This is a genomic window from Thermanaeromonas sp. DSM 22490 (assembly GCF_056378755.1).
In genome coordinates this window covers 173,014-227,500 of record NZ_JBJHHE010000001.1, presented here as the reverse complement: position 1 = coordinate 227,500, position 54,487 = coordinate 173,014, and the positions used below count along the sequence as shown (strand labels likewise).

68 protein-coding genes and 3 pseudogenes (2 of these 71 running past the window's edge) are annotated in these 54,487 nt (G+C 51.6%); 18 read left to right on the top strand and 53 right to left on the bottom strand.

Annotated features, from left to right (window positions below):
- Window positions 1-17, bottom strand: partial view of a stage V sporulation protein AC gene (spoVAC, locus tag AC1BI1_RS01200; protein ID WP_476715426.1) — the 5' portion only. 496 nt of this gene lie to the left of the window's left edge; only the first 17 of its 513 coding nucleotides appear in the window; its start codon is at window positions 15-17; the stop codon falls past the left edge of the window.
- A 141-nt stretch (window positions 18-158) separates the two neighbouring features.
- Here spoVAC and AC1BI1_RS01195 point away from each other — a divergent pair, with 141 nt between their 5' ends.
- On the top strand, window positions 159-728 hold the full coding sequence (locus tag AC1BI1_RS01195) for a spore coat protein (protein WP_476715425.1): 570 nt from the start codon (window positions 159-161) through the stop codon (window positions 726-728).
- A gap of 32 nt (window positions 729-760) precedes the next feature.
- On the opposite strand, the gene AC1BI1_RS01190 is transcribed toward AC1BI1_RS01195, so the two are convergent.
- Window positions 761-1,438, bottom strand: coding sequence for a TorD/DmsD family molecular chaperone (locus tag AC1BI1_RS01190; protein WP_476715424.1), 678 nt, complete (start codon window positions 1,436-1,438; stop codon window positions 761-763).
- A 48-nt stretch (window positions 1,439-1,486) separates the two neighbouring features.
- Window positions 1,487-2,593: an ATP-binding protein gene (locus AC1BI1_RS01185; RefSeq protein WP_476715423.1), complete on the bottom strand. Its 1,107-nt coding sequence runs from the start codon at window positions 2,591-2,593 to the stop codon at window positions 1,487-1,489.
- Window positions 2,594-2,754: 161 nt separating this feature from the next.
- On the opposite strand from AC1BI1_RS01185, the gene AC1BI1_RS01180 reads away from it, so the two are divergent.
- A complete protein-coding gene (locus tag AC1BI1_RS01180; protein WP_476715422.1) occupies window positions 2,755-3,948 on the top strand; it encodes a pyridoxal phosphate-dependent aminotransferase in 1,194 nt (397 codons plus the stop codon).
- A gap of 37 nt (window positions 3,949-3,985) precedes the next feature.
- On the opposite strand, the gene AC1BI1_RS01175 is transcribed toward AC1BI1_RS01180, so the two are convergent.
- Window positions 3,986-4,195, bottom strand: a complete 210-nt coding sequence (locus AC1BI1_RS01175) for a dodecin family protein (RefSeq protein WP_476715421.1) — start codon at window positions 4,193-4,195, stop codon at window positions 3,986-3,988.
- Between the two features lie 166 nt (window positions 4,196-4,361).
- Here AC1BI1_RS01175 and AC1BI1_RS01170 point away from each other — a divergent pair, with 166 nt between their 5' ends.
- From AC1BI1_RS01170 to AC1BI1_RS01160, 3 genes are read left to right on the top strand one after another with little or no spacing between them, the layout of a single operon-like run.
- A complete protein-coding gene (locus AC1BI1_RS01170; RefSeq protein ID WP_476715420.1) occupies window positions 4,362-4,517 on the top strand; it encodes a spore coat associated protein CotJA in 156 nt (51 codons plus the stop codon).
- Window positions 4,518-4,556: 39 nt separating this feature from the next.
- A complete protein-coding gene (locus AC1BI1_RS01165; RefSeq protein WP_476715419.1) occupies window positions 4,557-4,814 on the top strand; it encodes a spore coat protein CotJB in 258 nt (85 codons plus the stop codon).
- A 16-nt stretch (window positions 4,815-4,830) separates the two neighbouring features.
- Window positions 4,831-5,403, top strand: coding sequence for a manganese catalase family protein (locus AC1BI1_RS01160; RefSeq protein WP_476715418.1), 573 nt, complete (start codon window positions 4,831-4,833; stop codon window positions 5,401-5,403).
- Window positions 5,404-5,768: 365 nt separating this feature from the next.
- Here the strand turns inward: AC1BI1_RS01160 and larC2 are convergent, their stop codons facing one another.
- The 16 genes from larC2 to AC1BI1_RS01080 form a co-directional block, all read right to left on the bottom strand.
- On the bottom strand, window positions 5,769-6,212 hold the full coding sequence (gene larC2 / locus AC1BI1_RS01155; RefSeq protein WP_476715417.1) for a nickel pincer cofactor biosynthesis protein LarC2: 444 nt from the start codon (window positions 6,210-6,212) through the stop codon (window positions 5,769-5,771).
- The gene (larC, locus tag AC1BI1_RS01150) at window positions 6,205-6,282 is read right to left on the bottom strand and encodes a nickel insertion protein (protein WP_476715503.1); all 78 of its coding nucleotides are present in this window, start codon (window positions 6,280-6,282) and stop codon (window positions 6,205-6,207) included. Before larC ends, larC2 begins: the two co-directional genes overlap by 8 nt.
- A gap of 163 nt (window positions 6,283-6,445) precedes the next feature.
- Entirely contained in the window at window positions 6,446-7,981 is a 1,536-nt protein-coding gene (locus tag AC1BI1_RS01145) for an ABC transporter substrate-binding protein (RefSeq protein ID WP_476715416.1), read from the bottom strand.
- 20 nt (window positions 7,982-8,001) lie between these two features.
- A complete protein-coding gene (locus AC1BI1_RS01140; RefSeq protein ID WP_476715415.1) occupies window positions 8,002-8,406 on the bottom strand; it encodes an SAM-dependent methyltransferase in 405 nt (134 codons plus the stop codon).
- A 43-nt stretch (window positions 8,407-8,449) separates the two neighbouring features.
- Window positions 8,450-9,391: a methyltransferase domain-containing protein gene (locus tag AC1BI1_RS01135; RefSeq protein WP_476715414.1), complete on the bottom strand. Its 942-nt coding sequence runs from the start codon at window positions 9,389-9,391 to the stop codon at window positions 8,450-8,452.
- A gap of 21 nt (window positions 9,392-9,412) precedes the next feature.
- The gene (locus AC1BI1_RS01130; protein WP_476715413.1) at window positions 9,413-10,981 is read right to left on the bottom strand and encodes an ABC transporter substrate-binding protein; all 1,569 of its coding nucleotides are present in this window, start codon (window positions 10,979-10,981) and stop codon (window positions 9,413-9,415) included.
- Between the two features lie 392 nt (window positions 10,982-11,373).
- Complete coding sequence (locus AC1BI1_RS01125; protein ID WP_476715412.1) at window positions 11,374-12,126, bottom strand: DUF4198 domain-containing protein; 753 nt, start codon at window positions 12,124-12,126, stop codon at window positions 11,374-11,376.
- A 258-nt stretch (window positions 12,127-12,384) separates the two neighbouring features.
- Complete coding sequence (locus tag AC1BI1_RS01120; protein ID WP_476715411.1) at window positions 12,385-13,344, bottom strand: hypothetical protein; 960 nt, start codon at window positions 13,342-13,344, stop codon at window positions 12,385-12,387.
- 29 nt (window positions 13,345-13,373) lie between these two features.
- Window positions 13,374-13,892: a GNAT family N-acetyltransferase gene (locus AC1BI1_RS01115; RefSeq protein WP_476715410.1), complete on the bottom strand. Its 519-nt coding sequence runs from the start codon at window positions 13,890-13,892 to the stop codon at window positions 13,374-13,376.
- A 42-nt stretch (window positions 13,893-13,934) separates the two neighbouring features.
- Window positions 13,935-15,488, bottom strand: a complete 1,554-nt coding sequence (locus AC1BI1_RS01110) for an ABC transporter substrate-binding protein (RefSeq protein ID WP_476715409.1) — start codon at window positions 15,486-15,488, stop codon at window positions 13,935-13,937.
- Between the two features lie 44 nt (window positions 15,489-15,532).
- Entirely contained in the window at window positions 15,533-16,528 is a 996-nt protein-coding gene (locus AC1BI1_RS01105) for an ABC transporter ATP-binding protein (protein WP_476715408.1), read from the bottom strand.
- Between the two features lie 9 nt (window positions 16,529-16,537).
- Entirely contained in the window at window positions 16,538-17,512 is a 975-nt protein-coding gene (locus tag AC1BI1_RS01100; RefSeq protein ID WP_476715407.1) for an ABC transporter ATP-binding protein, read from the bottom strand.
- A 44-nt stretch (window positions 17,513-17,556) separates the two neighbouring features.
- Entirely contained in the window at window positions 17,557-18,486 is a 930-nt protein-coding gene (nikC, locus tag AC1BI1_RS01095; RefSeq protein ID WP_476715406.1) for a nickel ABC transporter permease subunit NikC, read from the bottom strand.
- Window positions 18,487-18,489: 3 nt separating this feature from the next.
- Window positions 18,490-19,428, bottom strand: a complete 939-nt coding sequence (gene nikB, locus AC1BI1_RS01090) for a nickel ABC transporter permease (protein WP_476715405.1) — start codon at window positions 19,426-19,428, stop codon at window positions 18,490-18,492.
- 590 nt (window positions 19,429-20,018) lie between these two features.
- Window positions 20,019-20,204, bottom strand: coding sequence for a hypothetical protein (locus AC1BI1_RS01085; protein ID WP_476715404.1), 186 nt, complete (start codon window positions 20,202-20,204; stop codon window positions 20,019-20,021).
- A gap of 3 nt (window positions 20,205-20,207) precedes the next feature.
- Entirely contained in the window at window positions 20,208-20,393 is a 186-nt protein-coding gene (locus AC1BI1_RS01080; protein ID WP_476715403.1) for a hypothetical protein, read from the bottom strand.
- 119 nt (window positions 20,394-20,512) lie between these two features.
- Between AC1BI1_RS01080 and AC1BI1_RS01075 the strand changes: the two genes are divergently transcribed.
- Both AC1BI1_RS01075 and AC1BI1_RS01070 read left to right on the top strand, forming a co-directional pair.
- Window positions 20,513-20,803 carry a type II toxin-antitoxin system Phd/YefM family antitoxin gene (locus AC1BI1_RS01075; protein WP_476715391.1) on the top strand — a complete coding sequence of 97 codons (291 nt, stop codon included), beginning with the start codon at window positions 20,513-20,515 and terminating at the stop codon, window positions 20,801-20,803.
- Window positions 20,784-21,203, top strand: a complete 420-nt coding sequence (locus AC1BI1_RS01070) for a putative toxin-antitoxin system toxin component, PIN family (RefSeq protein ID WP_476715402.1) — start codon at window positions 20,784-20,786, stop codon at window positions 21,201-21,203. The genes AC1BI1_RS01075 and AC1BI1_RS01070 overlap by 20 nt, the downstream gene beginning before the upstream one ends.
- Before the next feature lie 23 nt (window positions 21,204-21,226).
- Here the strand turns inward: AC1BI1_RS01070 and AC1BI1_RS01065 are convergent, their stop codons facing one another.
- The 3 genes from AC1BI1_RS01065 to AC1BI1_RS01055 all read right to left on the bottom strand — a co-directional run bounded on the left by AC1BI1_RS01065 (window position 21,227) and on the right by AC1BI1_RS01055 (window position 22,308).
- Window positions 21,227-21,493: a hypothetical protein gene (locus AC1BI1_RS01065; protein ID WP_476715508.1), complete on the bottom strand. Its 267-nt coding sequence runs from the start codon at window positions 21,491-21,493 to the stop codon at window positions 21,227-21,229.
- Window positions 21,381-21,974, bottom strand: coding sequence for a HEPN domain-containing protein (locus tag AC1BI1_RS01060; RefSeq protein WP_476715401.1), 594 nt, complete (start codon window positions 21,972-21,974; stop codon window positions 21,381-21,383). Before AC1BI1_RS01060 ends, AC1BI1_RS01065 begins: the two co-directional genes overlap by 113 nt.
- A gap of 136 nt (window positions 21,975-22,110) precedes the next feature.
- Window positions 22,111-22,308, bottom strand: coding sequence for a nucleotidyltransferase domain-containing protein (locus AC1BI1_RS01055; RefSeq protein ID WP_476715400.1), 198 nt, complete (start codon window positions 22,306-22,308; stop codon window positions 22,111-22,113).
- Between the two features lie 206 nt (window positions 22,309-22,514).
- Between AC1BI1_RS01055 and AC1BI1_RS01050 the strand changes: the two genes are divergently transcribed.
- Complete coding sequence (locus tag AC1BI1_RS01050) at window positions 22,515-23,066, top strand: manganese catalase family protein (protein WP_476715399.1); 552 nt, start codon at window positions 22,515-22,517, stop codon at window positions 23,064-23,066.
- Between the two features lie 117 nt (window positions 23,067-23,183).
- On the opposite strand, the gene AC1BI1_RS01045 is transcribed toward AC1BI1_RS01050, so the two are convergent.
- The 4 genes from AC1BI1_RS01045 to AC1BI1_RS01030 all read right to left on the bottom strand — a co-directional run bounded on the left by AC1BI1_RS01045 (window position 23,184) and on the right by AC1BI1_RS01030 (window position 25,772).
- Window positions 23,184-24,407: a cation:proton antiporter gene (locus tag AC1BI1_RS01045; protein ID WP_476715398.1), complete on the bottom strand. Its 1,224-nt coding sequence runs from the start codon at window positions 24,405-24,407 to the stop codon at window positions 23,184-23,186.
- 3 nt (window positions 24,408-24,410) lie between these two features.
- On the bottom strand, window positions 24,411-24,908 hold the full coding sequence (locus tag AC1BI1_RS01040; protein WP_476715502.1) for a cation:proton antiporter regulatory subunit: 498 nt from the start codon (window positions 24,906-24,908) through the stop codon (window positions 24,411-24,413).
- Between the two features lie 323 nt (window positions 24,909-25,231).
- The gene (locus AC1BI1_RS01035) at window positions 25,232-25,492 is read right to left on the bottom strand and encodes a CopG family antitoxin (RefSeq protein WP_476715397.1); all 261 of its coding nucleotides are present in this window, start codon (window positions 25,490-25,492) and stop codon (window positions 25,232-25,234) included.
- Window positions 25,476-25,772 carry a BrnT family toxin gene (locus AC1BI1_RS01030; protein WP_476715396.1) on the bottom strand — a complete coding sequence of 99 codons (297 nt, stop codon included), beginning with the start codon at window positions 25,770-25,772 and terminating at the stop codon, window positions 25,476-25,478. Before AC1BI1_RS01030 ends, AC1BI1_RS01035 begins: the two co-directional genes overlap by 17 nt.
- Window positions 25,773-26,059: 287 nt before the next feature.
- Between AC1BI1_RS01030 and AC1BI1_RS01025 the strand changes: the two genes are divergently transcribed.
- Window positions 26,060-26,554, top strand: coding sequence for a manganese catalase family protein (locus tag AC1BI1_RS01025; RefSeq protein WP_476715395.1), 495 nt, complete (start codon window positions 26,060-26,062; stop codon window positions 26,552-26,554).
- A gap of 59 nt (window positions 26,555-26,613) precedes the next feature.
- Window positions 26,614-27,003: a TrkA C-terminal domain-containing protein gene (locus tag AC1BI1_RS01020; protein ID WP_476715501.1), complete on the top strand. Its 390-nt coding sequence runs from the start codon at window positions 26,614-26,616 to the stop codon at window positions 27,001-27,003.
- Between the two features lie 11 nt (window positions 27,004-27,014).
- On the opposite strand, the gene AC1BI1_RS01015 is transcribed toward AC1BI1_RS01020, so the two are convergent.
- From AC1BI1_RS01015 to AC1BI1_RS01005, 3 genes are all read right to left on the bottom strand, one after another.
- Window positions 27,015-27,353, bottom strand: coding sequence for a nucleotidyltransferase domain-containing protein (locus AC1BI1_RS01015; RefSeq protein WP_476715394.1), 339 nt, complete (start codon window positions 27,351-27,353; stop codon window positions 27,015-27,017).
- A complete protein-coding gene (locus AC1BI1_RS01010) occupies window positions 27,350-27,688 on the bottom strand; it encodes a nucleotidyltransferase domain-containing protein (RefSeq protein WP_476715393.1) in 339 nt (112 codons plus the stop codon). The genes AC1BI1_RS01015 and AC1BI1_RS01010 overlap by 4 nt, the downstream gene beginning before the upstream one ends.
- A 275-nt stretch (window positions 27,689-27,963) precedes the next feature.
- A complete protein-coding gene (locus tag AC1BI1_RS01005; RefSeq protein ID WP_476715392.1) occupies window positions 27,964-28,179 on the bottom strand; it encodes a hypothetical protein in 216 nt (71 codons plus the stop codon).
- 235 nt (window positions 28,180-28,414) lie between these two features.
- Here AC1BI1_RS01005 and AC1BI1_RS01000 point away from each other — a divergent pair, with 235 nt between their 5' ends.
- Window positions 28,415-28,705: a type II toxin-antitoxin system Phd/YefM family antitoxin gene (locus AC1BI1_RS01000; RefSeq protein WP_476715391.1), complete on the top strand. Its 291-nt coding sequence runs from the start codon at window positions 28,415-28,417 to the stop codon at window positions 28,703-28,705.
- A complete protein-coding gene (locus AC1BI1_RS00995; RefSeq protein ID WP_476715390.1) occupies window positions 28,686-29,105 on the top strand; it encodes a putative toxin-antitoxin system toxin component, PIN family in 420 nt (139 codons plus the stop codon). Before AC1BI1_RS01000 ends, AC1BI1_RS00995 begins: the two co-directional genes overlap by 20 nt.
- A 15-nt stretch (window positions 29,106-29,120) precedes the next feature.
- Here AC1BI1_RS00995 and AC1BI1_RS00990 read toward each other — a convergent pair whose 3' ends face one another.
- On the bottom strand, window positions 29,121-29,342 hold the full coding sequence (locus AC1BI1_RS00990; RefSeq protein ID WP_476715389.1) for a hypothetical protein: 222 nt from the start codon (window positions 29,340-29,342) through the stop codon (window positions 29,121-29,123).
- 93 nt (window positions 29,343-29,435) lie between these two features.
- Between AC1BI1_RS00990 and AC1BI1_RS00985 the strand changes: the two are divergent.
- Window positions 29,436-29,627 (top strand): annotated as a pseudogene (locus AC1BI1_RS00985) (manganese catalase family protein); the annotation flags it as partial.
- Here AC1BI1_RS00985 and AC1BI1_RS00980 read toward each other — a convergent pair.
- The gene (locus tag AC1BI1_RS00980) at window positions 29,540-30,055 is read right to left on the bottom strand and encodes an SLC13 family permease (RefSeq protein WP_476715500.1); all 516 of its coding nucleotides are present in this window, start codon (window positions 30,053-30,055) and stop codon (window positions 29,540-29,542) included. The pseudogene AC1BI1_RS00985 and the gene AC1BI1_RS00980 overlap by 88 nt on opposite strands.
- Here AC1BI1_RS00980 and AC1BI1_RS00975 point away from each other — a divergent pair.
- Window positions 29,984-30,530, top strand: a pseudogene (locus AC1BI1_RS00975) (LysR substrate-binding domain-containing protein). The gene AC1BI1_RS00980 and the pseudogene AC1BI1_RS00975 overlap by 72 nt on opposite strands.
- Window positions 30,531-30,689: 159 nt before the next feature.
- Here AC1BI1_RS00975 and AC1BI1_RS00970 read toward each other — a convergent pair.
- Together AC1BI1_RS00970 and AC1BI1_RS00965 are read right to left on the bottom strand one after the other, a co-directional pair.
- The gene (locus AC1BI1_RS00970; protein ID WP_476715388.1) at window positions 30,690-31,037 is read right to left on the bottom strand and encodes a DUF5615 family PIN-like protein; all 348 of its coding nucleotides are present in this window, start codon (window positions 31,035-31,037) and stop codon (window positions 30,690-30,692) included.
- Complete coding sequence (locus tag AC1BI1_RS00965) at window positions 31,034-31,288, bottom strand: DUF433 domain-containing protein (protein ID WP_476715387.1); 255 nt, start codon at window positions 31,286-31,288, stop codon at window positions 31,034-31,036. The genes AC1BI1_RS00970 and AC1BI1_RS00965 overlap by 4 nt, the downstream gene beginning before the upstream one ends.
- A gap of 411 nt (window positions 31,289-31,699) precedes the next feature.
- Between AC1BI1_RS00965 and AC1BI1_RS00960 the strand changes: the two are divergent.
- From AC1BI1_RS00960 to AC1BI1_RS00950, 3 genes and pseudogenes are all read left to right on the top strand, one after another.
- Window positions 31,700-32,155, top strand: a pseudogene (locus tag AC1BI1_RS00960) (manganese catalase family protein).
- 287 nt (window positions 32,156-32,442) lie between these two features.
- Entirely contained in the window at window positions 32,443-32,640 is a 198-nt protein-coding gene (locus tag AC1BI1_RS00955) for a type II toxin-antitoxin system HicA family toxin (protein WP_476715386.1), read from the top strand.
- Between the two features lie 24 nt (window positions 32,641-32,664).
- Window positions 32,665-33,069 (top strand): type II toxin-antitoxin system HicB family antitoxin, encoded by a 405-nt coding sequence (locus AC1BI1_RS00950; protein WP_476715385.1) that lies wholly within the window; start codon window positions 32,665-32,667, stop codon window positions 33,067-33,069.
- Window positions 33,070-33,093: 24 nt separating this feature from the next.
- On the opposite strand, the gene AC1BI1_RS00945 is transcribed toward AC1BI1_RS00950, so the two are convergent.
- Both AC1BI1_RS00945 and AC1BI1_RS00940 read right to left on the bottom strand, forming a co-directional pair.
- Window positions 33,094-34,317, bottom strand: coding sequence for an MFS transporter (locus tag AC1BI1_RS00945; protein WP_476715384.1), 1,224 nt, complete (start codon window positions 34,315-34,317; stop codon window positions 33,094-33,096).
- Between the two features lie 154 nt (window positions 34,318-34,471).
- Entirely contained in the window at window positions 34,472-34,936 is a 465-nt protein-coding gene (locus AC1BI1_RS00940) for a MarR family winged helix-turn-helix transcriptional regulator (RefSeq protein WP_476715383.1), read from the bottom strand.
- Window positions 34,937-35,113: 177 nt separating this feature from the next.
- Here AC1BI1_RS00940 and AC1BI1_RS00935 point away from each other — a divergent pair, with 177 nt between their 5' ends.
- A complete protein-coding gene (locus AC1BI1_RS00935; RefSeq protein WP_476715499.1) occupies window positions 35,114-36,139 on the top strand; it encodes a DUF6385 domain-containing protein in 1,026 nt (341 codons plus the stop codon).
- Window position 36,140: 1 nt separating this feature from the next.
- Here the strand turns inward: AC1BI1_RS00935 and AC1BI1_RS00930 are convergent, their stop codons facing one another.
- From AC1BI1_RS00930 to recN, 17 genes are all read right to left on the bottom strand, one after another.
- Window positions 36,141-37,022 carry a glycosyltransferase family 2 protein gene (locus tag AC1BI1_RS00930; protein WP_476715382.1) on the bottom strand — a complete coding sequence of 294 codons (882 nt, stop codon included), beginning with the start codon at window positions 37,020-37,022 and terminating at the stop codon, window positions 36,141-36,143.
- Between the two features lie 7 nt (window positions 37,023-37,029).
- Complete coding sequence (locus AC1BI1_RS00925) at window positions 37,030-39,267, bottom strand: methyltransferase domain-containing protein (RefSeq protein WP_476715381.1); 2,238 nt, start codon at window positions 39,265-39,267, stop codon at window positions 37,030-37,032.
- Window positions 39,268-39,278: 11 nt separating this feature from the next.
- Entirely contained in the window at window positions 39,279-40,577 is a 1,299-nt protein-coding gene (locus AC1BI1_RS00920) for a methyltransferase domain-containing protein (RefSeq protein ID WP_476715380.1), read from the bottom strand.
- A gap of 17 nt (window positions 40,578-40,594) precedes the next feature.
- Window positions 40,595-43,012, bottom strand: a complete 2,418-nt coding sequence (locus tag AC1BI1_RS00915) for a glycosyltransferase (protein ID WP_476715379.1) — start codon at window positions 43,010-43,012, stop codon at window positions 40,595-40,597.
- Window positions 43,009-45,015, bottom strand: a complete 2,007-nt coding sequence (locus tag AC1BI1_RS00910) for a glycosyltransferase (RefSeq protein ID WP_476715378.1) — start codon at window positions 45,013-45,015, stop codon at window positions 43,009-43,011. The genes AC1BI1_RS00915 and AC1BI1_RS00910 overlap by 4 nt, the downstream gene beginning before the upstream one ends.
- A 233-nt stretch (window positions 45,016-45,248) precedes the next feature.
- Complete coding sequence (locus AC1BI1_RS00905) at window positions 45,249-46,019, bottom strand: DUF6385 domain-containing protein (protein ID WP_476715377.1); 771 nt, start codon at window positions 46,017-46,019, stop codon at window positions 45,249-45,251.
- Window positions 46,020-46,112: 93 nt separating this feature from the next.
- On the bottom strand, window positions 46,113-46,865 hold the full coding sequence (gene sigF / locus AC1BI1_RS00900; protein ID WP_476715498.1) for an RNA polymerase sporulation sigma factor SigF: 753 nt from the start codon (window positions 46,863-46,865) through the stop codon (window positions 46,113-46,115).
- Between the two features lie 33 nt (window positions 46,866-46,898).
- Window positions 46,899-47,324 (bottom strand): anti-sigma F factor, encoded by a 426-nt coding sequence (gene spoIIAB / locus AC1BI1_RS00895; protein ID WP_476715497.1) that lies wholly within the window; start codon window positions 47,322-47,324, stop codon window positions 46,899-46,901.
- Between the two features lie 36 nt (window positions 47,325-47,360).
- Window positions 47,361-47,705, bottom strand: coding sequence for an STAS domain-containing protein (locus tag AC1BI1_RS00890; RefSeq protein WP_476715376.1), 345 nt, complete (start codon window positions 47,703-47,705; stop codon window positions 47,361-47,363).
- An 85-nt stretch (window positions 47,706-47,790) separates the two neighbouring features.
- The gene (locus tag AC1BI1_RS00885; RefSeq protein WP_476715375.1) at window positions 47,791-48,987 is read right to left on the bottom strand and encodes a D-alanyl-D-alanine carboxypeptidase family protein; all 1,197 of its coding nucleotides are present in this window, start codon (window positions 48,985-48,987) and stop codon (window positions 47,791-47,793) included.
- A gap of 43 nt (window positions 48,988-49,030) precedes the next feature.
- A complete protein-coding gene (xerD, locus tag AC1BI1_RS00880; protein WP_476715496.1) occupies window positions 49,031-49,918 on the bottom strand; it encodes a site-specific tyrosine recombinase XerD in 888 nt (295 codons plus the stop codon).
- 97 nt (window positions 49,919-50,015) lie between these two features.
- Window positions 50,016-50,264 (bottom strand): hypothetical protein, encoded by a 249-nt coding sequence (locus AC1BI1_RS00875; RefSeq protein ID WP_476715374.1) that lies wholly within the window; start codon window positions 50,262-50,264, stop codon window positions 50,016-50,018.
- Between the two features lie 18 nt (window positions 50,265-50,282).
- On the bottom strand, window positions 50,283-50,897 hold the full coding sequence (spoIIM, locus tag AC1BI1_RS00870) for a stage II sporulation protein M (RefSeq protein WP_476715373.1): 615 nt from the start codon (window positions 50,895-50,897) through the stop codon (window positions 50,283-50,285).
- 35 nt (window positions 50,898-50,932) lie between these two features.
- Window positions 50,933-51,505 (bottom strand): NUDIX domain-containing protein, encoded by a 573-nt coding sequence (locus AC1BI1_RS00865; RefSeq protein WP_476715372.1) that lies wholly within the window; start codon window positions 51,503-51,505, stop codon window positions 50,933-50,935.
- A 52-nt stretch (window positions 51,506-51,557) separates the two neighbouring features.
- Window positions 51,558-52,319: a sporulation transcription factor Spo0A gene (gene spo0A, locus AC1BI1_RS00860; RefSeq protein WP_476715371.1), complete on the bottom strand. Its 762-nt coding sequence runs from the start codon at window positions 52,317-52,319 to the stop codon at window positions 51,558-51,560.
- Between the two features lie 108 nt (window positions 52,320-52,427).
- Window positions 52,428-53,765, bottom strand: a complete 1,338-nt coding sequence (gene spoIVB / locus AC1BI1_RS00855; RefSeq protein ID WP_476715370.1) for a SpoIVB peptidase — start codon at window positions 53,763-53,765, stop codon at window positions 52,428-52,430.
- A 131-nt stretch (window positions 53,766-53,896) separates the two neighbouring features.
- Window positions 53,897-54,487, bottom strand: the 3' end of a protein-coding gene (gene recN, locus AC1BI1_RS00850; RefSeq protein ID WP_476715369.1) for a DNA repair protein RecN. 1,101 nt of this gene lie beyond the right edge of the window; only the last 591 of its 1,692 coding nucleotides appear in the window; its start codon lies off the right edge, out of view — the gene reads right to left on this strand; it ends in the stop codon at window positions 53,897-53,899.

Below are 54,487 nucleotides of genomic sequence, written 5' to 3'. Positions count from 1 at the left end.
TGCGTCTGGTCGGCCATTTCTTCTCACCCCTGGCTATATTATCGGCCACTGTTTACCTTGTTTATGCAATGCAAAAGGCTCAGGTAAATAATTTACTTGTGAGTGAGACATAATACTATCTGGAGTACAAAATACAATTCTGCAAGGAGGCGACTTCGATGGCTGCCCATTACGGTGCCCATGAGGTAATGGAACTCCATGAAGTGTTGACCGATACCATCGATGGTATCAATCAATTCCAGTTATACCGTCCCTATGTAAAGGACCCTCAACTCCGTTCTATCCTGGATAAACAGATTCAATTCATGGCCCAAGAATACAACAATATGGTTCAGGCCATAAACCGGCGTGGAATAAGCCAGGCTGTACCTTACCGGGGGCCGCGCCTGGCCAGACCTGTTTATGGATTGAACAATCCGGAAACCCAAGCTCCCAATGCCTCTCTAAATGATATGGATGACAGGGATGTGGCCAGTGGAATGTTGGGTTGCCACAAGGCCTCTGCAGCATTTAGGATGATGGCTTCCTTGGAATGTGCCGATCTGGAACTCAGGCGGATGATCCAGCAGGGGGCCATTAACTGTGCTGAGCAGGCCTATGAAGTATGGCAATATATGAATCAAAAAGGGTATTACCAAGTCCCCACCCTTAAAGATGTAACAACAAATACCATGATAAATACTTATGCCCCGGTTAACACCGGGGAAATGAGGTATCAATATCAATAACAGGTCTCAGAACTGGAGTACCTGGCCGTATTTTAGCCAGGTACTCCTTTTAACACCGTTTCTAGTTCTTCAGCGTCTTGTTTTATAAAACCCCGGGTAAATTGGCCCAGGCCGCGGAAGAAATCGGTTTTAGCATGGCCAGTCACATCCCGGCAGAAATCAGGTACCCACTGGAGCAAATGTTCCTGCAAAAACCGTTGTTGACCCTGCAAATATCTTGTCCCTTCGCCGCCTTCAGCTAAATTTTTAATTGTTTCAGCGCAAAGCCAGGCCATAAACTCCAGCTCTAGCCCTAAGTGGTCGTCGGGTTCCCGGTGTAAGCTTTTAATTACTAGTCCAAAGGACCGGTAGAACTCGCGCACAGCCAAGGTTTCCTCACCGAAAAGCAACCGATCTGGCGAACGGTACACGGACTCCCACGGCGGCGCTTCCAAGTGGCCGGGGCCTACAAAAAGCCGGTAATAATCTTCTTCCAACTTCTGCCGGTAACCCTCTAAGTCGGCCATATGGGCAACTAACTCTTGATGCATAAGCCTGCAGCCTATTCGTACTTCCTCCTGGGCTTCCTCTGCGGCCAGCTTTGCTAGGGTACCCTCTTGCCCTAGTACTTGAAGCATTTCCAGGACAGGCCCTTCCCGGTATAAGCTGGCCAGCAGGCGGTAGATTATTTCTCTACCCTTCAACCAATCTTCCAAAAGGGTGGGGTCCATACTTATAGTAAAATCCTCCCCTCTGCAGCAAAAGTGAAGTACCAGCACCTATGCCAGAGTGGTGGGCTTCCCCAGAGTTTTACTGAACCAGCAGCGTACACATAATTCGGCCTGGGGGCTGGCCCGGTACTCCTCGCTACAACTTGGACAGCGGTGGCTAACAGCTGCTGTCAACTGTTGTTTTTCTTGGGCAGCCACCATTTTTAAGCTAACCTTTTCTCCCCAACTTAAACTCTGATGAATACACACTTCCAGGCAAAGGCCACAGCCGGTACAGAGGGAGGGCTGAAAAAGGAGTTCTTCTCCTGTCAAAATTAGCGCTCTTTCCGGACAAAGACGGCTGCATACGTTACACAGATAACAAGGCCCTACCACCCTTAACCCTGCCTGGGGCCAGAGCACTCCTTCCTCCCGAGAGGGCCTGGAAGAGCAAAACTTGGTCCAAATCTCCCGTAAGATAGCCCGCCGAGAAAAGGACTGCGCCGGCCGGCTTTCTCCCTTTTTGGAGCTGTCCAACCTCAATCCCCTCATTATGGAAGCAAAGAATTCCCGCCTGCCCATGGCAGCCTGGACTGCAGCTTGCCGGGTACGCTTGGGTTGGATAACTGGAATTTCCGGCTTTATTATTACACGTTCTTCGGGGAAACCTAATGCTACCGCCATTTCACAGGCCAGAAAAAAATGATCCTGAAAAATTTTCTTCCCCTTGACCAATTGACATCCAGTACATTTTGTTTCTTCCCAATAAAAGACAACTTTCCCTTCAGCAGCCAGGGCGAGTATAACCTCAGGTGTCACCACAGCCAGGCAAGGCACCAAAATCCAGTTGTCCTGGGCTTTCTGTTCTTTTCCAGTTTGAAGACAGGCAAAAACTGCTTGTCCGTAAAGCTGCACATTTTCCCGCCCTCGAGCCAAGAAAAAAGCCGGTGTTCTCTCCGGGTCCTGCAAGGCCTCCGTAGGACAAACAGCGGTACAAAGGCCGCAGCGGTTGCACTCTATAATTTTAATACCTTTTTCAGTGAGTCTGATACCCCCTAGAGGGCAAATTTCTGCGCAACGCCGGCACGTGGAACGGGGCGAAATATGGCGGGTACAGCGCTCCGGACGCAGTCCAACCTGTCCTAATAGGAAACCGGTTAAATTGGTAACATCCATGCGACTACCCCCCAGAGCCCTTGCATCTTTATTATCCTGCTTTCCTGGGGTGTAGGCAAGATAGCCATATTGGGGAATTGAAAAGTTCCCCTTTACAAAATACCCAGCGCAGGAAATAATTAAGTTAAATGAAAAGGTCTAAAAAAACGGAGGGATAACCATTGGAATTAACTAGAAGGGCTACTGCTATTAGCCCCTCCCCTACCCTCTCTATCGATGCCCAAGCTAAGAAGATGAAGGCCCAGGGAATTAAAGTGATCAATTTCAGCGCTGGGGAACCTGATTTCGATACCCCTGAACATATCAAACAGGCCGCTGTGGAAGCCCTACAAGCGGGATTTACTAAATACACTCCCGTACCGGGGACGGACGAGCTGCGCCAGGCCGTGGCTGCCAGGTTGTACAAAGACAGAGGAATCCAATACGAACCGGCTGATATAGTGGTCTCTTGCGGGGCCAAGCATTCCCTGTACAATGCCCTTCAGGTCTGCTGTGAAGAAGGTGATGAGGTTGTTCTCATAGCACCCTACTGGGTAAGCTATTATGAGCAGGTAAAATTGGCCGGAGCGAAGCCGGTAGTAGTTAATACCACTGAAGCGACGGGTTTCAAGCTGACAGGAGCAGCTTTACGAGAGGTTTTAACCCCCCGCACCAAACTCCTTATTCTCAACTCGCCGTGCAATCCCACCGGAGCTGTTTACCAACGGGAAGAGTTGGAGGATCTGGCCCAAGTTATCCTGGAGCACAACCTTTTCGTGATCTCCGACGAGATATACGCTGCCCTCATTTATGATAATCTTGAGCATATAAGTATTGCTTCTTTAGGTCCGGAAATAAAGGAACGCACTATCCTCATTGACGGAGTATCCAAGGCTTATGCTATGACCGGCTGGCGCATAGGCTATGCAGCTGCGCCCCGTTTTATTGCCCAAGCCATGGCAGATCTGCAAAGCCACTCTACTTCCAACCCCACTTCCATTGCCCAAAAAGCTGCCGTGGCCGCTCTGAACGGCAGCCAGGAGCCCGTGGAACAAATGCGTCAGCAATTCTACGCGCGCCGCAACCGTATGCTGGCGGGCCTGCAAAATCTGCCCGGCATAACCTGTAACCGTCCCGGCGGAGCCTTTTATCTCTTCCCCAATGTCTCCGGGCTGTTCGGCAAAAAATTCCGCGGCCAGACCTTAAACACTTCTACCGATATTGCTGCGGTTCTTCTGGAACACTTCCAGGTGGCCGTAGTGCCCGGTATAGCCTTCGGCAATGACCATTATTTACGCCTCTCTTATGCTACTTCTATGGAACAAATTGAGACCGGACTAAACCGCCTGGCCGATTTTATAAGTCAACTGGATTAAGACGGAAGCCCCGGTCGGACCCGGGGCTTTAATCATTCTAAAGGTCGGCGCTATGATCGCTATAAACCAGTTTCACATTGGCCTTAAAATCAGTTAGTTTGCCGTTTTTAACATTGGCTGTAAGGTTACATATTTCCACCGCAGAGATATTGGGTATCTCACGCGAAGCCTCCGCCACCGCTGCCTGGACAGCATCCTTCCAGTTGGAAGGCGATTGCCCCACCAGCTCTACCACCTTTACATGCATTAGTTTCCCCCCTTTCCGGCTTAAAGTCTGGTGTCTTTATTATTTCCCTACCTCTGCTGCAGTATGTTCTGTTCTTACTCCTAACATTTATGCCATCTAAGGCTAACTTTTCCTTTCTTTTCTACATAACATAGATTAAGGATAGGCCATAAAAGGAGGGTTTCCTGTGAGCGATCCTCAAGCCCAAGGCTTTCAGTGGCAATTAGCTCGCGCTTATATACCCTGGCAGAAATTTACTTCGAAGTGGAGCCCCTTGGAGGGCCTGAGCAAAGGTACCATTTTCCCTGAATTATATTTCCCTTACCAACCGGGTGGGCGTTAAGTCGCCTTTGCAGGTAAGGCAAAAGGGGGTCAAAGTTTTATGGATCACGAACGCCGTCACCTTTTAAAGCAGATCATGGCCCTGGAATTTACCGCCCTGGAACTCAATTTATACTTGGATACCCATCCCCAGGACAGCCGCGCCTTAGAAGAATATAATGCTGCCGCCAGGGAACTGGCGAGACTCAAGCAAGAATACGAAAGTCGTTACGGCCCTTTGACCAACTACGGCACAACCCCTAGCCCTGGTGCCTGGCGCTGGATAGATGATCCCTGGCCCTGGGAAATCACCTTCTAGAGGAGGTTCCTAAATCGTGTGGATATATGAAAAGAAATTACAATATCCGGTCCGCGTAGGCGGACCCAACCCCCGCCTGGCCAAAGAAATCATCACCCAATATGGCGGACCCGATGGCGAGTTGGGTGCCTCGTTGCGGTATCTTACCCAGCGCTATACCATGCCCATCCCCCAGGCCAAAGCCGTTCTAACGGACATCGGCACCGAAGAACTGGCTCACATGGAAATTATCGCCGCACTGGTATATAACTTAATCAAAGATGCTCCTTTAGAAGAAATTAAACGCGCTGGATTGGACGGCTATTACGCCGACCACGACCGCGCCCTCTACTTCGTCAATGCCGCGGGAGCTCCGTGGACAGCTGCCTACATCCAATCTAAAGGCGACCCCATCGCTGATCTTCACGAAAATCTGGCCGCCGAGCAAAAGGCCCGCTCCACTTACGAGTTGCTTATTAACCTTTCCGATGATCCCGACGTTACCGATGTGCTCCGGTTCCTCCGCGAAAGAGAAGTAGTCCATTTCCAGCGCTTCGGTGAAACGTTAAATCTGGTACATGAGTACCTGGAGAGAAAGAAATACTATTAAGCCTTAAGCCCCGCTATGGGGCTTTTTTAAAGGCGGGTCTTTCAATTTCCAGGAGGACCAATGCAGTAATTCCTTCTGATAAGCTCCAGAAAACGGGGATAAAACCCGCCGGCAAGATCGTTTTTGAGCTAGCCGACGGTCGCCTGCAGGAGTACCAGTATGGCCTGGCCCGCATGGAATATGTCGTTTTTGTGACGAATAGCTTCCAAGCTCATATGCCAAATTCATCAATCTGCTGCAAATCCTTCTTCATCAAACTAAATATATTCCTGGACCTCTTCCCGAAAAAACTCTTCCTCCCGGTAATCTGCCTCTGTACGGGCCGCCCTGGAAATAGCAAAAGTCACTGTAAGCGATGTGTCCATCTAATTTTGTCCGGAATTAACTATTACGGACATAGCGGCGGCCAAAGCAGCTGTGTAGACTTCCTTTATAGGTACACCAGCGGCCAGAGCAACCTGACGACAAGATTCGTACTCCGGAGCGAAATTAGCGATTGCCTGACCCTTGCAATCACGATAGCGTCCCACTTTTACAGCAACCGGTCCATAGGGCGTAAGTACTTCAGTAATCTGTTGCTGGCATATCAGTTTCTGGTCGCGACGAAAGCGCAAGCCCAAAGTGCTGGAATGGCGGAATATCGCCGCCGCTACTGCAGGAAGACGGCCCTCCGGACAAAGAACTGTAAAGAGGATGCCGGGACGACCTTTTTTCATATGCACTGGTATAAAGTACGCATCTACAGCTCCGGCAGCCATAACCTGCTCCATGACAACAGGAAAAAACTCGGGGTTCATGTCATCAACCATTGGCCAGCAAGGCTCCCAAACACATATCCCCGCTGATACCAGAAAAGCAGTCGAAATAGGCGACTTTCATCTTTCTCCTCCTCTATGGTTTGGTAATAAATAAAGCCCACCAGGAAGGCGTGTCAACCTCAATCAGTATCTCGTTTTACACTTTAGTCCGTACCGGAATAAGGGTTGAGCATCTCCGCCAGCTTTACCACTTTTTTGTTGCGCCTTCCGATCCTCTCTCTGACTTACTTTATCCAGGCTTTTTCCAGGCTCGGTTTAAAGAAGGGATCCAGTGTTAAATCCTGTACTTCCTTTCTTGTTGCGTAAAGGCATATATCATGGTAGATAGGACAAAGCGGCACATCACTTGCCACCAGCCGTTGCAGCCGGTCATAAAGCTCCTTTCTCTTGCCCGGATCTTTCTCGGCAGCAGCCGTCTCCACCAGCCGGTCCGCCTCCGGGTTGCTGTAACCGAGCCCCCTTTCATGGTTCATCTGCCCTTGGGAATGGATCCAGCGGCTAAAGAAGAAGTCCGGGTCGCCGGTCATCAACGTGTAGGGCGTTAAGGTGAGGTCGTATTCGCCTTTCTTTACCGCTTCTTTCCAGGCGCCCATTTCAAGCATCTTCAGTTCTACTTCAAAACCGAGACCTTTGAGGTCCGATTGCAATATTTCCGCAATCGGTTTGTACGGCCAGCGGTTGGCCAGGGCGGAGTTGACCACCAGCACCACTTTGTGCGGCCTTTCGCCTTTTGTCTGCGTGGCCAGCTCGCGGGCTTTTTGCTTATCCGTTGCCCACAGCCCCTTCACTACCCAGGTGCGGGCCAGCGGTGTAAACAAGGTGTCCGCCGGCTCGCCGTAGCCACCAAGCACTTCCTTAACCATCTGCGCGCGGTCCAGGGACAGGCTCACCGCCTTGCGCAGGCGCACATCGTTAAAAGGTGGCTTTTTGTTGTTGAAGAGCAGGTAGTGGGTGGTGGTGACCGGCTGGGACAACAAAACCAGGTTGGGGTCACCTTTAATTATCTGGGCCTGTTCCGGCAGGATGCCGCCCACGTCGGCTACGGCCTGAATTTCGCCGGTCTGCAGGGCAGCCAGACGGGTGGAGGGATCGGGAATAACTTTAAAAATTACCTTCTCCAGCTTGGGTTTGCCACCCCAGTAGTCGTCGTTCCGGACCACCACCAGTGCCTCGCCTTTTTTGTAATCCGCAAACTTGAAAGGACCCGTCCCGTAAGGATGGACAATCCTTCCTTCAGCGTCAAAGCTTTGCGGACTGAAAATGGGGCAGCCGTGGTAGGCCACTTTGGCCGGAAAAGCTGGCTCGGGTTGTCTGAAGGTGAACTTTACCAAGTAATCCCCCGCAGCCTCTATCTTTTCTAGGTTCTCGAATGTGCCGTACTCATCCAGCTTGGGGTGCCTCGCTATTCTTTCTACGCTCGCAACCACCGTCTGAGCGTTAAGCGAAGTGCCGTCGTGAAACTTTACCCCCTGTCGTAGGTAAACCGTCCATACCTTGTTAGAATCGTCTGAAACAAGTTTCTCCGCCAGGTGAGGAACGGGCTGTACATGTTCATTGAGAACCGTTAAGCTTTCCCAGATGCCCGTGCTGTTATGGGCAAACCCGGGACTCTGCGGCCCTTCGTAAAAATCTCTCCCGGCACCAATGACGAGGTTTTGTTCCCCAACCCCACCTACTTTTTGCCTGACGCACCCGCTTGCACAGATGACTAGAAGCAAAAATACAATAACGGTAAATAACGGTCTTTTCGTCAGCTTCATCTCTACCTGCCCTCCTTCTTTTAAAGTAGAAAATGTGGCTTGATATCTATGACCGGGGAACCGGAGAAAGCATCCAAACCCCGGACGATGAGGGTATTTCCTTCTACATCAACTAGCTGGACTACGGTAACCGCAACCGGGTTGGGCCGCAAAGGCGCCCGGCTACTGAAAACACCGTGTAATTCCAGAACCCGCGTATCTCCCTTTGGTACCACTTTAGATAACGAGGGCTTAAACTGCAGGGTGTCGCGGTCGCTTTCGCTGTGGTGAAGCCACCAGAGAACTATCAGCTGAATATGTTCCTCGATCCCAGCCAAGCCGGGGGCAAACTCTTCGTAAACAATCACCTCCTTGAGTCCTTTACCCCGGCTCCGCCCAACTTCTCCCACAGGCCGGACAATTAAATCCCTCCCTCGATCAACCAAAACGGCAGCCTCCTCTCTCCAGAAATTACAAAGTATCCCGCAGTTACCCGACAGCACCTATCTCGCCTTCCCATTTTTCACTCACCGACCAAAGGATCATGCCCAGGCGCACCCGGTATTCCTCCCGGTAAACCCCATTGACCGCGCGTTGCTCCACGTACCCGGCAATTGTCTTTTTGATCTCCGGGGTAACCTCCGTGTAGAGCCGGAAAAACTCCTCCAACCCGGCCACCGCCTCCGCAACCGGCAACTCCTCCCCCCAGTCATCCTCCCAGGTCTGAAAAGAGAGACGATAACCGCTAGCGTATAGATAGTTAATGGGATAGATAATATCGTACCCAGGCATGGGCATTTCCTCGCCGAAGAGCAGGCGCCATAGCTCCTCCCGTCCAGGAGCACTGCGCCTGCCGGCATAGTCGCACAGAAAACACCACCGGCGGGAGCAGGTCATCATTTTTTCGAGCGTCGCCACATCCCGCACCCCCGGCGTGAGGGAGGCAAAGACCAGGTCGAACCGCCTGGCCAGGCCTTCCGCTTCCGGAACCACCTTCTCCCACTCCCGGCAGAGAAACTCGATGTTTGAAACCCCCTCCGCTTCCACACGCCTTTTCATTGCCCCTAGCATGGCCGGGGCGGGCTCCAGGGCGGTCACCTTCGCCCCTCGGCGGGCCAGAGGAACGGTAAAAGCACCAGCACCTGCGCCGATGTCCAGCACTTCCATTTCCGGTTGCAGAGCCCCTTCTTGCTCGAGCCAGGTCAGCACCCGGGCCACACGTCTCTTGGTACGTTCTTGGTCGGCCCAGCGTTCAAACCGTTCCGCCAGCCGGTTCCAGTAGTCCACGGTATCCAGATCGCGTCGCCGCCTGGCGGACAGGGAATTTCTATGCGCTTCGTTCCACGCCTCTGTCCAGAAACGGGGGTCCTTCAACGAATACCCTGAACAATTCTGGGCTCGCCCTGCCGGATTCAGCCTTTCTGTTGTCATAAAGCTTCCTCCCTGAATCTTCTATTCTTCTATATAGACAGTGTCCCATCTCGTGTTAATATTTGAAGGATGGGGAGTAAGTCCGTTAACTTTTTCCTTTGCGGCATAGAGTGTGTATAACGAAGCAATGGGTACAGCAGTTGTTTCTTCGTCAATGAGCACATGCATAGCTTCTGCCGTCAGTCGTGCAGCTTCCCGGATATCAGGAGTATTGCGTGCTTCCTCAATGAGGCGGTCGAACTTCTCGCCAGGCCAAAATGCTTTGTTATAGTTCTCCTCATAATACCCTTTGCTATGGAAGAGAAGCTGCGGCAAGAAAGTTGGGTCGCCATCATTCTGGCTGCCTCGCTCCAGCCAGAGGTCCCCTTCCCCCTTTTTCAATTTATCGAAGTAAAGCCCGCGATCTGCAACTTTCACCACCTTAACTGCAATACCCACTTCCTTAAGCTGCTGCTGCAAGATTTCCGGTAGGGGTTCAAGCACACTAGCCGAAGGAAAACCAGAAACAAGGGTGAGTTCCAATCGCCGCCCGTCCTTGATCCTGATGCCGTCAGGCCCAGGTTTCCATCCAGCCTGTTCCAGGAGATTTTTGGCTTTTTCTGGGTTGTAGGCAAATCCGTTGACTAAATCCTTATACTCCCTCAAAATGTCAGGAGGAATTATGGTCTGGCTGCTTATAGCATTACCTTCCCATACCTTCTGGATAATAGCCTCACGGTCGATGGCCCAGCCAATGGCCTGCCGTATCCTTTTGTCCTGCAAAATGTCGTAAGGCTGTTTCCCGTTAACCATCAGGTAAAGAGCCACATAAGCACCAGTTTTTCCGCGCAACACCTGAATCCCTTTGGTTGTCTTAAGTTGTCCAATCATTTCACGAGGAATTTCTGTAATAACATCAACTTCACCTGCCTGCAGGGCAAGGAGCCGGCTGTTGTGGTCGGGAATGAATTTAAAAACAATCTTATTCACTTTTGCCGGTTCCCCCCAATAATTAGGGTTACGCTCAGCAACCAGCTCTTTGTCTCGCTCGTACCTGACAAAACAGAAGGGACCGGTACCAATGGGTTTCTGGCTATCTTCATTTTCTTTGATCCGTATAGCAAAACTTGGGTGAGCGAGGATTTCTGGAACGCGCATATTAGGTTCCGTGGTTACAATATCCACCGTATAATCGTCAATTATTTTGACAGCATCCCCTTTGATTTTCAGCATGGATTTTCCACTTGGGCTAATACCTTTCTCCAAAGTGTACTTTACAGTTGCAGCATTAAAGTCCTCACCGTTATGGAACTTTACGCCTCTACGCAGGTAAAAGCGCCAAGTGTTGTTCCCCTTATATTCCCATTTGATGGCCAAAAGTGGTTCCAATTGATACTCAGGTGTTAGTCTAATTAACGGCTCGCAAATATTGGCATTTAGCGGATAAATTCCTAACTGGCTATCCCTTTGGCTATAACCATCGGCTCCAACGCCCACAACTAATTCCTTTTTGCTTACCTGTCCTTCTTTTTGTTGACTACCACAACCCGCCAATCCAGCAGATAATATTATGATGACCAAGAAAGACAGTATTTGCCTTAAATATTTCACGTTTCTACACCCCTTTCTCCAGTTATTGCCCTTTGTACCTCCGGATAGTTGCGAAAGGTACTCTAGCTCAAATGGCACCTCACCAGATGCCCCTTTCTCACCTCCTTTTCTCTTTCACTCACCCCGGTTTTCGTTGCACAGCCCGTCAAGATTGCAACCAGCAGCATTACGATAAACAAGTTGACAAAAAACTTGTGTCTTTGAAACATAATTCACCCCTCTTTTCCTAGATTTTTAACGGATTTTTTACGGGCATTCACCTTGATGAACCGTCATGGCCGGCAGTACGAAGGGCGGCCATGACGGTCTTCCAGAGACTGTAGACGAAAGACGTTGCCGCGTAATGTCTAACTTCCTTGTAGCTTAAGTGCCACTTTGCTCGTAACAAGGTTTTATTTAGTCACAAGAAAGCACAGCGTTGCCGTCAGTGACAGGGCATCATACACCCCTTCTTCCCCTTCCGGCACCCGGTAGCGGACCACCACCAGGTAGCGGCCGGGCTCCCGGGCCTGCAAACTAAGGCAGCCGTCCCCGCCCGTCATTTGCTGCCATTGCCGGTATCCACCGGGCCCGTTGCAGGCCACATCCAAGGCCACACCATCCAGCGGCTCACCGCGGAATTGTACTTGCAGGCCGATTTCATCACCCACCCGCCATTGTTTCCACACCGCCGGTATTATTTCCAGAGGCATTCCGGCCCGTTGGGGAACACCCTCCAGGTCGTGTCCCACCGGTACGAAAGCTTGCGCGTACTGGTTATACAAAACGGCCTGGGCCGCATCCGGGTGTTCCCTGCGGGTACCCTGATAATACTTGCCCTCCTTATCCAGCACGTAGTTGCCGGTGTTTTGAACAACAACGTGATAAAACCCTTCGGCAGGCGTAGAAAGACGCAGGATATAATAATCGGGGCCCCCGTCGCCGATGGTCAACTCTTCTTTTTCCCCACCCGGGGCCACAACCAGCGCGGTCGTGCCCTCTTTCCGGGCCAGCCCGTCCGTCTGCATATTGTGCCCCCATTTTACATACACCTCCACGCCACCACCTGCGTGGCCGTGGCTGTCGGCCATCTCCAGCCATACTTCGTGGCCGTAAACCATTAAGTCCGTGGTATCGCACAAGGTGACGTTCTTTTTTTCTTTCATCCAATTCCCCTCCTTTAAGTGTAAAATTAAGCTCATCACTGCAACCGGCAAGATGTCACATTATTAACTTAAAATGCATCACCCCCACTTCACTCCCACTTTGACGATAATGACCACCGGCAACCTTAATCTTTCTAACTACTTGCCCGACGGGCGAATTTTGCCCTTGTCAAGCTCATACCCCGAGCCATTAAAGGCAAAACTGTTATTTTTGACCATATACACAGAGCATTTTGTTACACGTTCCTAGCGAAACAATTATGCCAGCAAAACCACTATTCCCACGGCCAGGAGCGTTGCAAATTCCCGCACCAGCAACGCTACCACACTTACTTGCATTCCCAGCTTAGATCCGAAAATAGAGACATTGGTGGGTAACCCGCTGCTCCAGAATTCATACAGGTAATGCAGTACCGAAGTAACCAGCAACGCAGTAATTGCCTCCGCCGGAGTGACCAAACCGGCTTGGAGGATGGGGCCGAGGGTACCTATGGCGGCGACCATGCTCATCACACCGGTGGTAATAACGAAGAGCACAGGAGCCGGCAGGCCCAGGTAACCTAGGAGAGGGCCAACCTGTTGAAGCACTTGATTGACAAGCTCAGTATGCAGCAGGACCGAAACTAGAAAGGTAACGGGCATGAAAACCAGGGCCAGCCGGCATAAAACGGGGATGGCCCGCCGTACCGCGGCAATCATCCTGTCCTGCCAGGATGCATGAATTGTTCCCCGGCTTTGTCTATCCCATTTCTGAGCCTGATCCCGCTGCGGCAAAACTAGCCTGCCCAGCAGCAACCCCACAGCGCCAACCGTCATATTAATGCCAAGGTAAATTGCCAGGTACGCGGCTCCGGTGTGGCACCCCAAGGATGCAATAACCGCCGGGCTGAAGAAAAACACTGTGAAATAAAGCCCGGTGGGAAGGGCAAAAACCAGATACGACACTACCACTTCACGGGCTCCCACCGTTCCGGCATTTTTCAGCCCGGCCAGCATAGTGCAGGCGGCAATCCGGTCGACAAGGCACAAGGTGAGGGAGGTGGCACAACCCGCAGGCAAACGGCCCAACCTTGCCAGGGGATACATTAGCCGGCCCACGAGTTCCAGAAAAACACTCTCTTGAAACAGGTTGCCGAGAAAACAGCCCAGCAGCATGGAAGGCAAGACGCTTTTCCATAGCTTCAATACATCGGGAAGGACATCTAAGACGGGCTGCACCTGTCTCCCCTGCCTTTAGAAGTAGAAGTTTATCGTGATAAAAATTTTTCCATGTGGGCGGTTTGCCGGGAACCCCCTTCATATAACCTTAACTTAAACCCTTGCGATTGCCAGAATTCATAAGCACCTGGGAGATACATGTGGGTATGGAGATAAATTACTTTATACCCCGCTGCCCTGCAGAATTGTTCAGCCTCTTTAACTAACAGAGAACCTACTCCCCTCCTCCGGTATTTCCTATCAACGTAACATTTGGCCAACTCCGCCGTCGCCTTTAAGTCATAAAAACCCTCTAAAACCTTAATTCGCCCATCATAACGGCGTACAGCCAAGGTTCCAACGATTTCGCCATTTTCATTAAAAGCGGCCAGAAAGGTATTTCCTTGGGTATGAAGGTAAAATTCTTCAAAATTAAGCAGGTCGCTGTCCCAAACAGGATCAATTCCTCTGCCATAAATCTCTTTGATCATTTTAGAGGCAAATTCTATAGCAGACTGAATATCACTACTATCTAGCCTTTTAGTAAGGATCCTTGTATTTTTTGACACACAACTCCCCCCTTTATTTTGGGGTAATGAATCTGAAGTTAACTAGGGCCTGACAGTTACATCCGGAGTCAGCATGTAAAACTCAGTAGGAGATGGCTCAATACCCTCGACCTTGTTGCTCACAGCCAAGAGAGATTTGGGGTAGACGAGGAAAACAAAGGCAGCATCGTCCAGGACAATCTGCTGCGCCTCCTTCGCAATGGCGTTCCTCTCCTGCATGTCAAAGGTCGTTCTTAATTTATCAATCAACAGGTCAAGCCTGGGATTGCTATACTTCCCAAAGTTAGAGCTCGCTCCCGTCCTGAACATTGTTTCGAGAAGATATTGCGGGTCGCCGTAAGGAGCGGTATTTATACTGTAAATTGTAGCCTCAAAGTCCTTTTTTAGGGCTTCGCTAATGTTCTCCACATTCGTGATGTTTACCTTAATCCCAATCTCCTTTAGTTCTGCCTGGATAGCCTCCAAAAGGACCGGTAGCTCCGGCCGGGCCTTATAGGAGAGCACAGAAAATTCCAGTCTATTCCCGTCTTTCTGGCGAACACCGTCTGCTCCAGGCTTCCAGCCAGCAGCGTCAAGAAGCTTTTTGGCCTCCTCGGGTTGATAAGCATACCCTTTCAATTCATTGCCCCCAAAAGGCAAAACAAGAGGAAAAGGACCAATGGCGGGAATACCGCTCCCCCTCATCACCTTATCAGCCAGGTCTTCCCTGTTGACAGCCATGCTGATGGCCTTTCTGACATTGATGTCCTCAAGGCCCGGTTTCGTTACATTGAAGATAAGCATGTGGGTGCGAAGCGAAGACCAGCTTAAAAGCCGGTAAGCCCCGGTTTTAGTAACCGCTTCCGCGCTTTCTGCAGGGATGTTATCCGCAACCTGGATTTCCCCTGCCTGTAGCGCCATTACCCGCGTATTGCTATCGGGAATAAATTTAAAGGTGACCTCCTCTAGCTTTGCTTTATCTCCCCAGTAGTCACTGTTCCTTTCAACTACCACCTCAATGTCCTTTACGTACCTCTTGACCTTGAAAGGACCGGTCGACACGGGTTTCTCGGCAAACGCTTGACCCATTGCCTTTGCCTCGTCCACATCAACTATCACCGTAGCTGGTTCGGCCAGCGCCGAGATAAACGACGGGTTTGGGCGTTTGTTCCTGACCGTTATCTCGTTGCCATTCACCTCTATTGAGGCAATGTCAAGTAGCTGAGAAACCCTCTTGTTCACCGCGACTGTACGCTCCAGCGAAGCTTTAACCGCCTCGCCGGTAACTTTTTTCCCGTTGTGGAACTTAACGTTATCCCTGATTTTTATCTGCCACGTTAAGTCGTCCACTCTCTTCCACGCCTCGGCGAGCCACGGCTCAGGCCGCATATCTTTGCTTATCCTCACCAGGGTTTCCCCTACCCCGAACCTGATGACGTACCAGCCGTTGTACTGGTCCGCAGGGTCCAGGTTGCCGGGGAACTGGGCCAAACCAACAGTCAGGGTCTTTTTCCCGGTTTCTCCTTTTTTTTCAGAGACCTTCTCGGTACACCCTGCTAACAGAAGGAATAGCGTCCCATATACCATTAGTAAAGCCAACAGCTTCCTCAACCTCACTGCCCGTTACCTCCCTTTCAAATTTCTCAAGCTCCTTGACAACATCACTCTTTTCTTGCACAAGCCCTAATTTTTCCCTTCAAATGGCACGCTACCCAATGCCCATCTCCCACCTCCTTCAAAACAGGCTCATCTTGCCGGCACTCCTCCCGGGCCTCCGGGCAGCGGGGGTGAAAGCGGCAGCCCGGTGGAGGATTTGCCGGGTCGGGCGGCTCGCCCCGCACCACCGGTTTCTGGCTATATCTTTGCCCCGGGTCGGGTTCCGGCACCGCATGCAGGAGCGCCCGGGTGTAGGGGTGGCAGGCCTGTGACACGAGGCTTTCTGCCGGCAGGGTCTCCACGATCTTACCCAGGTACATCACCGCCACCCGGTCGGCAAGATAATTCACCGCTGCCAGGTCATGCGAAATAAAGAGGTAGGATAAGCCCAGCCGCTTTTTTAGCTCCCGCAAAAGGTTTAATACTTGCGCCCGGATAGAAACGTCCAAACTGGAAATAGGCTCGTCGCAAACTACCAGCTCAGGCTGCAAGGCCAGGGCCCGAGCAATATTGATGCGCTGACGCTGACCCCCGCTGAATTCGTGCGGGTATTTCGACGCATCCCTAGGTTCCAGGCCGACAAGCGTTAATAGTTCGGCCACCCGCTCCCGCCGCTCCTCTTTTGCCACGCCGAAGTTGGCCAGAGGTTCCTCTATGGTCGCTCCCACCGTACGGCGCGGGTTGAGGGAGGAAGAAGAGTCCTGGAAGATGATTTGGAAGCGGCGGCGCATCTCCCGCAGCTTTCTCCCCTTCCAGCCGGTGATATCCTCGCCGGCAAAAAGAATTTTTCCAGCCGTGGGTTCTTCCAGCCGCACCACAAGCCGCCCCAGGGTGCTCTTGCCGCAGCCGCTTTCCCCCACGAGACCCAAGGTTTCTCCCCGGGCGATGGAAAAAGAAACCCCATCAACAGCGCGTACCTTTTCCCGGCGGACTGCCAGAATCCCTCCTTTTCCCGGGTAGTGCTTAATCAGATCCCTTACCTCCAGGAGGCTCACCCGCATCCCTCCCCCTCAGCTGGCATGGTTAAACAAACGGTGGCAAGCCGCTGCATGGCCCGGCCCGATCTCTCGCAGTTTCGGCTTCTCCCCCCAGCATTCTGTACCCGCCTGCGGGCACCGGGGTAGGAAAGCGCAATAAGCCGGGGGATTTAAAAGTGACGGTGGGTGTCCCTCAATGGGCATCAGTTCTTCCTTGCTAAGGCGCGGCACGGAACGGAGCAAAGCCCGAGTGTAGGGGTGGGCGGGACGGTCAAATATTTGCGCCACCGAGCCTCGCTCCACAATTGAACCAGCGTACATCACCGCCACTTCGTCGGCCACGGATGCAACTACCCCCAGGTCGTGGGTGATGAGGATGATGGCCATTCCCAGCTCTTCCTGTAGCCGCTTCAGCTCCGCCAGGATCTGGGCCTGGACAGTAACGTCTAGGGCGGTGGTAGGCTCATCGGCAATTAGCACCTTCGGGCGCAGGGCAAGTGCCATGGCCATCATCACCCGCTGGCGCATCCCCCCGGAAAGCTGAAAAGGGTAGAGACTCATGAGCCTTTCCGGCTCTGGGAGACCCATGCGGAAAAGAAGCTCCGCCGCGCGATGCCGCGCTTCAGCCCGGGATACCTCTTCATGAGAGATAATGGTTTCCGTAAGCTGCGTGCCGATAGTTAAAACCGGGTTCAGGGAGGTTAGCGGGTCCTGGAAAACCAGCGCTATTTCTTTACCCCGCACCTGCCGCAGCTGCCCTGGAGGGAGCTTAAGCAGGTTATAGCCGTTTAACCAGACTTCCCCGGAGAGAATTTTTCCCGGCGGCTCAATCAGGCGCAGGATGGACAGAGCCGTGACGCTCTTGCCGCAGCCGCTTTCCCCTACCAGGCCCAGGGTTTTCCCCGCTGCCACCTCAAAACTCACTCCGTCTACGGCCTTGACGACGCCGTGCCGGGTATGAAAGTAAGTGGAAAGATTTTTCACCCTTAGTACAGGAGCAGAAGACATGGGCAAAAACCCCCTTGCCTTCCTAAAAAGAAGCACTTCAAGCTCTAAATCCTGGTTGTCCCCCGCGGGTCCACAGCATCCCTAAGACCGTCGCCCAGCAAGTTGAAGGCCAGCACCACCGTCATGATGCAAAGACCCGGGTAGACCATGAGCTGTGGCGCCACCTGCATGTAAGGGCGGCCGTCGTTCAGCATGGCCCCCCATTCCGGCGTGGGCGGCTGGGCGCCGAGGCCCAGGAAGGAAAGCCCGGAGATAGCCAGGATCAACTTACCCATATCCAGGGTGGCCAGAACAATTACCGGGGAAAGCACGTTAGGCAGGATGTGCCGCATAATAATACCCAATTCCGACGTGCCGCAGGCCCTGGCCGCCAGGACGAACTCCTTCTCTTTCACCGAAAGGACCATCCCCCGGATGACCCGGGCGTACCCCACCCACCAGACTAAAGATAACGCCAGCATCACGTTTAAAAGCCCCGGTCCCAGCGTCCCGGCGATGACCAGCGCCAGGATTAGGCCCGGAAAGGCCAGCAGTACGTCAACGACCCGCATGATGGCATTGTCCACCCAACCCCCGCAGTAGCCCGCCAGAGTACCCAGGGGAATGCTGATGAGGATTATGGCGGACAAAGCCAGGGCTGCCGTGGTCAGGGAAACACGAGCCCCGTAGATAAGCCGGGATAAAAGGCAGCGCCCCAGGTGGTCGGTACCCAGAGGATATTGGGCGCTGGGAGGAGCCAACCGCTGGGTTAAGTCCACCCTTGCCGGATCGTTGGGGGCAAGGTAGGGCGCAAAGACTGCCACGGCTACAACAGCCAGGATGATCACAAGGCCCAAAAGAGCCACCCTGTCTTGCAGGAATCTTCCCAGTGCAGCGGCCGAGCCACCGCGCGAGTCCGTTCCCGCCTTGCCCGCTGGCGCCACAGTACCGTGATAACCTGCAACCCTGGCGCCGGAATTTTTGGAGATACTCACCGGCTACTCCTCCCTTCCCAAGCGGATACGCGGGTCGAGAAAAACGTAAGATAGGTCGACCAGAAGGTTCACCAAGACAAAAACCACAGCCATGAATAGGGCATACCCCTGGATCACCGGGTAGTCCCGGTTGAAGATGGAATCCACGGCAAACTTCCCCACGCCCGGCCAAGCAAAGATGGTCTCCACGATTACCGCTCCCCCCAGGAGATGCCCAAAGCTCATGCCCAAAAGCGTCACCGCAGGTAAGAGGGCGTTCTTCAAAGCGTGGCGCCCGATCACCCACTTTTCTTTCAACCCCTTAGCCCGGGCCACCTTGATGTAGTCCTGCCCCAGCACGTCCAGCATGCTGGCTCTTAGGACCCGGGCGTAGACGGCAGCCAGACCAAACCCTAAGGTTACCGCCGGCAACACTAAATGCTCTAGCCCGCCCCGGCCCATTACCGGCAACAGCCTGAACTTCACGGAGAAAAAGTAGATGAGCACGAGCCCCAACCAGAACCCTGGGATCGAAGCTCCTATAAGAGCTCCAAGTCGACTTAAGTGGTCAACCAAAGCGTGCCGGTAAAGGGCAGAGAGGATCCCCACCGGCAGGGCAAGAGATACCATGAAGATCATGGCCGCGCAAGTGAGTTCCAGGGTGGCCGGAAAGCGGGAAAGAATTTCCTCCGCCACGGGGCGCCCTGTGCGAAAAGATTTGCCCAAGTCAAAATGGGCGACGTTCCGGAGCCAGCGGCCGTACTGTACATAAAGAGGGTCGTTCAAACCCAGCTCTTCCCGGAGAGCCTCTACCGCTTCCCGGGTAGGTTCCACCCCGCCGGTCCGCAGAATCAATTCTGCCGGGTCACCTGGAGCGAGGTTAATTAGCCCAAAGGTGATGATGGATACACCTAGCATTACGGGTAAAAGGTAAAGCAATCGCTTTAGAAAATATTGCCACACTACCGGTTCAGCCCCTCGCAAAACTAAAAGCCACGAAAGCTCACACCCGGCTTCGGCCGGACATGAGGCCTCCGTGGCCTGCTTAATTAAAAAGCACCACTACGTACCCGCCTTATCTTCCGACAAGACACGCACCTTCGTGGTGCTCAAGCTTCCAAACTTCCTTAGCAAAATGACCTAGCTTCTCAGTTCGCTGGCTGCAATCTCCGGTGGCTCCGGCCACCACTTGGTCGGTTTAAATTTTAAAAATGTTATTCGCTATCGTCCCAACAGATTCCTGCCGTAGATCGAAAAAAGAAACCAGGTTGGAGCGGGAGTCGGAACACCCGGATCTAGCTTTATATGAGGTGAGCCTTGGGCGACTAGGCCACCTTCAACGGCACCGACCGCCGGTCGCGGCGCTGCCATCAGCTCTTACCACCAACAAGTGGGGTATAGCAGACCCATGTCCCGCTGCGGCCCGGTACAGGTAGGCCAAACACTGGCCATCCGGAAACCCGCAAGGGGTTTGCACCAAGCCTTCTGTCAGTATGGCGAAGGCAAATAGAAAATCTCTTACGTCCAACTCCGACCATGACGAAGGCACCCCTTCAGGCCAGGCGGTGCACCTTGTAAACTACTGGACCGTCGCCTTGCTCCTTGCCGCGGTAAAGTGTTTCTCCTGCAGAGCAGATGTACACATCACGCCCTGCATCGTACCTGAAGCCAGCTTTAAGCCTTTTCTCCCGGAGGTTTTGCCAGATCTGGTGCCGCGGTATGGTAGGTAGAATACCCATGCCTTAAAGACCCTGGGCCCCGTAAGCAGCTAGCAGTCTTATTACCCTTAGCTGCTCTAGCTCCCCGCTCCGCCTATACAGCCGCTTCGCTGCTTCTGTAAGGGATACCTTGCCTTCGTACTCTTCAAGAAGACGGAGCAGCTTTGCTTTCTTTGTTTCCTGCGTCAGTTTCGCTAGCTTTTTAGCCATATTACTTCCTCCTTCAAAGGCCGCCCGGTCCCGCCGGACGGCCCTGGGAATTTGACCGAATTATACAACCATGATAATATGTCCTTAGTTAGGTAATTACCAAACAAGGGGGTCTATCCATGCGGAAGGTGCTCAGCCCTATTGAAGCCCGTGATAAGCTCGGCCAGATTATCGAAGAAGCCTACTATACTGGCAGGCAGTTCATAATCGCCCGGCGCGGGAAGCCGATGGCTGCCATTGTCCCCATCAGCGAATACGAAAAGTGGGAGAGGGACCGGGAGGAGTTCTTCAGTCTCATAGATAAGGTCTGGGAGGCAAACCGAGAGGTCGACCCGGACACTCTGGTGCGAGATGTCGCCGAGGCTGTCAGGGAGACGAGGGAAGGCGTAAATGCTCAAGGCGGTGCTTGATACCAACGTCCTGGTCTCCGGCCTGATCAGCCCCAACGGCACCCCGGCCCGGCTGGTCAGCGCGTGGCGCGAGAGGAAGTTTGAACTGGTCATCTCCCCGGCCATTCTGGAAGAGCTCGCCGGAGTACTCCAGAGGGACAAAATACGCCGCTACTATGAGCACGTTGACAGGGACCTGGCCCAGAAGTACGTCGCAGGCCTCAGGCGGTTCGCCACTCTGGTCCGCGGCACGGTCCAGGTCCAGGGCGTATGCCGGGACCCGGACGACGACAAATTTGTTGCCGCCGCCCTGGAGGCCGGGGCGGACTACATTGTGAGCGGGAACGACCATTTATTGGACCTTAAGGAGTACCAGGGAGTGAGAATACTGAGACCGGGGGAATTCCTTGCGCTGCTTTAAACAAGTCGTCCACCTTTAAAACCTCAGGGCGATGCGGTTTTGCCGGATGGCCGTGGGAAAGTCCGATAAACAAACGGAGCTTCCAGCTGGGATCTGCCGGGCGGTATGGAATAGGCAAAGTTGCTAACTTCTTCTACTACAAGATGTTCAATCTGGCGAATTAAGGATTTAACTTCGTCAAACCAGGGAGCAACATGGCCAGCCTCGAAGTTTACCAGGTCTGCATAATCGGCCTTCTGCCGGGCATCGAAAAGCCTGTTGTACAGAGGCCCAGCCGAAGGACTGACCAAGCCAGTCTCCCCGTCTTGAAGCCAATGGCCTGCCTTTTGGCTGCATTATGGTTACTGATCCGGTTAAATATTTAAAAGGGTAGCCAGGGCAGGCCAAGGTTAAGGATACCCAGTATAAGTCCGGGAAAGAAGGGATTTTTATGGTCTTATTTTTCGCTTTCTCTGTCTCCTCCAGGGTAAAGCTCTTAAAGTCATCATAATCGGCCTCGGCCCTCAGGTTAAAAAGTGTTGACAGGGTCGTGCTTGCCTCTTTGCTTATTAGACCGGGCTTCACAAACTCACGATTAAACAGGGAAATAACGCCGCTATGCTTGGCCGAATCCAGCCTCTTAATCGCTAGCAATGCTCTTGCTGCATGGAATGCCGCATAGTAAAAGCGGTTAATGGCGCCGTTATAGGACCCCGCTTCTAGTAGTTGCTCTCCCTCCCGAAAGGCTCGTTCCGCCTTTTCCAGGCGCCACCGACTTAACTTTATGCTCATAAGGGAATTCCTTCTTCCTGGATGGACTTATAGAAATGCGTTTCCCGGAATAAGGGGGCTGAATAGCGTTCAGCAGACATAATTACCGGCGATACTACAACCTCATGCTTTAAATTTATTTCTACGGCTGCTTCGATTATGGCCTCTCTGGCAGCGCTATCCTCCCTTTTAACGAGTACGAGTATATCAATATCGACTCTGGGGTAGCAGTGCCACGGGCTACCGAGCCAAACAAGCGGATCCCAAGAAGGTCCTCTCCTTGCTCTCGCCTGAGAAGTTCACAGAACTCCTTAATTGCTCTCCTGGTCTTGTCTGGTATAATAGTCTCGCCCACGGTGATAGTTCCCCCTCGCTCCCATTATACACTACAGAGCGGTTGGTTACCAGTATTTTGAAAGCGCTGGGGGCCTAGTTCTGCAAACCTCTTCAGGAGACGTCCTGGGCAGGAATATTCGTTCGCAAGCAGAAATATTAAACTGGACCCACCCGCAGAATAGACCCTCCCAATGATTTCTTCCCCGGCAGTAGAGTTATCAAAAGTTGAAGTCGGGCGGGCCTGATGGGGAACTCGCCGCCTCCCTGCGTTACCTCACCCAGCGCTATACCATGCCCATCCCCCAGGCCAAAGCTGTACTGACGGACATCGGCATCGAAGAACTGGCTCTCATGGAAATTATCGCCGCACTGGTCTATAACTTGATCAAAGATGCCCCTTTAGAAGAAATTAAACGTGCGGGCCTCGACGGATACTATGCCGACCACGACCGCGCCTTATACTTTGTCAACGCCGAAGGAGCCCCTTGGACAGCCGCCTACATTCAGTCCAAGGGAGACCCCGTTACCGACCTTTACGAAAATTTGGCCGCCGAGCAAAAGGCCCGCTCTACCTACGAGTGGCTAATTAACCTTTCTGATGATCCTGATGTTACCGACGTACTCCGGTTCCTGCGCGAGAGAGAAGTTGTCCACTTTCAGCGCTTCGGCGAGACATTAAATCTGGTGTACGAGTACCTGGAGAGAAAGAAGTACTATTTATTAAAGCCAAAAGCCCCGCTAGGGGGCTTTTTTAAAAGTTCGTTCGGCGTTCTATGAAGATATGAAGAATCTCAAAGGAATAATGCAAGCAGGGTGTATTGGTCGTTTAAGTCTAAATTACCGGGGGCCAGTACAGTTGCGCATTATGGCCCCTTACCAACATTTCTATGCGGCCTATGGCGCTCTGCCTTGACTGGCGTTCCGGCCGTTCCTCGCGGCCTGTAAGAGACGGCTCAGCCCGGTATAGATTAATTTGGACTCCTTGGCCAGCAATGGCCCTAAAATGGCTAATATTAGCACGTACAGAGCTGTAAAAGGTTGTAATACAGGCAGGAGCCCACCAGCTTGAGCTAAATTGGCGAGGATTATAGAAAATTCCCCGCGGGATATGATAGTTAAACCGATATTGGTAGAGGCTCTAAAGGAAAAGCCTGCTCTGCGGCCCACTAGGATACCTGCAGCAAAGTTGCCAACTAGTGTTAGTATTACGGCAGCCAGGGCAAGCCAGATTGCCCCACCCAGGGATAAAGGATCGACACTCAGACCGAAGCTAAAGAAAAATAGGGCGCCAAAAAAATCCCTAAAAGGCACTATCAGGCGTTCAATGCGCTCAAGATGTTCTGTTTCCGCCAGGACTAGACCAATTAATAGTGCTCCAAGGGCTTCCGGTATGTGCAGGGTTTCTGAAATTCCGGCCACCCAGATAAGCATGGCAAGTAAAACCAATAAAAATACCTCATCTGAGGGTATATTAAGCCAGCGGTTAAGGAACGGCATAATATGGCGGCCTAACAACAGAAGCCCGAGTATTACCCCCAGAGTCAAAGCTGTCGAGCTCAAGGCTCTTATGGTGGAGGTAGTACCACTCAATACAAAGCCGGAGACGAGGGACAGATAGATGACGAGAAAGACATCCTCGAACATTATGATACCCAGGATCATCTCGGATTCAGGATTGGCCGTCCGTTTTAGGTCTACCAGCACCTTGGCCACAATAGCGCTCGACGAAATACTAGTTATTCCAGCCACCACCAGGATCTCCCGCAACGGCCAGCCCAAGAGCCAGGGGAAAATAATCCCCAGGGTAAAGTTGATGGCTATATAAACCGTTCCGCCCATGATGATCGAACGGCTTGCCCGCATTAGCTGGCCAAGAGAGAATTCCAATCCCAAGTAAAACATTAAAAATAGTACGCCTAGACGCCCCATTAGGTCAATCAAGGGCGCACTCACAATGAACCTAAAATCTAATACCCCGATGCGCGGCGCGTGGGGCCCCACAGCCATGCCTACCAGTATCAAGATTGGTACTATAGAAAACCGTAGCCGTATGGCCAATATCCCGGATAGAGCTATGAGTACCAGGGCAAGGCCGATTTCCAGCAAGATGTGCTCCATGGACTACAGGCTCCCGTGCAAGATTAATCGCTTACAAGCTTTTACTGCTTCTCTCGTGCCCGCCAGGACTAAAGTGGAATGAGCCGCTATCACTTGGTCCGGCCCGGGCGTAATATGGGTGGTATGATCAGGCTCTATAACGGCAACAATTGTGGCACCGGTCTTCTCGCGGACCTTAAGCTCGCCGATGGTTTTTCCTGCGCCTTTGGCCCCAGGTTCAACCTTATACCAATCAATAACCAGTTGGTCTAGCTTCACCTCAGCTTCTTCCAAAGCGGTAGGCTTATAAACAACTCCCCCTATTATGGCGCCTACCTGCCTTGCTTCTTGATCATCTAAAGTTACTGCTGCTGTACACTCCTCCGCGCTGCCTGGAGTAAAAATATATAACTCGCGTTTACCGTCCTCATGGATTATGATAACGAGCCGGTCCCCGCTGCGGGTATTAAGCTGAAACTTGCGTCCAATTCCCGGTAGCTCGGTCTCCCGAAGTGAAATCATAATTATTCCCTCCAGCATGGTAAAAATGGAACAAGCATAGCCGACCATTAAAGCCAAGAAAGGCTGCCCTCCTTCTGGTAAATGAGGAGGGATGAAACATGGCCTAATACCACATTACCATAGACAGCGGCCTTGGGCAATGGCTATTTGTCGTGGATAATGCTCTTGCTTGGATGCAGCGCCCAGGTAGCGGCGAACATAACGTATTAAAAGAGGCTTAGGTACCACTTTATGGTAAAACAAGATCCTGTATTTGTCGTTCTGCTGGAACTCCGGTAGTCAAAACCGCAGAGGCAAGCCTCGAATTGTATTTTGTTCTTCTCCTATAACCCAGCCTCTCTTTTTATAGCTTCCCGTAGCACCATCCGGATGTAGGTAGTGTAACCTAGCCCCTTCTTCCTTGCGGCTCTTTTAATGGCGGCCACGTCTTCTTTGGGTAAGCGTACCGATACGTGGACGAGCTCAGGCTTTTTGAATTCAACATCGGCATCCTCCCAATCTAGCTCCTGGGTATCAGTGCGGTCGAAAAAGTCGGCAAGCTTTTCTATATCATCGCTGGCAGGAAGATTAACTTCTTTTCGCAAGGTAGTACCTCCTTTCGGCTGGTGTCATATCCCGGGCTGTGACGAGATAGGCGCGGCCGTGGCCTTTATAGATAAATAGTACTGCCAGGTAGCGCCCTGCTTCTGTCCTCCCCAGTAAGCGGTAAACATTCTCGCTAGGGTTGGACGTAGAAGGCTTAAGCCGCTGCACTATATGGTGGCGGTCTTCGTAGGCTACCTGCTCCAGTTCTTCGGGAGTCACGGAGTGCTTAGCAATGTGCCTAATACGGTCGGGCGGCATGATAAACCGTGTTATCTTCAATGGATTTCACCTGTGGTATATTATAACACAACGTAGCACTAAATAAAATGAGCAACTAGATGCTCGTCTAAGTAGCCGCGGGGACTTCCTTGCCCCGTAAGGAAAAGAGGCCCTTTTGGTGGTGTCTGGTCCACCAGGACCTTTTGGCGAAAAGGTAAGGCTTAGTGCCCCTTTTTGCACAGTCTAGAAGCAGGAATATCCGGTTCCGAGCAGAAGTATAAACTATACTACCCCGCGAAATAAACCCCTCCAGATGGTTTCTTCCCCGGCAGTAGAGTTATCAAAAGTTGAAGTCAGGCGGGCCTGATGGGGAACTCGCCGCCTCCCTGCGTTACCTCACCCAGCGCTATACCATGCCCATCCCCCAGGCCAAAGCTGTACTGACGGACATCGGAACGGAAGAGCTGGCTCACATGGAGATCGTCGCCGCCCTAGTTTATAACTTGATCAAAGATGCCCCTTTAGAAGAAATTAAACGTGCGGGCCTCGACGGATACTACGCCGACCACGACCGCGCCCTATACTTTGTCAACGCTGAAGGAGCCCCTTGGACAGCCGCCTCCATCCAATCCAAGGGCGATCCCGTCACCGACCTATACGAAAATTTGGCCGCCGAGCAAAAGGCCCGCTCCACTTACGAATTGCTTCTTAATCTTTCCGATGATCCCGATGTGACCGATATGCTAAGGATCCTACGCGAGAGAGAAGTAGTCCATTTCCAGCGCTTGGGTGAAACGTTAAATCTGGTACATGAATACCTGGAGAGAAAGAAATATTGTTAAAGCCAAAAGCCCCGCTCCGGGGCTTTTTACGTGTGCGCTAGTAACCTGCTTTTAGCAATCTGGGGAATTCCTTCGAAGGTATTACCCTTCATGGAACCGGTATCGATGTTAATATTTTACGCCAGGCGGGTAGGGGGGCAGGCGAAGTAGTTGTTGTCGAGTTTCAGGTGAGTGAGAGCCTAGTGGGGCAAAAGCTGGCTGAGCTGGAAATACCCTATAAAGTGAAAATCGTTGCACTAGCACGGGACGGGATAGCCCACATTCCTCTCGCGGAGGAAACTGTAGCCGCCGGAGAGAGTTTGGTTGCAGTTGTAAGGCGTGATACCCTGGACACTAAGTTAGACAACAGTATAAATCTTGAAGGACTGACCAGGCCACTCTTGACCAGTTTCTGGTGGAAAAGAGACAAAATACCGGAATGCTTGGCCGAGGAATATCCCTGGGTTTGAGAGTTCTTCCTTCACAGGATTATACCCTCTCGCCTTACGTTTTGGCTGAAGGGCATTGCCTGGTAGAGGGGAGAATTCCATTCTTCTTCACTGAAGGCAGCTATAGAGAAAACAGCCCCGGTTTCCAGTTCCAGCGGGTACAGCTTTTCGCGGATGATGTCTTCAAGGCGCCAGTTCACAGGCTCTTTTGTGAGGATTAGCAGATCATAATCCGACTCTGGTCCGGCCTCTCCTCGGGCTCGTGAGCCATAGAGGATTACAGTGGCGCCGGGAATAACTTCTCTGATGAGTTCACGGCAACGCTCTAGTAATTGTTGTTCACTAGCCTTTAAGGGGCGTGGCAGGGTCATAAAGAAATCCCTTCTTCCTGGATGGACTTATAGAAATGCGTTTCCCGGAATAAGGGGGCTGAATAACGCTCTGCAGACATAATTACCGGCGATACTACAACATCATGCTTTAAATTTATTTCGACGGCTGCTTCGATTATGGCCTCTCTGGCAGCGCTGTCCTCCCTTTTAACGAGTACGAGTATATCAATATCCGACTCTGGGGTAGCAGTGCCATGGGCTACCGAGCCAAACAAGCGGATCCCCAGAAGGTTCTCTCCTTGCTCTCGCCTGAGAAGTTCACAGAACTCCTTAATTGCTCTCCTGGTCTTGTCTGGTATAATAGTCTCGGCCACGGTGATAGTTCCCCCTCGTTCCCATTATACACTACAGAGCGGTTGGTTACCAGTATTTTGAAAGTGCTGGGGCCTAGTTCTGCAAACTTCCTCAGGAGACCTCCTAGGCAGGAATATTCGCTCGCAAGCAGAAATATTAAACTGGACCTACCCGCAAAATAGACCCTCCCAACGATTTCTTCCCCGGCAGTAGAGTTATCAAAAGTTATGCGGTAGCTCCTTCTGACAAGCTCCAGAAAACGGGGATAAAACCCGTCGGCAAGATCGTTTTTGAGCTAGCCGACGGTCGCCTGCAGGAGTACCAGTATGGCCTGGCCCGCATGGAGTATGTCGTTTTTGTGACGAATAGCTCCCAAGCTCATATGCCAATTCATCAATCTGCTGCAAATCCTTCTTCTCAAACTAATATGTTCCTGGACCTCCTCCCCAGAAAACTCTTCCTCCCGGTAATCTATCTCTGTACGGGCCGCCCTGGAAACAGCAAAAGTCACTGCGGATGACTCCGCCGGGTCACCTGGAGCGAGGTTAATCAGCCCATCCGGAAACCCGCCAGGGGTTTGCACCGAGCCTTTTGTCAGTGCGTCAGTTTCGCTAGCTTTTTAGCCACATTGCTTCCTCCTTCAAAGGCCGCTCGGTCCCGCCGGACGGCCCTGGGAATTTGACCGAATTACACAACCATGATAATATGTCCTTAGTTAGGTAATTACCCAACAAGGGGGTCTATCTATGCGGAAGGTGCTCAGCCCTATTGAAGCCCGGGATAAGCTCGGTCAGATTATCGAAGAAGCGTACTATACTGGCAGGCAGTTTATAATCGCCCGGCGCGGGAAGCCGATGGCTGCCATTGTCCCCATCAGCGAATACGAAAAGTGGGAGAGGGACCGGGAGGAGTTCTTCAGTCTCATAGATAAGGTCTGGGAGGCAAACCGGGAGGTCGACCCGGACACTCTGGTGCGAGATGTCGCCGAGGCCGTCAGGGAGACGAGGGAAGGCGTAAATGCTCAAGGCGGTGCTTGATACCGACGTCCTGGTCTCCGGCCTGATCAGCCCCAACGGCTCCCCGGCCCGGCTGGTCAGCGCGTGGCGCGAAAGGAAGTTTGAACTGGTCATCTCCCCGGCCATTCTGGAAGAGCTCGCCGGAGTACTCCAGAGGGACAAAATACGCCGCTACTATGAGCACGTTGACAGGGACCTGGCCCGGAAGTACGTCGCAGGCCTCAGGCGGTTCGCCACTCTGGTCCGCGGCACGGTCCAGGTCCAAGGCGTATGCCGGGACCCGGACGACGACAAATTTGTTGCCGCCGCCCTGGAGGCCGGGGCGGACTACATTGTGGGCGGGAACGACCATTTATTGGACCTTAAGGAGTACCAGGGAGTCAGAATACTGAGACCGGGGGAATTCCTTGCGCTGCTTTAAACAAGTCGTCCACCTTTAAAACCTTAGGGCGATGCGGTTTTGCCGGATGGCCGTGGGAAAGTCCGATAAACAAACGGAGCTTCCAGCTGGGAGGCGCACCGATATGTGTACTAGCTCGGGTTTCTTGAATTCCACGTCGGCGTCCCCCCATTCGAGCTCCTGGGTATCAGTGCGGTCGAAAAAGTCAGCCAGTTTTTCTATATCATCAGTGCGGGGCAGATCAGTGCTTTTTCGCAAGGCGCTTCACCCTTAGAGCATTATAGCACAATGTGGCGCTTGACAAAATTAGCGACTGGGCTTCCCATTGCCTGGAAGCAGGAATAATTCGTCAATGCCGCGGGAGCTCCGTGGACAGCTACTTATATCCAATCTAAAGGGGACCCCATAACTGACCTTTATGAAAACCTCGCCGCCAACCAAAAAGCCTGTGCAACCTACGAGCTGCTTATCAACCTTTCCGACGATCCTGACGTCACGGATGTGCTGCGGTTTCTGCGGGAAAGGGAAGTGGTACACTTCTGAGACAAGTTGGCTACTCCAAAAATACGGTCTAGCGCCCAACTAGCGACACCCGATTTCTCCAGGGCCATACCTGCCGCGTAGGCTCCACAGCTAAAAATCATAAGATCCCAAGGGATCTGGGTCTCTTTCCAGCTCAACAAACCCGTTAGATACATAAGGGTCGCAGCCAGGATAGCGACCATTACGAGCGAAATATTAAACCCGAACATTTTTACATGATAAGGTCCCGTTGCCCATAGGAATACTGTGAGTACAAATATGGCTAATGCCTTCCATTCTTCTCGATTCAAGCGGCCCATATTTTTTAGTTCTGCTCCCATTTCTTCTATTCCCTGACCCCTGGGGGATGCTGACCTCTGGCGGATAGAGGAAAAGAAATCGGCTATGCTCAGGATGTAATTCAAAAACTTCGTGAGCGCAGACTTGATTTTGGTTTTTTGGGGAAGAACCCAAGCTGGTCAGAAGACGGAGAACTAGAGTTTCTGCCGGTGGGAAAAGATAAATTAGTATTCGTCGTTTGGCCCGGGCATAAGTGGGCGGATAGAGATATGGTTATGCCGGATGAATTGCAGGAGGAGACTTTTATTCACCAAGCAAGGTTCTGGTATGCGCGCGTTGGTTGAAGCTTATCTTCAAAAAGAGGGGGTAGCAAAACCCAACTCAATAGTGGAAATGGGTAATATTGAAGCTATTAAAAAGGGGGTAGAAAATCGGCTAGGTGTAACAATTGTGAGTTATTTTGGTGTACGCGAGGAAATCCTAAGGAAAGAGTTAATAGCAGTACCTCTTTTGCGGTTAGATAAAGTATCAAGAGAAATGCCCAGTTCCCCTCCTGCCCAGCCGGCCTTTGGCGGTACGCTTACACCCGGAAGGGCATTTCACTCGTCCTACCCAATATCCTGATAACGGCCGTAGCTGTTCGGAACAGCCTAGTCCTGATAACAACGAACGAAAGGGGCTTCCCTCGAAAACAGGGGTAGGAATAAAACTATGGGTAAAAATAAAGCCTTCTGTACCTCGTGAAAAGCAGGAAGGCCCTCTGTAACTCTTTTTGGGAACCCCCTAGAGCTTTCTCACTCTCATCCGTTTTTCGCTGGCAGTAATCACGCAGCCCCGTTTTAAATCCTCGGCATGCTTTAAGAGTGCCTCAGCCAGAAGTTGCTTTCTCTTCTCGAAGGGTAGATCAGGTAAACGGATAATACTCGTGCACGCTGTTCCTGTAGTCACGGCTAATTGTCCAAAATCTTTATCCACCGTAATGATGACCCGTTGCTCTCTTGCTCCCCATTCTATGATCTGGCTATCGGTCATGCGGGAGTCCACGTTCCTTACCTCAGCTACATCGTACCCCATTTCCCGGAGCCAAGCCGCCAATTTGCCACCCGCGCAGACGTCGACCAGAAACCTCATTGAGCCGCCTCCAGGCGGACCTCGCTCAGGTCCTCGTTGGCCACCAGGCACCTGGCATAAGCAAGGCAGGCTCTAATGTCGTCCAGCTCCAATTCAGGGTACTCTTCTAGGATCTCTTGGACTGTAGCCCCTTGCTCCAGGAGGGCTAATATGTTTTCCACCTTGATCCGCATTCCCCGGATGATGGGTTTACCCTGAAAAATACCGGGGTTTACGGTGATGCGTCGCAGCAGCTCCTTTGTCGTCTCCATTTCTGCACCTTCCCCACATATCCACCTTGCTATCTTTGTATTAGTTTACCACCATTTGTTTCTAGCAGCAACACAGTGAAACCGCCATGGGAAACGTATAAACCCTTCCGCACGCTATGAAAGCTTACGAAAAGCATCTTTGCTGCAACATGGCCCAACTCGGCTTTGGGAAGGAATAGACTTGCCGTCGGTTTTCGACAGTCATATTGTATCACAGCCGGGCCGCTAGTGAAACCAAAAAATCCCTAGGGATTGTACAGCTGTCTCCAGCCGGAGGTAGCAATATTGCCCTTCAAGCAACAATACCCTTACGCACCCCAAAAGCTAAACCCCTCCAGATGTTTTCTTCCCCAGCGGTAGAGTTATCAAAAGTTGAAGTCGGGCGGCCCCGACGGCGAGTCGGGTGCCTAGTTGCGGTATCTCACCCAGCGCTATACCATGCCCATCCCCAAGGCCAAAGCTGTTCTAACAGACATAGGCACGGAAGAACTGGCTCACATGGAAATTATCGCTGCTCTGGTCTAGAACTTTATCAAAGATGCACCTTTAGAAGAAATTAAACGCGCTGGATTGGACGGCTATTACGCCGACCATGACCGGGCCCTCTACTTCGTCAATGCCGCGGGAACTCCGTGGACAGCTACTTATATCCAATCTAAAGGGGACCCCATAGCTGACCTTTATGAAAACCTCGCCGCCGAGCAAAAAGCCCGTGCAACCTACGAGCTGCTTATCAACCTTTCCGACGATCCTGACGTCACGGATGTGCTGCGGTTTCTGCGGGAAAGGGAAGTGGTACACTTCCAGCGCTTCGGTGAAACGTTAAATCTGGTACATGAATACCTGGAGAGAAAGAAATATTATTAAATCGATTAGGAGGGGGCGGCTAGCCCCCGTCCTCTCACACCACCCGACATACGGGACCGCATCCGGCGGTTCACCAAGCGTGATGAAGATTGACGCGCCTTCTTTACCGCGTCATGGGCTCTCCTTCCGGGCCGAAACCCGTAGCTGGCCTCTGAAAATTGCGGCTTGAATTTTTTGCTATCCGCACACAATCGAAAAAGAACATTCACGTAATGGGTAATTTTGTATTCGTCTCTTGACACGTATATTTTACACGTGTTAAAATCTAGTCCAGAGGGCCTGAAAAGATGAAAAGTTATTCCTCCAGAGAAATACTTAAAATACTTAAAGAAGAGGGTTGGTACATAGTTAGAAGGAGAGGAGACCATGTTCAATTAAAACACCTAACAAAACCCGGATTGGTCACTGTCCCCCATCCCTGTAAAGATATTAAAAAAGTAACATTACATAGCATATGCCAGCAGGCAGGCATTAAGTTGAAATAAAGATTTTGAGGAGGCCGAACAAATATGGATAAATATATTTTCCCTGCTATATTTCAGCCTTGCGAAGAAGGCGGCTATTGTGTTACTTTCCCCGATCTTCCAGGCTGTATTACCCAAGGTAATTCTTTAGAAGAAGCACTCTATATGGCTAAAGATGCGCTAGAACTTCATCTTTATGGTATGGAAGAAGAGGGGTATGTCATCCCTGAACCCACCCCACCCGAGAAAATTGATGTTCCGAAAGGAGCATTTGTCACTTTAATTGAGGTGTGGATGCCTCCCGTTAGGGATGAAATGGAGAATAGAGCTGTAAAGAAGACTCTTACCCTCCCCAAATGGCTAAATGATTTAGGCGAAAAGAATAAAGTAAATTTCTCCCAATTGCTGCAGTCTGCCTTAAAAAACCATTTAGGAATAACAAAGCGTTAAGCATTATATAAAGCGGAGGTTTAGCTAAACCATGCTCCGTCTGGAAAACCATGTCCGACCGGCAACAGCTAGCACACCTGTAAGCCCCAGAGTAGCCCCCACAGCCAGCCCAGCCGGTGCACCCCACAGGTGGGCAATGATCCCACTTAGTAAACTCCCAATAGGCGTCACCCCGGCAAAGACAAGAGAGTAGACGCTCATGACTCTTCCCCGCAGGTCGTCCGGGACGTTAAGTTGCAGAGTGGTATTAACCGAGGCTATAAAGGTTATCCAGGACCAGCCTGTAAGCCCCAAGAATAAAAGAGCCAGAGTGTAGGAACGGGTGCCCGCCAGCAGTAGTTGGAACAGGCAGAGACCGGTCCCACTTACCAGAAGCAACCGCAGCCTGGGTCTCCGGCGGCTTAAGACCGCCAGCACAACAGCCCCACAGAGGGCGCCTACGCCTGAGGCCGACATGAGCAGACCGTAGCCCTGGGCTTTCTGACCCAAAGTATCCCGTGCCAGGACCGGTACCAAAACGTTAAAGTTCGAGGCAAAAACATTCAAAAGGGCCATCAGGATGATGGCGGATAAAACAACCGGTGTGTGGCGGATGTATTGGAGACCTTCCGCAATTCCTTCCCCAAGGGGTTTCGCGGCCGGCCGGTGCCAAGCTTTCTCTGCCGGGATCCGGATCATCACCAGGCCTGCGATGACTGCCAGAAAGCTCGCCCCGTTGAGAAGGAAACTGGCCGCCATACCCAGCCGACCGATGACTATCCCAGCCAGGGCCGGACCCACTATGCGGGCAGCATTGACGATAGCAGAGTTTAGGACAATGGCGTTCATCAGGTCTTCTCTGCCCACCATCTCTATGATAAAGGATTGGCGGGCAGGCATGTCAAAGGTGTTCACAATACCTAAGAGCCCCGCCAGGACCAGCACCTGCCAGTACCTAACGGCCCCAATGAGGATTAAAATACCCAAGGTAAAGGCCAGGAACATTAGGCTTGTTTGGGTAAAAACTAACAGGCGCCTTTTGGGTACCCTGTCCACCACCACACCAGCAACCAAAGATAGGACCAGGAAAGGGGCGAACTGGATAGCATTGACTAGACCCAGGAGGAAGGGGGAGTTAGTCATCTGTAACACCAGCCAGCCCTGTGCCGTATTCTGCATCCAGGTGCCTACAAGAGAAATAAGCTGTCCTGACCAGAAGAGCCGGAAGTTGCGGTGCCTCAAGGACCTCAGTGCCTGAAAGCTGCTCATTTTTCGCCCTGTTGCTACTCTTATCTCCATAGCCGTCTCTGTCCGCAGGATCCGTTGCGAAGCGTAAACAGTTCCCCACCGGCAACTCTCGGCAAGAGAAGAGTTGAGAGATAGAACGAAGGCCCGCAGGTTCCCATAATCTTTATGCGCATCTTTACCCCTCTTTTTCTTCCCTGCTTTTACATTGCTTCCTGAGGCTGTCTAAGACCACGTTTAATTCCGCATTGAGGCGCCCGAGGTTAAAATCGTCCAGGGCTGTCAGGGCCTTTTCCAAAATCGAACACCGGAAATGCAAAATATCCGCCAGGGCTTCTTCACCCGCCGGCGTAAGCTTCAGAAATACCAGGCGCCGGTCGTCCTCGTCCCGCCAGCGCTGGAGCAATCCTTCTTCCACCAGGCCATCCACCAAGCCAGTGACGGTTCCCGGAGCCAGGAGCAAACGCCGCTGCAGATCACCCATTGTCAGCGGCTTCTCCGGGTGCAGGTTGCTCAGGACCCAGAAGCGGGCCATAGTTAACCCTTTTTCGCTCAAATAGTTTCGGGTGTAGTGGTTCACCAGGTGGCTTATCTGCCGCAGCAGATATTCCAGTTCCCTAATTGTCTCATTGAACTGCGTCAATTACTTTTTGCCTCCCGTATATTTTGGACTTCAAACAATAATTAGTTTAGCCCCTCCTCTCCCGTATGTCAAGCTTTGTCTGGTTAAAAGTTGTTGCCGTGTCGGGGTAAGAACCCCCTCGACCTTACCGGAATAAAATGGGATAGAAAGGGGCCCCGGAGGGCTGTGCGTTTGGAAATGGACAAAAAACCAAAACTGGTAAATCAAGTCTATAACAGTGAGTTTCAGATAGCCCGGGCGGACGCGCCGGATTTTCCCGACGGCTGGCTAAGGGTGGGCGGGAATGAATTTACCGTATGGGAGTGGAAGGGTTCCCCGCCAGGTCCCAGAGCTATAGCCATCCACCACCCATCCGGCCCTCCGGCGGGAATCGTCCAGGACCCGACAGTTGCTGTGCGGGCCGGGGAGATCCAGCGCTGGGAGGTGCGGACCACCCTCCAGGTCGAGCCAGCCGGTACGGCCTGCTACCTCCTGGTGCACATGAGCACGGCCTCCGGGTATCCTATCGGCCACACAAAATTTACCCTTTCACCCACTAGGGTACCCGAAACCTTTAAACGGGTATTTTCGACCCTGCTAGGTACAAGGATACTACAGCTGGAAGTAGGGATAATAGGCCCCGGCGAGCTGGTAATACACTCTATCGAAGCCTACCGACTTTACCCCCGCACAGCCCTCAGCCAGGACGAAAAGGGCCGCGTACTCGTGCGCCATGTTGATACGGTAGGAGAAATTTTGAAACCAGTACGCCTTGCAGGACCGGTTAACGTCAGCGCCACCGTGGTGGCCGACATCCGCAACCTCACTCCCGCTCGCGACGGGGTCCGCATATACGGTAGCGGCCCTTCACCCCTGGCTATTACCGCCGACGGCCTAGCCAGAGTACAGGTAGCCGAGCGGAGTTTCCGGGAAAGCGTGGAAAACGTTACGGCCGGGGTTACCCCGGCCGCTACCGCCACCCAGGATATTTCTACTATACGTCTATTCTCCTATGCCATCTTTAACTCCGGAACTAACCCGGCCCTGGTTCAGATCCAGATCAGCCCGGACGGCAACCACTGGGCGGCTGATATGCCCGAACAGGAGGTGGAGCCCGGAAGCCTTTTGGTCCTAGCTCCTCGCTTCTTTCTCCGCTACACCCGCCTGGCCTATCGGGCCGCAGCTCCTACTGCGCTTACGGTATGGTTCCAGGCGCAAAGTTAGGCTAGCTCAAGACCCAGGCAGAAGCTAGCTCCTCAAGAAGTTGTTCTGCCAGCTTCTGGAAGTGAAGGTTATCCTTATATATCTCAGTTAATTCCAATAGCCCTTTTATGCCGTATTGATATACCAGGCCTCGTAAATTAATGTCGAAAGATTTTTCCTTGTCCGCCAGGCTGGCCCTCTGGGCCAGGGTGGCATGGTAAACCCTCACTTTTAGATAACATTTGGGCCTCCAGTTCTTCTTTAATCCCATGTAATACCTGTAACCCAGGAGCAGACTATCGTCCTCATATCCTTGCTTTCCCTTCAAAAACCGCAAGTCATAACCACCTACCGCCCGCAGAAATTCTCCTCTGTGCAGCACGGGATGCACAAAACCTTCTACCACTTCCTCCCGGGTAAGGCGGGCCAGGAGGTTATGCATATCTTCCAGGTCATGAGTGGGAATACCGGCTATAACTCTTGTACCCTTCTGTTCAGGATGAAGTTCTCCCCTAGAAGTTAATATGCCTGGGCAGACCATGGGCTCCTCAGGGTAGATATTGAAGAAATCTACTAGCCCTTCTATCCACCCCGGCGGGAATATCATGTCTACGTGTATTTCAGAGATATATTTTACCCACGGGTACTGCGTCCAGAGGTAATTGAAACACGCCATCCTGCCTTGAGCAATGCCGATATTCAAGCCCTGGCCTAGGACATGTACCTCCAGGTTATACTTCCGCACATAATCTTTAACCTGGCCATTGGACAAGATGCCCTGGTTATACAAGATCAAAAGGGAGCCCGGGCAACTTCTAGCCAGGCTGCGCAAACACAGGTCGGCCAGGCCTAGGTCCCGTTCATCTCTGATTAAAAAGAGTAACGTATGAGCCACGATTTCCATAAAAAGATCACTCCCTCCGCATCACAGATACCAGCAGGTACCCGGGGAAAGCCTCCCGCTCTTCTTCCGGTAGGTGGGTGTAAAAAGCGGCGAGGAACGACCGTACCTGCTGGCTCCCCGGAACAAAAACCAGGAAATCCAGCGCCTCCAAGAAGCCGACCGGATATTCCCGCAGGAGAGTAAGACCCGCCTCCCGGCAGACAGGTTCCAAAGTATATACGGGAATTTCCACTCCATAGGGCCATCTTCCATTTTGTTCCGCAACATATTTGCCCAGCCGGTAAGGCAGGCAGCGGGCATTAGGATTGAAGCTGACAATTAATCCCCCGGGTTTGGTGATTCTTTTCATTTCTCGGAGGGCCTTAATTCTCTCGCTAAAAGAAAGGTGTTCCAGTACTCCTGCGTTCCAAGTTACATCCGCTGTCTCTCCTTGAAGGGGCATATTCATTATGTCGGCCAGTACGAACTTCCCCGACTGCCCGCTGTTTCTGAAAGCCTTCCGAGCATTAGCAAGCGCCAGTTCCGAGTAGTCGACCAAAATCACTTCGGCTCCCTCTAGGGCCAGGCGCAGCGAAATACGCCCGGTACCGGAGCCGGCCTCCACTACAGTTTTCCCGGCGAAAGAACCGCATTCCCGGATCAGGGTTTGGTAAATCGTTTCCGATAAGGAATCCCATTCCTGCTGCAAGCCGCCGGCCCAGATGGCATCCCAAATATCTTTTTGGTCGTCCGGCTCTTCCCTCCAGGGCACCAGGTTAGGGTTAGGATCCAGAATAGAGAGATACTGTTCTTTTATGCCATATTTCCCCTCTGGATCCAACTCCATGTAGCGCTTGAACTTGGCCAGCCGATCCTCAGGCCGCATCCAGCCTAAGTGTTTTACCCGGAGGGAACTGGTAGCCCCTCTAAGCTCAGAAATATTAACCGGGAAGCGGCCACAGTGCAGTGGGGTTTCCTTCCATATATAATTGAAGCCAGGTATATACCTCACCATAAAAGGCCGGTAATGGAAATGGGCGTTCCAGTAACTATCCTCCCGGTAGTGGATCTCATCCCACATGTCGTAAAGGCGAAAATAATACACGTCTACCTCGGGATTGGAGGCCAGAGAACGCAGTTCGTATACGGCCCGCTCCTCAAATATTTCGTCGGCATCCAAAATCAGTATCCAGTCGGGATTGGTCTCCACAGCTAGGTTCCAGAGCTGCTTGCGGAGGAGGATTTCGTTATTAAAAGAGGGTTCCTTGTTAGAGACAATGGTCAGGGGGATACCCTTTAATGCCTTCCGGCATACTTCCAGGGTGTTGTCGGTGCTGGCGTCATCCAAAATGATCGCATTATCGATGTACTGGGCGGCATGGCCAAGAACCCTTTCCAGGTATCTCCCAGCTTCGTTTCTAACCAGCATGGCTAGAGTAATCTTATTCCCCCGCAGGGCTGGAAGATTGCGGGTTAAGGAAGCTTTATACGCCGGCAGGCCCGCCAGTTCCGACTCCCGGTAAATATGGTAGGGAGGATAATGGGTATCGGCATATAACTCCAAGCCTAGGGCGGCAGCCCTTATACAAAAGTGCCGGTCTTCGCCTGGGAAGCTAAGGTTATATATTTCGCTGAAAGACACACCAGCCAGAAGCGCCCTCCGGCTGATTAGGGTGCAGGCCCCTAAACCGCCCACTCGGTACACTCCGGGGGTTCGGAGCATGCGCAAAAATTCCTCGGTCCTCCGCTCAATTTCCACCTCGTCAAGGACTTCACCCCTCGCCAGGGGATAAAGTCGGTACGCGTCGCCTGCCCACACCTGGGGAAGGGGAACCGCGTCCGGCCACCACCTGGTCCAGAACACCTCAGAAACTATATCTTTCCCCAAACTGACGAGGTGAACGAGAGTTTTAGGGTGCAGAACCAGATCCGAATCCACCAAAAACAGGTAATCAAAGCCCTCCTCGCGAGCCATAGCGATAAAGCGGTCCTTGTACCTGGCCACTTTCCAAATTAAGTCTTCCCGCCAGTGGTGGGTCTCCTCATCGCAATGGTAAGTACCTCCCCCCTCGCCCGCCAGCAGGCGGACATTCGCTGTGCTCCGCGCGAATTCTTTAAGTAAAGGACTCCCACCCTCGTTATCATCTATAAAGGCGTATTCCACCTGTAGCCCTGTAGTCTCCAGACGCTCCAGGGACCACAGGAATTCCTTCAATATCGAAGGCTTTTGTCTCACCGGGCTACCAATCAATACTCGGGTCATCATTAAATTCACCCCTAATCCTCTATCGGTGGCAGGCACAGCCTGGCTTTGATTAAAAACTCCTTGGCTTTAAGCTCATTTATCTCGCCTAGGGTGAGTTTCCTTATAGCAATTCGGTCCAGTTCCACATCCGGATTGAGATCCGGCACCGCCGGATCGCGGATGTTATGGATTTCCTCGGTCACCAGGTGAAGTGAGGAGAGCAGTTCCCGGACATCGCGGAGGGTAAAAAATCTCAGGTGGTTCCGGTCCAAAATTCCTGATTCTTGGTATCGCCACCTGCCTTCATTGACCAGTTGATTCAGTACCCCAAAGTTCCTGAGGTTGGGCACGCTAAGGATCAAATAACCCCCAGGTTGCAAAAATCTCTTTAAATACAGAAGGGTGTCCCAGGGATTAATAAGGTGTTCCAGTACGCCCAGCATAATAAGGCAGTCAAAGTAGCCTACCGGGAAATCCAGTTCGATACTTTCCACATTGCCTACCAGGACATGGTCCAGCTTCCTCAGGGCAACAGCAGCCGCCATGGGGTTTATTTCTATTCCTACCACTTCCCTCCTGGGATCCTGTACCTTTAGCAGGTGACCCAGAATCCCCTGGCCGCAGCCGATTTCCAAGATCTTTTTAGCCCCAGAAGGTATCAGCCCGGCCGCTTCCGGCCGGACAAACTGATAATATCTAACAGGCCGGATAAAAGGCCCTGGAAGGATATGTTCCGGGCCCCGCTCACTCCACTTGGCCAGAGTAATACCTTCCTGCCAAGCGCCCTGATTTTTCCCCTCCCTCTGGTAGGGGTACAGGTATCTGTAGCTTTTAATACAAACATCGATTTTACGCCCCGTGCCCGGTGGATTGGCTCCCTCTATGTTTTTAATCCTCCATAGCCTGGGCGCCCAGGAATCGCCGTAAGGGCTGTCTTCGCACCGGTAAAGTTCTGGATCGTCCCAAAAATACAGGACGCGTAGGTAAAAATGGGTATAAATCGGGTCGCGAGGATCCAGGCGGGACAACTCCCGGCGGATGATCCTGGCCGCGCCTTCTTCTAACACCTCATGGCCTTCCAGGAACAAAATCCAGTCCGCCCCTTCCCCTCGCGCCCACTCTAGTATTTCGGCCCGGTCCCTCTCTTCGCTCCCCGATTTTCGGGCAGCACAGTACTGGACTCCGGGAAAAGAGCGGCATATCTCCGGGGTCCGGTCGGTGGAATGCCGGTCAAATACCGCGAGGGCGTCGGCCATTTTGGCTGCTTCTCGCAAACAGGAACCTATCCAGCGCTCTTCATTCTCGGCTGTTACAGCACAGGCTACCTTCACCGGCAATGGTCCCCCTCTTACCCTTCCTTTTGAAGAAGCGCTTTAATTCTTTCCTGGACGCCGCACAATACAGGGGAAGGACCCACCTCCAGGCCCCGGGCGCAGTACTTTCCAGCTAGGCCCAGTTGTATACCGGCCAACTGGAGAAACTGGATTTCTGAAGGTATCTCACGTAAAAAATCCTTACACCGGCGCACGAAAATCCGCGCGAGATCCGGCCGCTCCAACCTCTCAAAAGCTTCGGCCAACAGCAGGCTTTCTCTAAAGCAAGAAGGCAAGTTCAGCCCTTCAATTTTCTGAAGGCATTCCTCTGGCCCGTATCTATTGAGTACTAGGCGGCAGAAAGGCAACACCAATGTACCCAGGCCCTGCCTCTTGGTCAGATAGTGGGCCAGCAACTCCTCAGCCTCCTCCAACAATTCCATTTTTTCCAGGCACTGGGCCAGGGCCACAGCAGCCCGGAAACTGCCAATACCGTGGGGAAAGGTGTAGCGATACCAGGGGGGGTCCCCGAGTTCCAGGGCTATCCTTAAGGCCTGGCAAGCCTCCGGCAGATTTCCCTGTTGAAATTCCATCAATCCTTGGAGGTACCAAAGGCTAGTAAAATCCGGAAAAAGTTCTTGGGCTTTCTGTACTACCCTTAGGCCCTTCGGAAACTGTTTAAGCTCTAGGTGGCAGGTAGCCATTTTAAAGTACAAATCCGGGAGAACACTGCTGTGCTCCAATAGTTCTTGAGCTTTGGAGAACTGCTCCAGTGCCATGTCAAAACGTCCTTCCTGGAACAGCTCCACACCTAGAGCATAAAGAGCGTAACCGTCAAGAGGTTCTAGGCTCAAGCGGGAGTGGAGAAGAGCGGTGTTCCGGTATCCTTTTACTTTAAGGGCCGCCGCCTTTAAATATCCCCAGTGATCGATATGGATTTCCGCCGGAGCAATGCTCCCCGGTCCGCTGTGGCCGATTATGGATTGGGCGATCTCTTCGTGTACGGGGCCCGAAAACCGGAATTCAGGCCTATTCCTAAAAACCCGGCAAACGGCATCAATCACAAAGTCATCCGGGTCGCCCTGTCCGAAGTAATTAACAACCTTTAAATAAAAGCCCTGAAGGTTTCCGGCAGCAGCCATTACCTGCCGCAGTTTTTCGTGTTCTTCCGGCCGCAGAGTCTCGTCAGCATCGAGGACCAGTATCCACTCATGCCCGGCCAGCCGCAGGGAAAAATTCCTGGCCAGAGCAAAATCGTTCACCCAGGGAAATTCAAATACTTCGGCTCCATAGGCGCGGGCTACTTCCCTGGTCCGGTCCCGGGAGCCAGTATCCACGACGATTATCTCGTTCACGACGCCCTTCACGCTGTTTAAACACCGCGCCAGGTTTTTTTCTTCATCGCATACGATCATACATAGGCTGATGCCCGGCCTGGGGGCCGGTCTATTCTGTAGGCGCTCTAGTATGGCGGTGAGTTCTTTGATTCCGCGTTCTGCCTTATGAGAACCTACGCCGCTTTCCGATACGTAGTACCGGGGAGCCTCTCCTATGGCCAGACAAGTTTTATACAACTCCAGGGCTTCAGGAAAGCGGGCCAGGCAGTAGTAAAGAGTGGCCTTCAAAAAAACTAGGTCGGTATAATCCGGGTATAGTTCCAGGTACCGGTGTAGAGCGTCCAGGGCCGCCTGGTAGTCGTTGAGGAGCATAAGAGTCTGAATCTTCTTCTTGCCCAGCAAAGGGGCAAAACTTAACGCAGGAGAAGTCAGGCATTCAGCTTCGTTATAGTATTTCAAGGCCTGGGCTAAGTCCCCTGACCGCAGGTATTCGGTGGCCAAGTTGAACAAGAGAAACCCGTTTCTATCTCCCTTATCGTACTGCTCCTGTAGTATGGCCAGGTTACGCTGGATTTTGTTTTTATAGTCAACTAATTTATCCTGGTAGCCCCAGTGCTTGATTTTTATGTCCAGTACACCGAACTTGGCCCGGGGGTTATGCTCCAGTATGGAATCTATAATCTGCTCGTGGATGGCTCCCTGGAAGCGGTACTGGGGACGGTTTCTGAACAACCGCAAGGCCGGCTGCCTGATGCAGTTACCCTGATCGTCATAGTTCAAGACTTGCAGGAAAAAGCCTTCCATGTCGGTATGGGCAAGATTGCGCAGACAAGCCAGGTGCTCGGGCAGCGCTTCCTCATCTGCATCCAAGAACAGTATCCAGTCGCCCCGGGCTTGTTCCAAACCTACGTTGCGCGCCTGGCTGAAGTTATTTTGCCAAGGTTCCTCGAGGACCCGGGCTCCATAGGCCCGCGCTACTTCTTTGCTTCGGTCCCGGGACCCGGTATCCACCACGATGATCTCATCTACAAAGTCCTTGATGCTGTTTAAACACCGGGGAAGGCTGGCCTCCTCGTCTTTCACAATCATGCATAAGCTGACGGTTTCCTTTTTCACTGGGCAGCTCCCCTTGCTGCAGTAAATTGCAGCTGGCATTCCTTTAGACGGGTGAAAATGTTTTTTAAACCCTGGTTATCCGGGAAATAGGCCAGGGCTTCCAGCAAGGTCTCCCCGGTTTGGCTTAGCAATACCTCCACCAGCTTTTCATAATACTCTACCCGACGGGGGTTTAAATTAACAGCTTGGTGCAATAGCTGTTCTGCCTCCCACAGGGCTCTGCGGCAAGCACAGATGGAACCCAACATATAATACAGGTCGTCGTGAGAAACTCCTTCCTCCAAAGCCTTAAGCAGGTACTCGGCCGCCTCCAGCTCAAGACCATTCTTGAATAAGGCTTTACCCACATAATAAGATATTTCCCCTTCTGGTAGTTCCCCCAAAAGCCCAGCAGCCACTCGGGCTAAGCCGGGTCCGGAGGCCTGGAAAAGCTTAACTATCAAACGTTCCCAGGCATCCACATCTATACCGGCAGGCTCTTCCTCAGCTCCAGCAAGCTTGCAGTTCAAGGCTTGTAAAACTGGATATAGGGAAGAATCAACTTCCTTGATCTTCTCAATCAATTGGCGGCAGTTCTTTGCCGGCTTTGCTGACCAGTTGCATATACAGGCGTATAAAAGGGCGTCGGGATAATAAGGGCTTTCCGGACCTATCTCCAGGCATTGATATTTAGCCTCTTCCCAGCGGCCCAGGCGCATCAAGCATTTGGCCTTTAACAACGCCACATCATCAGGCTTATTCCCTGCCCGGAGGATGGCCTCGTTGAGGTAAATTAAACACCCATGGTAATCGCCGGCGGAGTACAAGAGGTCTGCCACCTGCACGAGCTGTAACAGGTTAGTAAGCTTGAGGTGCTCCTGGATATAAGCCCTGACCTGGAGGGGATCCTTCAGGGCTTTCTGCAAGGCCCGGCCCAGGCTATAAACAATACCCGGAAGGTCGTGTTTGACTGCCCAGGCTTTATAATAATAATTAACTGCCAATTCATAGTATCCACATTCTTCCATCAACTTTCCTAAATTGTATAGGGCTAAGTAACTTCCTACGCCCTCCGTAGTAACATACCGAGGTGGCGCCTCCCCTAGCTCGAGACAGCGCAGGAAGGCGTCCTGAGACTGGGTATATCTATCCAGTTTCTCCAGGGCTTGCCCCTTAAGGTAATACAAGTCCGTATAATCGGGAAAATGCAACAAGCCTTTTTCCGTTACCTGTAGCGCTTGTAGGGGCCGGTGAGCCTTTAGCAAGCTAATGGCGTAGTTCCGCAAAAAGGTAGGGGCATAACCGGCGGACATATCCAAGACTTCCCACACCCTTTGCCATTCTTCTAAAGCTCCTTGGAGATCGCCGCCTTCGTAAAGGGCCACGCCCAGGTTGTAGCGAAGGAAACTGTTGTCAGGATCTTCCTCGAGTTGTCTCTTTAAAATTTCCAGGTTGCGCGAGGTCTTATTTTTAAGCTCCACCATCTTCTCTCGGTAACCGTAATGGTAAATGGAGATACCGGAATGGACTAGCTTTGCAGACGGGTTGGTCGCCAGGATGGAAGGAATTATTTGTTCATGCAAGGCTCCCTGAAAGCGGTAACCCGTTCGGTTACGAAACAGCCGCAGGCTAGTATGGCGGAGTTGCTGGCTCCCGGGCTCTTCGGAGGTAGGGCTGACAATATAAAAATAGTATCCTTCCACCTCTTCCCTCTCCAGTAACTTTAAAAAAGCTTCCCGCTCGACATCCATCAATTCCTCGTCGGCGTCCAGGTACATAATCCAATCACAAGTGGCCTGAGCTAGTGAATAGTTCCTGGCCGCGCTAAAATCATTCCTCCATTGGAAGGTGGCTACTTTAGCTCCATACTGCCTGGCTACTTCCAAAGTCCCGTCGGTAGAACCGGTATCCACGATGATTATCTCGTCCACCAGCTCCCGGGCGCTGGCCAGGCACCGGGCCAGGTAGGCTTCTTCGTTCTTGACAATCATACACAGGCTGACAGTAGGGCGTGTCGTAGCCATGGATGTTTCACTCCCCAGAGGCTACTTCGGGAAAGATTCCTCAAGAAATGGTATTTTGGGGGCGGGGGTAATCCCTTACTATTCGTGGCTTAAAGACACACCCCCACCCCAATATTCTATTCCCATGGTTCACCGGGTGCGGCAGGCCGCTATTAAGCACTTCCTCTGCCAGGATGCTGGTGCAGCTTTATCTTAACCTCACATCACTCCGCGCGCCAGCATCCCGTCACCCCTTACCCAGCCTGCTTCTGGAAGAATACGTCCAGAGTAGTGGGCAGGCCAGCCGTAGTGGACTTGTAAGCGAGGCGCGTGTATCGCAGGAAGGTCTTAGCTACAAAGGTATCCGTGGCGCCGCTGGCAATGGTGCGGGCAACTACATCGGTAAAGAAGGTATTCTGATCGGCGCTTACATCCAGCCGGACGTCAGCAGAGTTCGGGCCTTTGTTGTATACAAAGAAAGTGTACATGGTCTGGGTAGAAGTATCGACATAACTCAGTCCCGTAAAGCTATCTCCCGTAACTACGTCGAGAAAATTCGTCTCGCCGAAAGTAGGTATAGTATTGACGTTACCAGTGATAGTAACGGAATCCGAAATGCTCCTTATTTCCAGCCGACCGGCGGCATCCGTCCTGATCGCCTGGTTGGCAGTACCATCGAAGCCGTAAATGAGCAAGGAGTCTTGCCCGTGAGTCAGGTTCCGGATGTCCAGGTCGACGGCGGTAACGGTAACCGAATCAGAGATGCCACGGATTTGCAGGTTACCGGCAGCATCCGTCCTGATGGCCCGGTTGGTGGTCCCGTCAAAGCCGTAAATAGCGATGGAGTCGGTAGCGTTGGTCAAATCGCGGATATCCAAGTTAGTCGCTGTCACAGTGATGGAGTCCGAGATGCTCCGAATCTGCAAGTTGCCGTCGGCATCGGTACGGATGGCCACATCCTGGGAGCCAAAGATCTTGCTCCTCAGGGTTGCGGGATCGTAGTTGAACACAACATTGTTAGGCATTAAATTTCACCCCTTATGCCAGTTTGGGTTATCACCTCCTGGTGCCCAATTCTAAATCCAGTATATGATGCTTAGGAAAATAATGTTAACAATTCAAGGCGACCCCAGAAGCTCCCGCAGGCGCACCAATGCCTGCCGCTCTATTCGGGAAATCTGAACCTGGGACAGGCCCAGCTTCTCGGCCACTTCTGTCTGGGTCTTATCCTGAAAAAAGCGCATGACAATGACCTTGCGGTGTTTTTCCGGCAACTTCATCAATACTTCTTTAAGGGCTATTTTATCCAGCCAGGCAGGTTCCTGTTCGCTATCCTTCGTTAGCTGGTCTAAAACGTAGATAGGGTCTCCATCGTCCTGATAAAGGGTATCATGGATAGAGCCCGGGGATTGTATCGCTTCTAGAGCAGCTACAATCTCTTCCCGCGAGAGGTTTAAAGCTTGGGCAATTTCACCTATACCCGGTTCACGCCCTAATTTTTTTGCCAGCTCGTCCCGTACCCGGTTAACCTTAAAGGCGGTTTCTTTTAGAGAGCGGCTAACTTTAACCGAATTATCATCGCGCAGGAATCGCTTAATTTCTCCTAAAATCATGGGTACCGCATAAGTAGAGAATTTAACTTGGTAGTTCAGGTCAAACTTGTCAATGGCTTTGATTAAACCTATGGTGCCGATTTGAAACAGGTCCTCTAATTCATACCCCCTATTTTCAAAGCGCTGTATTATATTAAAGACTAATTTTAGATTGCAGTTGATCAACCGCTCCCGGGCAGCTTGGTCGCCAGCCTTGGCACGACGCAGAAGGTCTAGGGTCTCTTCTTCTGATAATAGGGGAAACCGAGGTAAATTCATTTCCGAAAGGCGCAATTTCCCCGCCCCCCGTCCTCAAACTCCAAGACCGCTAGGGTTCAAGCTTAACCTTTTCCTCATTATTACTTTAGTACCCTGGCCTTCCTCAGATATAACTTCCACTTCATCCATAAAGGATTGCATAAAGGCAAAACCCAGGCCCATCCTCTCCGGGTCGCTGGAATAGGCCGGTTGCATGGCCAAAGCTATATCAGCTATACCTTTACCATTATCTTCCACTATAATCTCCAAGCTTTCCTGGCTGCGGTTTACAGTAATCCGAACCCACCCCCTGGGCTCGCCTCCATAGCCGTGGATAATGGCATTGGCTACCGCCTCCGAGACAGCAACTTTAATTTCCTCCAGTTCGTTTAAGGTAATATCGGTTTGGGCCACCATAGCCGCCACGGCCACCCGGGCCAAACCCACATTTTCCGGCAGGCTTAGGAACTCCAGTCGCATACTATTAACTACTTGTCCATTGCCCTGGGTCACCCTTTAGAGCACCTCCTTGCGAGAGCATGCTTCAGGATCATCAGGCACTATTTCTACCAGTTTATTGATTCCAGAAAGTTCCAAGAGGCGCTGTACCTGAGGCTGCGGCCGGCATATTACGACCCTACCTCCCTGTCGGGTCAGGTGACGATAGCGCCCTAAAATAACTCCTAAGCCGGAACTGTCCATAAAGGAAACCCCCTCTAGGTCCAGGTAAAGGACCCGGGGGCGGACATGATCTATACTGGCTTCCAACTCCTGCCGCAACCGATCGGCTGTGCTTAAATCCAACTCACCTTTAACCCTGGCTATCAAGGCCTGGCCCTCTTGACTGAAAAAGACCTGCAAAAGAATTAACCCCCTTGTTCAGTAATTTTACCAAGGGGGTTATTTTCGCCACCAGCTCCCAATTTTCCTGCAAAAATATGGTAAATTAATGTCGAAGGGTAAAAACACAATTAATAACGCGTTGGATTTCTTGCTTCAGGGAAGCCCGCGGAAGGCTTTTCTGGGCCAACAGGCCCACCCGGCTGATCTCTCGACCCTCTTCTAAGACAACTATCTCCCCCAGTCTCTGGCCCTCTTTTATGGGAGCGTCAACCATGGGCGACAGTTCCAGCCTGGTAGTAATATAATCTGTTTGTGTCCTGGCCCGCGGAATCACAGCTCCTACTTTGCCTGCCGCCAGAACCCTTACTTTTTCCTCTCGCCCTTTGTTGATAGCCACCTCGGTAACTGTTTCTCCGGGGTTATAAATCTTTTTCCATGCCCACTGGCGAAAGGCCCAGTTATATAGCTTCATGGATTCGGTAAAATGGCCCTGGGGTGTTTCCACGCCCATGACCACGGCTATAAGGCGCAAACCTTCCCTTTCTACCGTGGAGACCAGGTTCAGGCCGGCAGCTTCAGTATAACCTGTTTTAAAACCGTCGGTCCCCGGGTACCAGTAGAGCATTTTATTAGTAGTATCCAGGATAGTTAAAGGATCCTGCCGGAAAGTATAACGCTTAATAGAAGTCCATTCCAGGATTTTAGGATATTTCAAAGCATACCGGGCAATCAGGGCCATGTCATAGGGAGTAGTGTAATGATTGGGATCGTGCAAGCCGTGGCTGTTAGTAAAATTGGTATTTTTAAGGCCTAGTTCCCGGGCTTTGGCATTCATTAATTCCACGAAGGCTTCTTCCGAACCGGCTATATGTTCCGCTACAGCTACGCTGGCATCATTGGCGGAAGCTACTGCAATGGCAATGAGCATTTTTTCCAGAGGAACCGTTTCACCCTCCTCCAGGAAAACTTCCGCTCCTCCAAAGCTTTCGGCGCGCTCGCTGGTCCGGACCGGATCGCTGAGGCTCGCCTGGCCGTTAGCCACAGCGTCCATAACCACGACCATGGTCATCAATTTGGTCATACTGGCTGGATAACCCTTGTAGTGGGCATTTTGTTCCCATAAGATTTTTCCGGAATAGGGCTCCATCAATATGGCGCCCTTAGCATTGAGCTTGAGGGGAGGTGCTCCAGGAGAGGTAGCTTTTTCTCTACTTATCTCTTCCCCTACGGCTCCTGGCGTCCCCGGCCACCAACTGAATAAGAAAATTATTATCAGGGCCCATGCCAGTAATCTTTGCACTGTACTCCCCCCTTGAGGAACAAGCCTTCGTTAAATTAAATATTCAGGCCCGGGGGTGAGTATGATTGTAAATTTCCCTAATTTTTTTCTGGGTAAGATGGGTGTAAATTTGGGTGGTACTGATATCGGCATGGCCCAGCAGCTCCTGCACTGAGCGCAAGTCGGCTCCATTCTCTAACAGATGGGTGGCAAAGGAGTGGCGCAAAGTATGGGGAGTAATATTGCGGGGAAGACCTGCTGCCCGGGCGTAAGCTTTAATAATCTTCCAACAGCCCTGGCGGGACAGCCTTTTGCCTTGCTGGTTAACAAACAAGGCTGGCTCCTTTTTATCTTTGAGCAGGTGAATACGCCCCTGTTCCAGGTAGGCCTTCAGATAAAAGCAGGCCACCGAGCCGATGGGTACCACCCGCTCCCGGGAACCTTTGCCCAAGCAGCGTACGTATTCTTCCTGTAGATTAACCTGGTCGATATTTAGGGCCACCAGTTCCGAAACTCGGAGACCGCTGGCATAGAGCAACTCTAGCATTGCCTTATCCCGGAGACCCGCCGGAGTTTTAGGTTGAGGCTGTTTGAGCAGCAGTTCTATCTCTTCTACCGTCAAAACCCGGGGCAACTTCTTAATCTGGCGGGGCGATTCCATGGTGGCCGTGGGATCGCTGCTTAAAATGCCTTCTCTTACCAAAAACTGATAAAAAGACCTGATAGCAGCTAAGTGCTGACAAATAGTGGCGGGGGAACGGCCTTGGCTCTGAAGGCGTACTAAATAAGCTATGATTAGCCCCCGGCTGGTATCTTGAATGGAGGTTACCCTAGCCTCGGCCAAATAATTAAGGTATTGTTCCAAATCGGTATGATAAGACGCCAGGGTATTTTCGGCCAATCCCCGTTCCACGGCTAAATAGTAGAGAAAATCATCCAACAGTTCCCGCAAGGTTATCACCATTCCTTATGAATCTCTCATTTTTATTTCCACATTTCCTGGCAAATTCCTCCATCTGCTACGCTTATTAACAAAGAAAAAAGCGGGCTTACTGTACCCGCCCGGCTTGTTGCCCTTGATAATATTGCCTCAGTTTACCTAACAGCCCATCCAGGAGCCCCTGCTCTTGACCCCTTGTTTCCCTGATTAACTCCCTCTTTATCTCTGTAGTCGCGGGTAAGTTATTGTTAGAGCCACCGGAAGACCATTGCCCCACCATTACCGCGGTCATTACTAATAAAACCGCCAAGATCCACACCAGTTTGCGCCTCCAGTTAGTAATTGTTACTACCAGCAAATCCTACCCTCCTCTCCTTTAGAAGTAATTCAAAACAACCCTTACCAAAGGGGGCGTCAAATAGGCCTCGATCAACCCGCTTCCCAGTACAGCCAGAACCAGGGCACCCATAAGCAGCGAATAAACTATGAGCTGACCCATAAAGCTACCCTTAAGTGCTATACTACCCTTTGCCAGACTCAAGCAAAAGGTTAGGGCTAAAATTCCTGCTAAAAATAGAGCTGGAACACGAAGAAGATTGGACGGCAATATGGAAAAAAGGGAGAGGGCTACCCCTTGAAACGATTTTTCCTGCACCAGGAAAGCTACTGTAAATCCCAGGATAAATCCTTTAGTAAAGATGACCATAACGATCAAGGGCGCTCCTATAATAGTTAGGCCCAAAAACCAGAGGAGACCTATTTCCCTTAAACCTTTTAACGCTGCCTGTACAGCGACTGCCCCTGGCTGGGGGACGGCAACGATCAGCTGCTGTAAAAGATTATCCAGGTGAGCCGCCAGCTTAAGCTGTTGCCCTTCTCCCATAAGCAGGACCACCATGGCACCGACAACAATACCGCCCAGGAAGACTGTACCAACTATAACGTAAAGCAGGATATTCTGCTTAAGGTGCCGGACCAGAACTTGTTCCATAAACTTCGTCCCCCTTAAGGGGATATGCCTCCTCTTCACTCCCTATAAAATGGATATGCTTGGCCGGCCACTTTATACCTCACGGCCAGTAACCCTACAATAGTTTTGGCATCCATAATCTCGCCCGTGCGTATCTTCTCCAAGGCCTCATCCAAGGGCAGGCAAAGGACTTCTAAAAATTCATCTTCATCAGCCTTGCTCTTCTGAGGAGAAAGGTCGGTAGCCTGGAAAAGGTACATAATTTCGTTGGAAAAACCGGGCGTAGTATAGAAGGTTAGCAAGGGATGCAACTTGCCCGCAGCCACCCCTATTTCTTCCATTAATTCCCTGCGAGCGCAGGCTTCAGGATCTTCTCCCCCGTCCAGTTTGCCGGCCGGTATTTCTATAGTGATTTTTCCGATGGGGTAGCGATATTGCTTTACTAAGTAAACCCGTCCATCGGGCTCCAGGGCAACTATGGCTACGGCTCCTGAATGTTCCACTACTTCCCGGCTCGCCTCCCGACCATTAGGTAATTGCACGATATCTCGCCGGAGGTTCAGTATTTTACCTGCATAAATCCTCTCCGACTTTAAGCATTTTTCCTTTAGTTTATTTCCCCTTTCCATTGGTCAAATACCCCCCAAAATTTAAGAACACCCTTGACGGGTGCCCCTTTTTTTAATTTATTTTGGCTCCAATACGCAGTTTATCGGCTACCATGGCGATAAACTCTGAATTGGTAGGTTTTCCCCGTTCCATGTTAATAGTGTAACCGAAAAATTTATTCATCATCTCCACGTTACCCCTATCCCAGGCCAGCTCAATGGCATGGCGAATAGCCCTTTCCACCCGGCTGGGAGTAGTCATGTATTTACGGGCAATCATGGGATAAAGTTCTTTGGTTACCGCACCCAGCAAATTAACATCTTCTATAACCAGGAGGATGGCTTCCCGCAAATACTGATAACCTTTGATATGGGCCGGCACTCCCATTTGATGAATAATCTTGGTAACCTCGACATCCAGGTTGCGATTCCGAGTAACCGGTGAGGAGGCCGGGAGGGGCTGCCCATTGGCCAGCTGGCGCAAACGATTGCCCAAAACCTCCAAATCAAAGGGTTTAAGTATGTAATAATCTGCACCTAACTCCAGGGTCCGTATGGTCATGGCCTCCTGGCCCAGGGTGGTCAGGACTACCACCTTGGGACGAGTTTCATATTCTGCCAAACGCTCCAGCACCCCTATGCCATCCAAATGGGGCATTATGATATCTAAAACTACAATGTCAGGCTCTCGTTCGCGAATCAGTTGTAGGGTTTCGTGCCCGTTATGGGCTATACCTGTCAAAACCAAATCAGGTTGCTCGTTAAAAAATTCCTCTAATACCTCGCAGAACTCTTTATTATCATCAGCCACCAGGACCTTAATAGGTTGAACCATCTATCCTTCCCGCCTCCTATAATTTTCCTCTTATGCTTTCGGCCAATAAATTTCGACGCCTACCAGGGATAATCCTTCCAATCGCAATAAACGCCAAAACTTTTGGTTCTAAAACAAACTACCAGGAAGTTCGACAAGAAGCTTCCTGGTAGTTTCCCGGGCATCAACCTCTTCCCAAAGCCCGCTCTCTTTTATCATCCATTCGGCCAGTACCCCGTACCCCCGCGTAGGGTCGTTAACAAAAACATGAGTTATGGCGCCTACTAGTTTCCCCTCCTGGATTATAGGGCTACCGCTCATTCCCTGTATAATACCACCAGTTAAACTTAAGAGGCGGGGATCAGTAATGCGGATAATTAATCCCTTTCCGCTAGAATATTGTTGTGGCAGCACCTTTTCGATATAGGCTTGAAATCTTTCAACTTGTTCACCAGAAACAACCGTAAGAATTTCTGCTGTTCCCGGGTGTACCTGACTAGCCAAAGCTACCGGTACCGGTTCGGAATAAAGGCCAGACGAGGGGTTGCCCGTTAATATACCAAATATACCAAATGTCGTGTTTTTTTGGATAATCCCACCAAAGCTCCCGTTATCTAAAAACAATCCTACTTTTTCTCCCGGCTGGCCTCTCCGGCCCTGGTGGATGCCCTGTACAGAAGCGGCCACAATTTTACCTCCGGTAATCTCTATCCCGTTCTGGCCGTATTCAGGGATAACCTTGTGACCCAAAGCTCCATAAATGCGTCGAATCGGTTCATAAAAAGTTAAAGTGCCTACTCCGGCCGTAGTGTCCCGGACGTACAGACCTATACGGTAACGCCCGGTTTCTCTGCAATATTCGGGCTTAACTTTGATGCTAAGCTTGCTTTGCCCTCTTTGCACCAGCAACTCTGCTTCCCGCCCCGCCTTGCCGGCAGCGTGAATGAGTTTTGCCAAACTCTCTTCATCCCTGACTTCCTGGCCATCTACCGCCAAAATGATATCTCCTACGTTCAAACCAGCGAGCCGGGCAGGGTATTTCCTTTGCCCCTGGAAATTTTCCACCCCAGCTTCACCTACTACCAGCACCCCCTGAGTATGGAGGAGGATTCCTATTGATTGGCCGCCGGGAACCACTGCTACTGGCTTTATTACCTGAATATTAATATTTTTCAACGGAATAAGGGCAAAAAGCCTTAGCTGGAGGTGTAAATCACCTGCTTCAGTGGCCTTAAGACCACCGCTTACCCATGCTGTTTTACTTTTTCCTTTGGTGTCATAAATTACCCAAGCTATTTGCCTTTCGATTAAAGGTGGAAGCTGCCAATTTATCTTGATTTTTTCCCCTAAAATAACCTGCTGTTCCTCCGGCATGGTAAAAAAGGTCCGCACTGGAGGAGACAGGCTACCAAACATTAATAGCAAGGCCAGGATTATTCCTAAAAATTGCCGTCCTAGGTTTTTCAAGACTTCACCTCGCTTTTTTAATCCGTATTTCTAAAAATAAATTAACCCCGTTTGACCGCTTTTATGCTGTAAAAAACGGCCTATTAACGAGGTTTGGCTTGCCAGGAGGTGAAATCTAGGGATATTTTGCTTTAATTTCGTTTAATTACTTTTGCCTGGTCCAAAAGCTCTGCTGCGTGCCTTAAAGCAACTTCGCTGGTTTCACCCGCCAGTAAACGCGCAAGTTCCGACAACCTTTCTTTCCCGTGCAATTCCCTTACCCTGGTATAAGTTCGTCCCCCAGATACTACCTTGTCTACATTAAAATGGTAATCAGCTAAGCTAGCCAGTTGAGCTGAATGCGTCACGCAGAGTACCTGATGCCGCTTACCTATATAGGCTAAACGCAAGGCCACTGCTCGGGCAGCTTGGCCGCCTACACCGGCATCGATTTCATCGAAAATTAAAGTGGGAATTTCATCTACCGCTGCCAAGATGCTTTTGAGGGCCAGCATAACCCTGGCCATTTCGCCGCCAGAGGCAATTTCAGCTAGTGGATAACTTCCCTCGCCAGGATTGGGCTGGAAGAAAAACTCCACCTCATCCATTCCCGCCGGACCCGGCTCTTCCTGGTGGCGGCAAAGGATTTCGATGCGGGCTGAGGGCATGGCCAAGTCCCTTAAAGCCAGCTCTATTTCCTTTTCCAATTTACGAGCGGCCTCGGTGCGCAATGCCCGGAGCTG

Bases quoted from the DNA above. Each gene is read 5' to 3' on its own strand.
- AC1BI1_RS01195 (WP_476715425.1), top strand. From the start codon at position 159: ATGGCTGCCCATTACGGTGCCCATGAGGTAATGGAACTCCATGAAGTG.
- AC1BI1_RS01190 (WP_476715424.1), bottom strand. From the start codon at position 1,438: ATGGACCCCACCCTTTTGGAAGATTGGTTGAAGGGTAGAGAAATAATC.
- AC1BI1_RS01185 (WP_476715423.1), bottom strand. From the start codon at position 2,593: ATGGATGTTACCAATTTAACCGGTTTCCTATTAGGACAGGTTGGACTG.
- AC1BI1_RS01175 (WP_476715421.1), bottom strand. From the start codon at position 4,195: ATGCATGTAAAGGTGGTAGAGCTGGTGGGGCAATCGCCTTCCAACTGG.
- AC1BI1_RS01165 (WP_476715419.1), top strand. From the start codon at position 4,557: ATGGATCACGAACGCCGTCACCTTTTAAAGCAGATCATGGCCCTGGAA.
- larC2 (WP_476715417.1), bottom strand. From the start codon at position 6,212: ATGGTTGATGACATGAACCCCGAGTTTTTTCCTGTTGTCATGGAGCAG.
- larC (WP_476715503.1), bottom strand. From the start codon at position 6,282: ATGAAAGTCGCCTATTTCGACTGCTTTTCTGGTATCAGCGGGGATATG.
- AC1BI1_RS01145 (WP_476715416.1), bottom strand. From the start codon at position 7,981: ATGAAGCTGACGAAAAGACCGTTATTTACCGTTATTGTATTTTTGCTT.
- AC1BI1_RS01135 (WP_476715414.1), bottom strand. From the start codon at position 9,391: ATGACAACAGAAAGGCTGAATCCGGCAGGGCGAGCCCAGAATTGTTCA.
- AC1BI1_RS01125 (WP_476715412.1), bottom strand. From the start codon at position 12,126: ATGAAAGAAAAAAAGAACGTCACCTTGTGCGATACCACGGACTTAATG.
- AC1BI1_RS01105 (WP_476715408.1), bottom strand. From the start codon at position 16,528: ATGCGGGTGAGCCTCCTGGAGGTAAGGGATCTGATTAAGCACTACCCG.
- AC1BI1_RS01100 (WP_476715407.1), bottom strand. From the start codon at position 17,512: ATGTCTTCTGCTCCTGTACTAAGGGTGAAAAATCTTTCCACTTACTTT.
- AC1BI1_RS01085 (WP_476715404.1), bottom strand. From the start codon at position 20,204: ATGGGTATTCTACCTACCATACCGCGGCACCAGATCTGGCAAAACCTC.
- AC1BI1_RS01080 (WP_476715403.1), bottom strand. From the start codon at position 20,393: ATGGCTAAAAAGCTAGCGAAACTGACGCAGGAAACAAAGAAAGCAAAG.
- AC1BI1_RS01075 (WP_476715391.1), top strand. From the start codon at position 20,513: ATGCGGAAGGTGCTCAGCCCTATTGAAGCCCGTGATAAGCTCGGCCAG.
- AC1BI1_RS01070 (WP_476715402.1), top strand. From the start codon at position 20,784: ATGCTCAAGGCGGTGCTTGATACCAACGTCCTGGTCTCCGGCCTGATC.
- AC1BI1_RS01060 (WP_476715401.1), bottom strand. From the start codon at position 21,974: ATGAGCATAAAGTTAAGTCGGTGGCGCCTGGAAAAGGCGGAACGAGCC.
- AC1BI1_RS01045 (WP_476715398.1), bottom strand. From the start codon at position 24,407: ATGGAGCACATCTTGCTGGAAATCGGCCTTGCCCTGGTACTCATAGCT.
- AC1BI1_RS01040 (WP_476715502.1), bottom strand. From the start codon at position 24,908: ATGATTTCACTTCGGGAGACCGAGCTACCGGGAATTGGACGCAAGTTT.
- AC1BI1_RS01015 (WP_476715394.1), bottom strand. From the start codon at position 27,353: ATGACCCTGCCACGCCCCTTAAAGGCTAGTGAACAACAATTACTAGAG.
- AC1BI1_RS01000 (WP_476715391.1), top strand. From the start codon at position 28,415: ATGCGGAAGGTGCTCAGCCCTATTGAAGCCCGGGATAAGCTCGGTCAG.
- AC1BI1_RS00995 (WP_476715390.1), top strand. From the start codon at position 28,686: ATGCTCAAGGCGGTGCTTGATACCGACGTCCTGGTCTCCGGCCTGATC.
- AC1BI1_RS00970 (WP_476715388.1), bottom strand. From the start codon at position 31,037: ATGAGGTTTCTGGTCGACGTCTGCGCGGGTGGCAAATTGGCGGCTTGG.
- AC1BI1_RS00965 (WP_476715387.1), bottom strand. From the start codon at position 31,288: ATGGAGACGACAAAGGAGCTGCTGCGACGCATCACCGTAAACCCCGGT.
- AC1BI1_RS00955 (WP_476715386.1), top strand. From the start codon at position 32,443: ATGAAAAGTTATTCCTCCAGAGAAATACTTAAAATACTTAAAGAAGAG.
- AC1BI1_RS00950 (WP_476715385.1), top strand. From the start codon at position 32,665: ATGGATAAATATATTTTCCCTGCTATATTTCAGCCTTGCGAAGAAGGC.
- AC1BI1_RS00945 (WP_476715384.1), bottom strand. From the start codon at position 34,317: ATGAGCAGCTTTCAGGCACTGAGGTCCTTGAGGCACCGCAACTTCCGG.
- AC1BI1_RS00935 (WP_476715499.1), top strand. From the start codon at position 35,114: ATGGACAAAAAACCAAAACTGGTAAATCAAGTCTATAACAGTGAGTTT.
- AC1BI1_RS00930 (WP_476715382.1), bottom strand. From the start codon at position 37,022: ATGGAAATCGTGGCTCATACGTTACTCTTTTTAATCAGAGATGAACGG.
- AC1BI1_RS00925 (WP_476715381.1), bottom strand. From the start codon at position 39,267: ATGATGACCCGAGTATTGATTGGTAGCCCGGTGAGACAAAAGCCTTCG.
- AC1BI1_RS00910 (WP_476715378.1), bottom strand. From the start codon at position 45,015: ATGGCTACGACACGCCCTACTGTCAGCCTGTGTATGATTGTCAAGAAC.
- AC1BI1_RS00905 (WP_476715377.1), bottom strand. From the start codon at position 46,019: ATGCCTAACAATGTTGTGTTCAACTACGATCCCGCAACCCTGAGGAGC.
- sigF (WP_476715498.1), bottom strand. From the start codon at position 46,865: ATGAATTTACCTCGGTTTCCCCTATTATCAGAAGAAGAGACCCTAGAC.
- spoIIAB (WP_476715497.1), bottom strand. From the start codon at position 47,324: ATGCGACTGGAGTTCCTAAGCCTGCCGGAAAATGTGGGTTTGGCCCGG.
- spoIIM (WP_476715373.1), bottom strand. From the start codon at position 50,897: ATGGAACAAGTTCTGGTCCGGCACCTTAAGCAGAATATCCTGCTTTAC.
- AC1BI1_RS00865 (WP_476715372.1), bottom strand. From the start codon at position 51,505: ATGGAAAGGGGAAATAAACTAAAGGAAAAATGCTTAAAGTCGGAGAGG.
- spo0A (WP_476715371.1), bottom strand. From the start codon at position 52,319: ATGGTTCAACCTATTAAGGTCCTGGTGGCTGATGATAATAAAGAGTTC.